We start from the raw sequence: 53390 nt of genomic DNA on the forward strand, positions 1-53390 counted from the left end.
ACGTGGTCCGGTGGGACGCCGACGGCGAGATCGAGTTCCTGGGCCGCCGCGACCACCAGGTCAAGGTGCGCGGGTTCCGGATCGAGCTGGGCGAGGTGGAGGCGGCGCTGCGGGCCGTGCCGGAGGTCGCGGACGCCGTCGTGGTGGCCGCGCGCGGCAGGCTCGTCGGCTACCTCGTGCCCGTCGCGGGCGCCGAGGTGCCGCCGCCCGCCGTCGTGCGCCGCCGGGTCGGCGAATCGCTGCCGGACTACATGGTCCCGTCGGCGCTGGTGGCGCTGGAGCGGTTCCCGCTCAACACCAACGGCAAGGTCGACCGCGCCGCGCTGCCGGCGCCCGACCTCGCCGACCGCGCACCGTCGCGGGAGCCGGGGACCGCCGCGGAACGGGTGCTGTGCGACGTGTTCGCCGACGTCCTCGGCGTGCCGTCGGTGCGGGTGGACGACGACTTCTTCGAGCTGGGCGGGCACTCGCTGCTGGCCACGGGCGTGGTGAGCCGGGCGCGCAAGGCCGGGCTGCGGTTCACCATCGCGGACGTCTTCGTGCACAAGACCGCGGCCGGGCTCGCCTCGGTCGCCGAGGTGGGCGACGCGCCGTCCGCGGGCGCCTCGGCGGTGGCCCGGGTGTTCGACGAGGTCCGCGCGCTGGAGCACGGGGACGAGCCGCTCGACCCGTTCGCCACCGTGCTGCCGATCCGGCCGACGGGGTCGAGGCCGCCGCTGTTCGTGCTGCACAGCGGCCTGGGGTCGAGCCTGCCGTACGTGGGCCTGGCCCGCGCGATCGACCCGGACGTGCCGATCTACGGCATCCAGTCGCCCAGCGTCGGCGGCCTCGCGCCGCTGCCGGGGTCGATCGGGGCGGTGGCGGCCGAGTACGTCGGGCACCTCAAGTCCGTGCAGCCCGAGGGGCCCTACCACCTGCTGGGCTGGTCGTTCGGCGGCGTGCTGGCGCACGAGATGGCCGTGCGGCTGCAGGCGGGCGGCGACGAGGTCGCGCTGGTCGTGAACCTCGACGGCTACCCGCACCGGCCCGGCGGCGCGGGCGACACCCCGGCGGGCGCCGGGGACGACGAGGGGTCGCAGGGCGAGCTGCTGCTGCGCGTGATGGAGCAGATCGGCCACGACCGGCGCGAGTTCGCGGGCCGCGACCTCACGCCCGGCGACGTGGTGGAGGTGCTGCGCCGCGACCGGCACCCGTTGGCGGAGCTGGGCGAGGAGCGGCTGCTGGCCGTGCTCGCGGTGGTCCGCAACCACGGCCGGATCATGGAGACCTTCACCCCGGCCACCCTGCGCGGCGACCTGGTGCTGTTCTCCGCCACCGCGGACCGGACCGAGGACGAGGTCGCCGCGCTGGCCGACACCTGGACGTCCCACGTGGACGGACGGGTGCGCGTGCACCGCGTCCCGTGCGGGCACGAGTACATGATGCACCCCGAACCGCAGGCGCTGATCGGCGCGGCGGTCGCGGACGAGCTCCGCCGGGTGCAGGGCAACCACACCGGGGAGGCACGACCGTGACCACGTTGGACATCCCGCCCTCGGCGGCACCGCCGCTGGCGACCGCGACCGAGGTGCTGGCCATCGCGGGCCGGCGGTTGCGGCGGCTGCGCCGCAACCCCGGCCGGCTGGTCGGCATCACCCTCAACCCCCTGATCACCATGGTCGCGCTGGGGTACCTGTTCTCCAGCGCCATCCAGATCCCGGGCAGCACCAACTACATCGAGTTCATCTTCGCGGGCGTCGTCATGCAGGGCGCGCTGGCCGCCGTCGGCCCGACCGCCATCGCGGTGGCGCTGGACGTGCAGGGCGGCCTGGTCGACCGGTTCCGGTCGCTGCCGATCTCCCGGTCGGCCGTGCTGATCGGGCACGTGCTGGCCGACCTGCTGATCAGCATGATCGGCCTGGTGGTCGTGGTCGCGTTCGGCCTGCTGTTCGGCTGGCGCCCGCACAACGGCGTCCTGCCGACGCTGGCCGGCTTCGGCCTCGTCGCGGTGTTCACCTTCACCGTGCTGTGGGTCGGCGTGCTGCTGGGCATGGCGATGGACAACCTGGAGACCATCGAGTCGGTCGGCGGCCTGGTCGCGGTGGTGTTCTCGTTCCTGTCCACCGGCTTCCTGTCCGTGGACAAGCTGCCCGGCTGGATCCAGCCCATCGCCCAGTGGAACCCGGTCAGCTCGGTGATCAGCGCCTGCCGCGACCTGTGGGGCAACGCCTCGCCGACCGGCACCGGCTTCCCGGCCGAGAACCCGACCCTGGTGATCCTCGTGTCGCTGGGCCTGCTGTTCCTGGTCACGTCCGTGCTGAGCGTCCGCCGCTACCGCAACTCCTGAGAGGACCGCACCGCGCGATGATCGCCGACCCCGCCACCCTGGACCTCGCCGACCCGCAGACGTTCCTGGACGTCGACCTCCCCGAGCTGTGGCGGCGCCTGCGCGCCGAGAGCCCGGTGCACTGGAACCCGCCGCGCGGCGACAACCCCGGCTTCTGGGTGGTGACCCGCCACGCCGACTGCCTCACCGCCTACAAGGACAACAAGAACCTCACCTCCGAGCGCGGCAACGTGCTCACCACGTTGTTGCAGGGCCACGACTCCGCGTCCGGCAAGATGCTCGCCGTCACCGACGGCGAGCACCACCGGGCGGTGCGCAACCTCATGCTCAAGTCGTTCTCGCCGCGGTTGCTGCAGTCGGTGGCGGAGCAGGTCCGGGCGCGCACCAGGGCGCTGCTGACCGAGGCGATCGAGCGCGGGTCGTGCGACTTCGCCACCGACGTGGCCGACCACATCCCGATCAACACGATCGGCGACCTGATGGACGTGCCCGCCGCGGACCGGCCCAGGCTCGTGGACTGGAACAACCGGACGCTGAGCCGCCTCAGCTCCGAGGACAGCCAGCTGGACGAGTGGCTGGCGCGCAACGAGATCCTGCTCTACTTCACCGACCTGGCCGACCAGCGCCGCCGCAGCCCCGGCGACGACGTGCTCAGCGCGTTGGCCAACGGCCTCGTGGACGGCGCACCGCTGCCCGAGGACGAGGTCGTGTTCAACTCCTACAGTCTGATCCTGGGCGCGGACGAGTCGAGCCGCATGTCCTCCATCGGCGCGATCCTCGCCCTGGCCGAGAACCCCGACCAGTGGCGCGCCCTCAAGGACGGCGACGTCTCGATCGGCACCGCCACCGAGGAGGTGCTGCGCTGGACCACGCCCGCGATGCACTTCGGCCGCCGCGCGGTGGCCGACGTCGAGCTGGGCGGGCGGACCATCCGCGACGGCGACGTGGTCACCATGTGGAACAGCTCCGCGAACTTCGACGAGGACGTGTTCGCCGACCCGGCCCGGTTCGACCTGGGCCGCACGCCCAACCGGCACATCGCGTTCGGCTTCGGGCCGCACTTCTGCCTCGGCGCCTACCTGGGGCGCGCGCACGTGTCCTCGGTGCTGGAGGGGCTGCGCGACCTGGTGGGCGAGATCCACGTCGAAGGACCGCCCACCCGCCTGTACTCCAACTTCGTCCACGGCTACAGCAGCCTGCCCGTGCGGCTGTCGCCGAGCTCCTGAGCGCATCACCGATCCGTCAGCGCCCGGTCAGCGCGGGCCGCGAGCATTGGCCCACTGGGGGCCCCATCCGCCCGAGGGTACGGAGAGCCGAATGACGAACCCCTTTGACGACCAGGACGGCAGCTTCCTCGTGCTGGTGAACGACGAAGGCCAGCACTGCCTCTGGCCGGCGTTCGCGGAGGTCCCCGCCGGGTGGACCGTCGCGCTCGGAGAGTCGACGCGCGAGGCGGCCCTGTCCTACGTGGAGGACCACTGGACCGACATGCGACCGCGCAGCCTGCGCGAGTCCGGCGCGGTCGAGAGCAGGGCGAGCTGATGGACCTCGCCATCGAAGTCACCGGGCTGCGCAAGACCTACGACAGGACCGAGGCGCTGCGCGGCATCGACCTGAGCGTCCGCACCGGGTCGGTGCTGGGCCTGCTCGGCCCCAACGGCGCGGGCAAGACCACCGCGGTGCGGGCGCTGGCCACCCTCCTGGTGCCCGACGGCGGCCAGGCCAGGGTCGCCGGGTTCGACGTGGTCGCGCAGCCGCGCGAGGTGCGCCGCCGGATCGGCCTGGCCGGGCAGAACGCGGCCGTGGACGAGCTGCTGACCGGCCGGGAGAACCTGGTGCTGCTGGGCAGGCTGCTGCACCTGGGCGGCGCGGGCGCGCGGCGCCGGGCCCAGGAGCTGCTGGAGCGCTTCGACCTCGTCGGCGCGGGCGACCGGCCGGTCGGCACCTACTCCGGTGGCATGCGCCGCCGCCTCGACCTGGCCAGCTGCCTGGTCGGCAGGCCGCGGGTGCTGTTCCTGGACGAGCCGACCACCGGGCTGGACCCGGCCAGCAGGCAGTCGCTGTGGAACACCGTGCGCGGCCTGGTCGCCGACGGCATGACCGTGCTGCTGACCACCCAGTACCTGGAGGAGGCCGATTACCTGGCGGACCAGATCGTGGTCATCGCCTCCGGTCAGGTCATCGCCGACGGCACCCCCGACGAGCTCAAGCGCAAGGTCGGCCAGGAGTGGCTGGAGGTCGCCGTCGCGCTGCCCGACCGGGTGCCCGCCGCGGTCGGCGTGCTCGCGCCCCTGGCCGTGGACGAGCCGACCACCGACCCGGCCAAGGGCCTGGTCAAGCTCCAACTGCGCGACGGCATGGACGGCATCGCCGCCGCCGCCGTCGCCCTGCGGGACGCGGGGGTGGACGTCGCGGACTTCGCGCTGCGCCGCCCGACCCTCGACGACGTGTTCTTCAACCTCGTCGGCCACCAACCCCACAGCTGAGAGAGGACCCGACCGTGCACCTGCGCATCCCGAACTTCGCGGGCAGCCGCGCGCTGTCGATGACCAGGCACGACGTCCCCGCGTCGCCGGGGGTGCGAACATGATCGAAGCCCTGCTCCGCGCGGCGCACGTGGTCGTCGTGCTCGCGGTCGTGCTGGTCGCGGCCTACCTGGGTCGGGTCGCGGCCCGCGCGACGCGGCAGCCCGAGGTCGTCGGCGAGATCCTGGCGGGCATCCTGGTGGTGCCCGCGGTGCTCGCGGTCGGCGGCGCGCCCGCCCTGGCGGCGGTGCTGCCCACCGACGTGGTGAGCCCGTTGAAGGTGCTGGGCCAGGTCGGCCTGGTGCTGTTCCTGGTCGGCGTGGCCCACGAGCTGCGACACGGCGGCACCACTCTCGGCGCCCGCGCGGTCGGCTGGGTGACCGTCGGCGCGTTCGTGCCCGCCCTGCTGACCGGCCTGGTGATGGCCGCGTGGGTGGTCTGGGTGGCCGACCCGGACCTGCGCGGCGACGCCCCGACGGCGGCCCTGGTGCTGATGGTCGCGGTCGCGTTGAGCGTCACCGCGGTGCCCGTGCTGGCCCGCGTGCTGCGCGACCGCGGGATGACCGACACCCGGTCGGGCCGGCTGGCCATGGCGTCGGCCGTGGTGACCGACTCGGCGGCGTGGGTGCTGCTGGTCCTGGCGATCGGCATCTCCGGCGGCGTGCTGGTGTCCCTGGCCCTGGTGGGCGTCGGGGCCGCGGTGACCGCGGTCGGCCGGGTCGCGCTGCGCGGCAGGGTGCCGACGGCGCTGGCCGAGCGCTTCCCCGCGCTCACGGCGGCGGCCGTCGCCGCCGTGGCGCTGCTGGCGGCCTTCGAGTTCGAGCACCGGGGGCTGACCGCCGTGTTCGGCGCGTTCGCGGTCGGCCTGGCCGTGCCCGGCGGGGTGTGGTCCCGGGCCGTGCACCTGGTGATGACGACGGGCCGGCTGCTGGTGCCCGTGTTCTTCGTGGTGGCGGGCATGGGCGTGGCGAACGCGCCGCGCGGCTCCGTGCCGTGGGCCGCCATCCTCGTCGCCGTGGCGCTCGCCGTCGTCGGCAAGGTCGGCGGCGGCTACGCCGGCGCGCGCCTGGCCGGCGAGGACCGCCGCACGGCGGTGAAGGTCGGCGTGCTGGTCAACACCCGCGGCCTGACCGAGATCGTCGTGCTCCAGGCCGGGTACAGCGCCGGGCTGCTGTCCGCGCGGCTGTTCCTGGCCCTCGTGGTGATGGCGTTGGCGACGACCGGCCTGACCGGTCCGCTGCTCTCCCTCATCGAACGCACCCGCGCCCCGCGGGACGTGCCGGTACCCGAGCTGCCCGGGAGCAGGTCATGACCCAGTCGCTGCCCGCGATCGAGATCGCGGAGTTCCGCACCCTGATGTCGCACTTCCCGACCGGCGTCGCCATCATCACCACGACCGCCGAGGACGACTCCCCGCGCGGCATGACCGTGTCCTCGGTGTGCAGCGTCACGCTGTCGCCGCCGACGCTGCTGGTGTGCCTGCGCACCGGCAGCCCGACCCTGGACGCCGTGCTGGCCCGCGGCGCGTTCGCGGTGAACTTCCTGCACGGCGACGCCAAGCCCGTGGCGGAGCTGTTCGCCTCCGGCGCTCCCGACCGCTTCGACCTCATCCCGTGGCGGCTGCCGCCGACCGCCGGCGGCCCGCACCTGGTGCAGGACGCGCACGCGGTGGCCGACTGCAACGTCAGCCGCACCGAGGCCGTGGGCGACCACACGGTGGTGTTCGGCGAGGCGTTCCGGGTGGTGCGCGAGCAGGGCCACCTGCCGCTGCTCTACGGCCTGCGCGAGTACCGGGTCTGGCGGGCCGAGCAGGGGTAGGGCTGGCCTTACCGGCAGTTGGAGAGCCACGATCGCCCCGGCGGCCCCTGTCGCCGGGGCGGCGGCCCACTAGCCTCGGGAGGGTGGCCCGGTTCTCCCCAGTCATCGCCAGGAACGCGCCGGAGAACTTCGACCTGTGGCCGGTGTCCGGCGGCGACGGCCCGTGGGTGCACCTGGACGGGACGGTGGACCACGACGACGTCGGCGCGGTCCTGTGCGCGATGTACCTGGACAGCGGGGGCGGGGCGGCGCGCACGGCGGACGCGGCGGTGCACGAGCTGATCGGCTTCGACACCCTGTTCGGGCGCGGCGGCCTGCTGCTCGACGGCGGTGACGGCGTGCGCGCCGAACCCGGTGGCAGCGACCTGTGCGAGTGGCGCACGTGGCTGCACGCGCTCCACCGCGCGCCGGTCGACCTGGGGCACCCGCCGGCGCCGTGGGTCGAGTACGTCGCCGACGACGTGGTGCGGGTGTGGGTGGACGAGGGGCGTGACGTGCCGCACGTCGACGTGCCGCAGCGCGCGCTGCCGGCGATGCTGCGCGCCGCCCAGCGCGACCTGGTCGACTTCCTCGGCCCGCTGCGCAGCTGGGCCGGCGTCCACTCGCCGCGCCAGGTGGAGCTGCTGGTCGCGAGCGTGGACGCCGGCCTCCAGATCACCGAACCGCTGCCGCTCTAGCCGGTCAGTCGACGCAGCGCGTCGGCGGCCCGCCCGGCGCGGTGGTCCCGGCCCGCGGGTCGGCGGGGTCGGCGGGCCGGTCGGCGAAGAATTCGGTCGCGAACGCCCGCACCGCGGCCGAGTCGACCGGCCGACCCCGCACCGCGCCGGTGTCGACCTCCTCGCCGGTCGGGATGACCGCGGTGCGCACGGCCGGCTTGAGCCGCCGGGCCAGGTCCGGCAGGTCCCAGCCGGGGTCGGTGCGCACGGCGGACCGGGCGGCCGTCACCACCCGCATCGGCGTCGCCGGGTCGCCCGCGCCGAGCACCTCGGTGGCCAGGGAACCCAGGAACACCTGCTGCCGCGCGATCCGGTCCAGGTCGCCGTGCGGCAACCCGACGCGCTGCCGCAGGAACGCCGTCGCCTGCGCTCCCCGCAGCGTGACCGGCCCGGCGGGCAGGTCGACGCCGGACAGGGCGTCGCGGACCGGGCGGTTGAGGCAGACGTCCACCCCGCCGACGGCGTCGGACAGCGCCGGGAACCCGGCCAGGTCGAGCGTGGCGTAGTGGTCGACCCGGACCCCGGTGAGCGACTCCACCGCGTGGCGCAGCGCCTCCGCGCCCGCCTGCTCGCCGTCGCGCCCCCCGGCCGCCGCCGCGCGCCCGTAGACCGAGCCGAGCCGGTCCACGCCCGCGCCGGGCACGTCGACCAGCGCGTCCCGGGGCAGGAAGGCGGCGCTCACCCCGCCGTCCCCGGCCACGCGGGCCAGCACGACGGAGTCGGCGTTCCGCGCGCCGTCCGTGCCGATCAGCAGCGCGGTCGTGGCGGGTGGCGCCTGCCCGGCGGGCGGCGCGGACGCCGTCCGGTCCACGGTCAGTGGCACGACCACCGCGACGGCCGCGGCCGCGGCGGTCAGGCCGACCGCCGCGAACAGCGCGAAGGGCCGTCGCCGCGCCCGCGCGCCGTGCAGGACCGCGAGCACGGCCCGGGGGTCGACGGCCTGGTGGGCCTCGGCCGCGATCGCCTCGCGGATGAGGGCTTCCTGCCGGGTGTCGGTCATCGCAGCGCCTCCGACGGGGTGTTCTCGGCGACCCGGAGCGTGTGCAGCGCCCGGGAGATGTGGCTGCGCACGGTGCCCTCCGTGCAGCCCAGGACCTCGGCGATCTCGGCGTCGGTGCTGTCCTCGTAGTAGCGCAGCACCAGCGCCGCCCGCTGCCTGCGCGGCAGCACGGCGATGCGGGCGCGCATCGCGTCGCGCTCCGCGTGCCGGACCGCCGGGTCGGCGACGGCGGGGGCCACCGCGTCCAGCGCGGCGTGGGTGGCCGAGACGTCCCGGGCCGCCCGGCGCCGCCGCCACGACAGGTAGTCGTTGGTCACCATCCGCTTGACGTAGGGGTAGGGCGCGTCGACCGCGCCGATGCGCGCCCACCGCTGCCGCGCCCGCAGCAGCACGTCCTGGACGATGTCCTGGGCGAGGTGCTTGTCGCACGTCAACGCCGTGGCGTAGCGCAAGAGTCGATCAAGACGATCGGTGACGAACTGGTCGTAGTCGTCCGGCACGTCGCCCCCTTCTGCCGCTGTCGGTTCCCGTGTGCGGTGGGGAAACCCCCCAGGGGACGCGCCACGTTGAACGACCGGTCTGTGACGTGGGACACGCACGGGTCGCCGTCGGCCCTTCTTGATCGTGACGACCAGGCCACATCGCGTGGCCCGGGCACGCGGGCACCCGGTAGCTTCGGCCTCGTCCGCGCACCAGCCACGGGGAGCACATGCGATTCCTCTTCCGCCCACCCGCCACCGAGGCCGGTGGACTGCTCGCCCTGCCCTGGGCCCGGCCCCTGGAGGAGTGGGACGAGAAGCTGCTGCTCACCGTCCCCCAGCGGGGCATCTCGCGGCACGTCGTGCGGTTCGTGGCGAGCGAGGGCCGGGTGTACGCGCTCAAGGAGATCGCCGAGTCGCTGGCCCGGCACGAGTACGCCGTGCTGGGCGAGCTGGAGCGCGAGGGCATGCCGTCGGTGTCGGTGCTCGGGCTGTGCGTCGACCGCCCGGACGACCAGCAGGCCGTCCTCGTCACCAGGTACCTCGAACACTCGATGTCCTACCGCTACCTGTTCTCCACCCCGCGCGGCGAGCACTCGGCGGACCGGCTCGTGGACACCCTGGTCGAGCTGCTGGTCCGGCTGCACCTGTCCGGCACGTTCTGGGGCGATTGCTCGCTGTCCAACACGCTGTTCCGGCTCGACGCGGGCAGCCTGGCCGCCTACCTGGTCGACGCCGAGACCGTCGAGCGGTACCCGCAGCTCTCCGACGGCCAGCGCACCTACGACGTCGACCTGGCGCGGGAGCGCATCGGCGGCGAGCTGCTGGACCTGGAGGCGGGTGGCCTGCTGCCGCCCGACCTCGACCCGGTGGAGGTGGCCGACAGCGTGCCCCGGCGGTACGCGGCGCTGTGGGACGAGGTGACCCGCGAGGAGTTCTTCCGGCTCGACGAGCAGCGCTACCGCGTCGCCGAACGGCTGCGCCGGCTCAACGACCTCGGCTTCGACGTCGGCGAGGTCGAGCTGGTCACCTCCGAGAGCGGCGCGCGGCTGCGGGTCGACATCCGGGTCGCCGAGATCGGCCAGAGCCGCCGCGAGCTGTTCAAGCTCACCGGCCTGGAGGTGCAGGAGGGCCAGGCCCGGCGGCTGCTCAACGACCTGCGCTCGTTCCGCGCCTACCTGGAGCAGCGCGACGGCGCGCCCGTGCCCGAGACGACCGCCGGCCACCTGTGGCGCAACGAGGTCTACGACCCGGTGGTCGCCGCCGTGCCGCCGGACCTGCTCGGCGTGCTCGCGCCGGCCGAGCTGTTCCACGAGGTGCTGGTGCACCGCTGGTTCCTGTCCGAGAACGCGGGCCGCGACGTGGGCACGACCGCCGCGCTGCGCTCCTACCTCGCCACCGTGCTGCCCGACCACGAGGCGTCGGACCGGGAGGCGTCCGAGGCCGGGCTCGCGGACGAGGACGAGTTCGCCTGACCGACCGGCCGCCCCGACCGGCCGGCTACATTGCCCGCATGCTCTTCGGGATCGCGGCCCTCGTGCCGGCTCTGTTCTTCGTCGTCGGCATGATCCGGGACCGCCGCCGGCTCGGCAACGCGGTCTGGCTCGGCGTGACGCTCGTGCTCCTCGTGCTGTGGCTGGTGTTCCGCGCCACGGCGCTGGGCGGCTGGTCGGCCGAGGTCGTCGGCTGGTCGGTGGTCGTCGTGCTGCTGGGGCTGGGGTTCGTGCTGCCGACGGCGTTGCTGGCCAACGGCGTGCTGATGGTGCGCCGGGAGGGCTTCGGCCTGGCCAACCTGCTGTCGCTGCTCGCCGGGCTCGCGATCTTCGGCGTGGTCATCGCGTTCGGCTTCGCCACCGCGCGCACCGGGCCGGTGGTCGACGCGGTGATCGGGTCGTTGCTCATCGTGGCGGCCTACGTGGCGTTCCTGTTCGTCAGCCTGCTGCTGTACTCGGTGCTCTACGGCAGCGTCGGCCGCCGGACCGGGTTCGACGCCGTCGTCGTGCTCGGCGCGGGCCTGATCGGCGACCGCGTGCCGCCCCTGCTGGCCGCGCGGCTGGACCGGGCCCTGAGCCTGTACCGCCGGGAGGTCGCCGCGGGCCGCTCGCCGCTGGTCGTGGTGTCCGGCGGGCAGGGCGCGGGCGAGTCGGTGTCCGAGGCGGTGGCGATGCGCGACTACCTGGTGCGGCGCGGGGTGCCCGACGAGCTGGTCGTGCTGGAGGACCGCGCGACCACCACCGAGGAGAACCTCGCCTACAGCGCCCGGCTGCTGCGCGAGCGGGACTGGACCGGCCGGGCGGTCGCGGTGACCAACAACTTCCACGTCTTCCGCGCCGCCGTCCTGGCCCGTCGGTTGAAGCTGCGCATGCAGATCATCGGCGCGCCCACGGCGTGGTACTTCCTGCCCAGCGCGTTCCTGCGCGAGTTCGCCGCGCTGCTGACCCACAACCCGGTGGTGCACACCGTGACGTGCGGCCTGCTGGTCGGCCTGCACCTGTGGCTGACGCTCACGCCGTGACGGCGAGGTGCTCGGCGAACCAGGACACGACCAGGTCGACGGCCTCGGCCAGCCCGGCCCGGTCGATGCCGTGCCCGACGCCGGGGTGCAGCACGAGCCGCGCCGGCCTGCCCAGCTCCCGCAGCCTGCGGTACATGCGCTCGGACTCGGCGGGATCCACGTTGGTGTCGTTCTCGCCGTGCATGAGCAGCACCGGTGCCCGCAGCCGGTGCGCGTGCCGCAGGGGGCTGCGCCGGTCGAGCCGGGCGACGTCGGCCGGGTCGTCGGGGTCGCCGATCCAGTCCGCGGCCCGCTTGCGCCAGGTGGGCGGGAAGCCCCGGATGTCGTTGAGCAGGTCCGACGGGCCGCACTCGCTCACCCCGGCCCGCCACAGGTGCGGCAGCATGGTCAGGCACGCCAGGGCGGCGAACCCGCCGTAGGACGCGCCGTGCACGCCCAGCCGGGACGTGTCGGCCCACGGCACGTCCTCCAGCAGCCGGACCGACGCCTCCAGGTCGGCCAGGTCGCCGCCGCCCCAGTCGCGGTAGATCGACCGCTGGTAGCGCAGGCCGTAGCCGGTGGACCCGCGCACGTTCGGCGCGAGCACGCCGATCCCGCGGTCGAGCAGCGCCTGCACGAGCGGGGTGAACACCGGCAGCGCCTGGAACTCCGGTCCACCGTGGACGGTCACCACCACCGGGACCGGGTGCTCCGCGCTCGCCGCCGGCGGTCGGTAGAGCAGCCCCGGCACGGTCGTGCCGTCGGCGCCGGCCGCGCGCACCGCGACCGGCGGCACGATCGCGGGCAGCCGCGCGCCGCAGTCCGTGAGCCGCCGCGACCCGCCGGTCACCGGGTCGACCAGGAACAGGTCCGTCGCCGCGTCCGGCCGGCCGAGCTGCACCAGCAGCGCGCCCGACGCGGTGAACCTCAGGGCGTGGCCGTCCATCCCGAACTCGGTGACCGCGACACCGCGCGGCAGACCGGTGACGTCCGCGGGTGCGCCGCCCACCTCCGCCCACCGCAGCCGGGTGTAGCCGCCCTCGTTGACGCCCCACGCCAGCCGCGTGCCGTCCGGGGAGAGGGCGCCGCCCTCCACATCGGACTCCGGGGTGTCGATCCAGGTCAGCTCGCCGTCCAGGGACAGCGCGGCGAGGCCGAGGAAGTCGCGGTCCCACGTCGTGCACAGGTAGATGCCCGACGAGTCGGGCAGCCACGCCACCGGCTCGTGCTTCGCCGGGCCGCCCGGCGGGGTGAGCCGGCGCACCTCCCCGGTGGCCGGGTCGCACACGAACAGGGCGTGCTCGGTGTTCTGGTGCAGCCGCAGCACGAGCAGCAGCCGGCCGTCGGGGGAGAAGCGCATCGGCAGGTAGCGGTCGTCGCCGTGCAGCACGATCCGGTCCTCGCCGGTGCGCAGGTCGCGGACCCGGACGTCGAACACCTCCCGGTCGCGGGCGTTGGAGGCGTAGGCCAGTCGCGTGCCGTCCGGGCTGTAGGGCTGCCCGGTGGAGCCGTGCGGCGTGCCGACCTCGCACCGCACGCCGTCCTCGGCGACCAGCCACTCCACCTCACCCGTCCGCGGGTCGACCTCGGCCAGCCGGTGGTGCTCGCCGCCGTCCGGGTCGGACAGCACGAGCAGCCGCGTGCCGTCCGGCCGCCACGCGCACCGGCTCACCGACCCCGGCACCTCGACGTGGCGCGCGGGGCCGTCCAGCGGCATCACCCACGGCTGCGGGCGGCCGGAGGCGTCGCTGACGTAGGCCACGCGCCCGCCGTCGGGGCTCGGTTCCGCGCCGGTCAGCCACTCGAAGTCGGTCCAGCCCACGTCGACGCCTCCACTGATTTCACAAAGTGCAATCGATAGCAGTGAACCAAATCACCGGTGGGCGCGGCAAGCGCGGGTGGGCCGACCTCTGCGACTAACCTCTGCGACGTGCCGGCCGTGCCCGATCACCCCGCCCGCGACGCGACGGTGGAGGAGCTGAAGGCGCTCGCCCACCCGCTGCGCTGGCGCATCCTGCGCCTGTGCTTCGACCGGGCGTTGACGAACAAGGAGCTGTCGGACCGCCTGGGCATCGCACCGGCGACCGCGCTGCGGCACATCCGGGCGCTGGTAGAGCACGACTTCCTGGCCGCCGAGCCGGTCCGCACGGGTGCCCGCGGCGCCCTGGAACGCCCCTACCGCGCCACCGGCCGCACGTGGCGGCTGGGCCTGGTCGACGCGGAGGGCCTGGGTCACCGGGTCGACCTGGCCGTGCTCGCCGCGCACCGGGCGGAGGTGCTGGAAGCCGGCCCCGACGCCACCCGGGACAACGCCAGGGGCGTGCTGCGCCTGGGCGCGGCGTCGCAGGCCGAGCTGAGCGCCCGGGTGATCGCGCTGATCTCCGAGTTCATCGAACGGGACGAACCCGACGGCGAGCCGCTGAGCTACCTGTGGTCGCTGGTGGCCCGCCCCGAGCGCTGACCGGCGGCGTTCACCCGGGGGTGTGCCGAGCGGCACATCCGGGTGGGACTCCGCCCGGTGTCCCGGGCTCCTCGGCACCCGAGGCGGGCCGGGCACACCCGGATCGTGTGGTGCGGTTGGTCCGTCCGGGTCGCGTCCCGGCACGTGCGGGTTTCGCGGCCGGAAAGGGCTGTCCGCGTCGTTTGCCCACACCCACGCCGGGTAGTCGGTCGACAACCGAAGTGGGTCTCCGCGATGCGACGGGAGTCGACATGTCCAAACCCGACACAGCCACCACCCGCACACCGGTCCAGCTGGCCGCCACGGTCGTGGGAGCGGTGTTCCTCCTGGTCGGCATCGCCGGGTTCATCCCCGGCATCACCACCGACTACGACACGCTCCAGTTCGCGGGCCACATGTCCGAGGCCAAGCTCCTCGGCGTCTTCGCCGTCTCCATCCTGCACAACATCGTGCACCTGGCGTTCGGCGTCGCCGGCCTGGTGATGGCGAGGACCGCGCGCAACGCGTTCCTGTACCTGGTCGCGGGCGGCGTGATCTACCTGCTGCTGTGGCTCTATGGCCTGATCATCGACCACGACAGCTCGGCGAACTTCGTGCCGGTCAACACCGCAGACAACTGGCTGCACCTGCTGCTGGCCGTCGGCATGATCGGGCTCGGCTTCGCGCTGGGCCGCAACCTCCGCGCCGCCGACGGGCGTCGCGCGAGGTGACCTGAGCCCGGTGGGACCGGGCCCGGGCAGGAGGACACCCGAACGGCGGACCCCCGACCAGCGGCCCCCGGCGCGAGCCGGGCGGTCGCGGCGGAACCGGGGTTGGCGGGCCGCGACGGCGCGCCAACCCCGGCCCACGCACGACGACCGCCCCGCACGCCGTGATGGCTGCGGGGCGGTCGTCGTACGTGCGTCGTGCGTGGTGGTGGTCGTGCGTGGTGGTCGTGGGTGGTGGTCGTGGGTGCGTCAGCCCTCGTGTGCGGAGGCGTCCACCGTCTCGGGCACGCCCGCCGCGTCCCGGTAGACCCGCACCGCCTCGGTGGCCACCCGGGTCGTGCTGTACCTCGCCTCGACCCGGTCCGCGGCGGCCACGCCGTACGCGTCCCGGCGGGCGTCGTCGACCAGCAGGGGGCGCAGCACGCGGGCCAGCACCCTGAGGTCGCCCGGCGGCACGAGCCGGCCCGTGACGCCGTCCACCACCGTGTCCGTCGCCGCGCCGGTCGCCGCCGCCACCACCGGCACGCCGCACGCCATGGCCTCCAGCGGCGTGACGGCCGCGCCGCCCTCCGCCGCGCACACCACCACGTCCGCCGACCTCAGCAGCGCGGGCATGGCGACCTGCGGCACCCGGCCGACCAGCCGGACCCGGTCGCCGACGTCGGAGGCCCGCGCCCGCTCGCGCAGCCTGCGCACGTCCTCGGCGCGACCGCCCACGACCACCAGCTCCGCGTCCCGCACCGTGCGCAGGACCGTGATCACGTCCTCCGCGCCGGTCGCGGGCGCGACCAGCCGGTGCGGCAGCGCGCGGTTCAGGCGCGGCCCCTCCGGCTTGAACCGGGTGACGTCCACCCCCGGCGGCACGACCGCGATCCGCGTCCGCAACACGCCCACGCGCACCAGGTGCGCCTTCTCCTCCGTGCACTGGGCCAGGACGCGGGTCGCCTGGCGGCCGATCAGCCGCTCCGCCGTCAGCCGCGCCTCCGGCACGCCCTCGTCGCCGGCCTGCCGCGCCACCGCGCCCAGGCCGTGGAACGTCTGCACGACCGGCACGGGCAGGCCGTTGGCGGCCAGCACCGACGCCACCCCCGAGGTCCAGTAGTGCGCGTGCGCGACGTCCGGCGGGCTGACGCGCCACTGCGCGCGCAGGAATTGGGTGAACTCGTCCAGGTGAGCCAGTATCTCGTCCGGGCGAATCGGGATGGGTGGACCCGCCGGAACGTGCACCACTTCGTAACCCGACCGGGTGCGCACCACGTCCGGCGACCGGGGAGAACTGCGCCGGGTGTACACGACCACGTCGTGCCCGTCGGCCGTCAGGGCCGCCGCGAGGTCGGCCACGTGGACGTCCTGCCCGCCTTCTTCGGCGTCGCCCAGCACGGGTAGGGGGCTCGCGTGCGCCGAAACGACCGCGATTCGCATGAGGGGTTTCCTCCAGCCCAAAAAAGGCGAAGGCTGTCGTCTCAACCCGAATTCGAATCTACGCGCAACCCACCGGGTCCGCCACTCAGAGCGACACCCGGTCGGGTGGTTGATCCGGTTGCTGCCGGGTATGGCACAGGGCGACCGACCAACCGAACGACCCAGGAGGGGCCATGGCCACCGGGGAGACCGGCTTCGACGACGTCAGCTTCGACTTGATCTCCGTGCAGTACCACTCGCTCAAGGCGGGGCACGACTACGGCCAGTACGTGCGCGACGCCGAGAACGCGGGCAAGCAGGAGATCGCCGACTTCTTCCGCCGCGTCATGGAGGAGGACTCGGCCCGCGCCAAGCAGTGCCACGAGTTCCTCAAGCAGCTGTCCGGCGGCGACGACTCCGGCCCGGCCCTGACCTGAGCGCGGTGACGACGGGTTCGCCACCGTGCGGGTAGTGGTGTTGTCGGACACACATGCGCCTCGGCGCTGGAAGTCGTGCCCGCCGAAGGTCGCGGAGCACCTGCGCCACGCGGACGTCATCCTGCACGCGGGTGACGTCTGCGTGGCGTCCGTCCTGGACGAACTGGCGCAGTACGCGCCGGTGACGGCCGTGTGCGGCAACAACGACGGCCCGGACGTGGTCGACTGGGGCGCGCCGGAGACCGTCGAGCTGGACCTCCAGGGCCTGCGCGTGGCGATGGTCCACGACAGCGGGCAGGCCACCGGCCGGACCGCCCGGATGCGCCGCCGGTTCCCCGGCGCGGACCTGGTGGTGTTCGGCCACTCCCACATCCCGATGGACGTCACCGGCGACGGCGTCCGGGTGTTCAACCCCGGCTCGCCCACCGACCGCCGCCGCCAGCCGCACGGCACCCTCGGCCTGCTCGACGTGCGGGACGGGGAGCTGGTGTCCGCCCGGATCGTGCCCGTCACCTGACCGCCGCCCGCCGCGGCGGCCGAGCGGGGACGGGCGCGGGGCGGTGTCGGCGGCGCACGCCGGCGGTCGATCCCGGTCGACGTCGGTCGCGTGGTGTCGGGGGGCCGCCCACCGAGCGCGCCCGGCCACCCGTCCCGGCCGCGCCGAGCACGAGCTGCGGGCCGACCAGGGGGTCGACCTGAACCGGTTCCGAGACCCGCGGGCGCGGTCGTGCGGATCAAGTTCCTCGCGGTCTGGTCGGTGGTGCTCGCCGATGCCGGGTCCGCGGAAATCGGTGGGCCGGGGTTCGCGGAAATCGGTGGACGGTGCACGCGAATCGGAGGTGGTGCAATCAGATGGTGGAAATGCGGTGGTTCACGCAGGGTTGCAATTGATGAGGTAGTGGCGCACGGGGCCGTGATCGGCGGGGCGGCTGTCGTCGAGGTAGCCGCCGTTGCGCTCGATCGTCCTCCTCGACGCGGTGTTGGTCGCCGCGCAGACCAGGCGCACCCGGCGCAGGCCGCGAGCGGCCGCCTCGTCCACCATCCGGCCCAGGGCCCACGTCGCCACACCACGCCCCCGGGCGGACGGGCGCACCCCGTAGCCGATGTGCCCCAGCCTCCGCACGACCTCCGGCGGCCCGGTCCGCAGGGCGATCCCGCCCAGCACCCGCCCGTCCTCCACGATCCACCGGCTCACCGCCCCGGGGGCGCCGACCACCCGCGCCACCCAGGCCGCGAACCCCTCCGCCGACCCCACCTCGTCCGCCGGCCCCAACCCGAACCCGTCCTCGTGCGACCCGGGCCCCCACTCGGCCCGCGCCTCCAGCCACGCGGCCCGCATCCGGACCGTCGGCACCACCAGCTCCGGCACACCCCCACCCTACCGATCAGCCACCGGACCGATCACCCACCGATCGATCACCCACCGGACCGATCACGCACTGGGCACCCGCGCCACGAGCACCCCGCCCGGCACCTCCGCGTCCGGCTCCAACAACACCTCCGCCTCCACCGCGAACCCGGCACCGCGCAACCACCCCGCCACCCGCGCCACCGGCCGCCGGTACACCCGCAACGACATCGGGTGCCCGCCGTACCCCTCCGTCTTCACGCTCACCCGGTCACCCACGTGGAACCCCACCAGCACCACCCCGCCCGGCCGCAGCACCCGGCGGAACCCGGCGAACGCCACCGGCACCTCCTCGTCCGGCACGTGGATCACCGAGTAGAACGCCAGCACCCCGCCCACCGAACCGGCCGCCAGGTCCAGCGCCGTCATCGACCCCACCTCGAACCGCACCCCGGGGTGCTCGCGCCGCGCCAGCGCCACCATCCCCGGCGACAGGTCGACGCCGAACGCGTCCACCCCCAAGCCCCGCAGGTGCGCCGTGATGTGCCCCGGCCCGCACCCCACGTCGACCACCGGCCCGCCGACGTCACCCACCGCCGCGGCGAACAGCGCCAGCACGCCCCGCACCAGCGGCAGCTCCGCCAACCGCGCGCGGGCGAACTCGGCGTAGCTCTCGGCCACCCTGTCGTAGGACACCCGGGTGTCGGTCAACCACTGCTCCGCGTCCACGCGCCGGAACACTAGCCGGCTATCCTGCGCGGGGACGTCAACCGGACAGCAGGTGGTGACCGTGGCGGGCGACGAGCGCCCCGTGAGCCTGGCGACCGTCGCCCGCGAGTGGGGCCGCATCGGCTGCGTCGGGTTCGGCGGCCCGCCCGCGCACATCGCGCTGCTGCGCGACCTCTGCGTCACCCGGCGCGGCTGGTTGTCGGACCGCGACTTCGAGGACGGCATCGCCGTCACGAACCTGCTGCCGGGCCCGGCTTCCACGCAGCTCGCCATCCTGTGCGCGTGGCGGCTGCGCGGCGCGGCGGGCGCGATCGTCGGCGGGGTCTGCTTCATCGTGCCCGGCCTGGTCCTGATCCTCGCCCTGGCGGCGCTGTTCCTGGCCGACGACGCCCCGGCCTGGGTGACGGGCGCGGCGGCGGGTGCCGGGGCGGCGGTGCCGGCGGTGGCCGCGCACGCCGCGTGGGGCCTGATCCCGGCCGGCTTCCGCCGTGTCGGCACGGCCCGCGCCGCCCGCGTCCGGTGGGGGCTGCACCTGCTGGCCGGCGCGGTCGCGGGTGCGGTGACCGGGCCGTGGCTCGTGCTGGTCCTGGTGGCCGCGGGCCTGGTGGAGGTCTCGGTGCGGGCGCACGGCCGCCGCACGCCCCACTGGCCCGTCGCCTTGGCCCTGCCCGCGGTCGGGGGAGGGCTCGGCGCGGTGGCGTGGGTGGCGGCCAAGGTCGGCGCGCTGTCCTACGGCGGCGGGTTCGTCATCATCCCGCTGATGCGCCAGGACGCGGTGCTGACCCACGGCTGGATGACCGACGCCCAGTTCCTCAACGCGGTGGCGCTCGGCCAGATCACCCCGGGACCGGTCGTGCAGACCGTCGCGGTCGTCGGGTACGCCGCCGCGGGCCTGGGCGGTGGCCTGCTGGCCGCGCTCGTCGCGTTCGCGCCCTCGTTCGCGATGGTCGTCGCCGGCGGTCCGAGGTTGTCGCGCCTGCGCGACGACGACCGGGCGCAGGCGTTCCTCACCGGCGCGGGTGCCGCCGCGATCGGGGCCATCGCGGGCTCGGTGGTGCCGCTGGCCGGGTCGCTGCACGAGCCGTGGCAGTTCGTGCTGCTCGGCCTCGCCGCGCTGTGGCTGCTGGCGCTGCGCCGGGGCGTGGTCTCCGCGCTCGTCGCCGCCGGGGCGGTCGGCGCGGTGCTCGCGCTGCTGTGACCCGGCGGCCCGGGGGGAGCACCCCGCGGGCCGCCGACCCGTCACCTCAGTCCATCGCCGCGCGCAGCGACGCGGGCCGCATGTCGGTCCACACCTCGTCGACGTGCGCGGAGCACTCGTCCTTCGTGCCCTTGGTGCCCTCGAACCGCCACCCGGCGGGCACGTCGTGGTGCGCGGGCCACAACGAGTACTGGCCCTCGTCGTTGACCAGGACCTGGTAGGTGATGTCGTCCCTCATGCGTTGCTCTCCTCTTGTGCTTTCGCGTACCCGCGCAGAGTCGGGCTGACTGTGACGTAAACCGTGATCGCCAGGATCCCCACCGCGCAAGCGGCCACGGCGGTCCGGGCCGACAGGACTTCGGTCAGCACGCCGCCGAACAGCGGACCGACCGCCCCCGCGCCGCCGACGACGACGCCCATCACCCCGCTGAGCCGCCCGCGCAGCTCGTCGGGGGTGAGCAGGAGCTGGTGGGTGTTGATCGTGGTGTTGGCCGTCGGGGCCAGGAAGCTCATCAGGGCGAACAGCCCGCCGAGCAGGTAGGGCGACGAGACCAGCAGCGCCACCGGCACCAGCGCCGACAGCGCCCAGAACACCGCCGCGATCGACCGGTGCGGGCCGAGCGCGCGGTGCAGCCACGGCGCGGCCAGCGCGCCGAGCACCCCGCCGACGCCGAGCATCGACGCCATCACGCCGATCTCGCCGAACGACGAGCCGCCGCCCTCCACCAGCACGATGACCACGACGTAGAACGCGGCGAAGAACAGGTTCAGCACGACCGCGCACAGGGCCGTCACGCGGATCTCCCGCCTGCTCCACACCCACCGCAGCCCTTCGCCGATCGAGCGCAGCAGGTGCGGGTGCGACTCGACCGGCGCGGACGGCGGCACGCGCAGGAACACCAGCGCCACGAACGCCACCACGTGCGTGAGCATGTCCACCAGGAACGGCAGCCACCGGGACACCGCCAGCAGCACGCCGCCCAGCGCCGTGCCCGACATCTGCCCCAGCGACGACCGCGCGCTGTTCATCGCCACGGCGGTCGCCAACTGCGACTCGGGCACGAGCCGCGGCAGGCACGCGTCCTCGGCGGGCTCGAACAGCGCCCGGCACACGCCCATCACCGCGGCGACGGCCAGGCAGTGCGCGACCGTGACCGAGTCGAACCAGATCGCCGCCACGAGCCCGCCCAGGGCCAGCGCCTGGACGGCCTCGCACCACAGCATGATCCGGCGGCGGTCCAGCCGGTCCACCAGCGCGCCCGCCGGCAGCCCGACCAGCAGCTGGGCCGTGGCGTCCACCGTGACGACCAGGGCGGCCAGCACCGGCGAGCCGGTCAGGTGGAGCACCAGCAGCGGCAGGGCCAGCAGCGACGCGCTGAACCCCACCTCGGCCAGCGCCTGCCCGCCCCACAGCAGGGTGTAGTCGCGGTTGCGCGCCAACGACGTCGTCACAGCGCACCCCGGCAGTCCGCGGCGATCGCCCGCAACGCGGCGGCGAAGTCGGCGGCCACCGCGCCGATCTCCTCGGCCGAGTGCACCGACGGGTGGTGGTACCAGGTGAAGCCCAACGTCCGGCCCGCCTCGCCGACGACGTCGACCAGGTGGTCGCCCGCGTCGGCCGGGTCGTGCTCCGCGCCGACCGACGGCCGCACCGCCCGGTACAGGCCGGTCGACTCCGCCGAGCCGCCGTCGAACTGGCCCAGGTAGTTGAACGACACCGCGGGCCGCCCGCCGTCGGGCACCAGGCCGTGCTGCCGCAGCGCGCCGTAGCCGAACCCGTTGCCGGGCACGGCCCGCAGCTGCCGCCGCACCGCCTTGACCCGGTCGCGCCACCCGCCGTCGGGCACCTCCAGCGACACCGGGAACACGGTGGTGAACCAGCCGACGGTCCGCGAGAGGTCCACGTCGAGCACGTCCTCGCGGCCGTGGCCCTCCAGGTCCACCGCGACCCGCGACGTCCCGGTCCACCGCGACAGCGACCACGCCAGCGCGGCCAGCAGCACGTCGTTGATCCGCGTCCGGTAGGCGGCGGGCGCGCCGCGCAGCAGCGCGTCGGTGTCCTCTTCGGACAGTTCGACGGTCACCGCCCCCGGCGCGCCGGTCGGCGGCGCGAACGCCGGGAACGACCGCGTCCAGTGGTCGACCTCGTCGTCCAGCCCGCCGCCGAGCACGTGGGCCTCCAGCCGCCGCGACCACTCCTGGTACGAGGTGGTCTTGGCGCCGAGGTCACCGCCCCGGTACGCGGTCTCCAGGTCGTCCAGCAGGATCCGCCACGACACGCCGTCCACCACCAGGTGGTGCGCGACCAGCAGCAGCAGCGGCTGCTCGGCCCGGAACAGCACCGCCTTGAACAGCGGCCCGTTCGCCAGGTCGAACGAGGCGTGCACCTCGTCGGCGACCTCCTCCAGCCGGTCCACGCCGTCCACGACCGCCAGCACGTCGGTGTCGCGCACGTCGTCGTTGTGCTGCCGCCACACCCCGTCGACGGAGGTGAACCGCAGCCGCAACCCGTCGTGGTGCGCCACCAGCGCGCCCAGCGCCCGCCGCAGCGCGGCCACGTCCACCGCCGGGTCCAGCTCCACCAGGTGCGACTGGTTGAAGTGGTGCGGGCTGCGCCGCCCGGAGGTCAGGAACCAGTGCTGGATCGGCGTCAGCGGCACCTCGCCCACCACCGGGGCCCGGTCGGCCGACGACGAGGCCTCCACCGCGACGTGCGGCGCCAGCTCCGCCACCGTCTGGTGCGCGAACAGGTCGCGGGTGGCGAACCGGTACCCGGCCTGCCGCGCCCGCGCCACCACCTGCATGCTCAGGATCGAGTCGCCGCCGAGGGAGAAGAAGTTGTCCCGCGCGCCGACCCGCGGCACGCCGAGCACGTCGGCCCACACCGCCGCCAGCGCCTCCTCCACCGGCCCGGACGGCGTGACGTAGGACGCGCCCACCAGGGCACCGAAGTCCGGCTCGGGCAGCCTCGCCCGGTCCACCTTGCCGTTCGGGCTGATCGGCAGCGCGTCGACCGGCACGAACAGCGACGGCACCAGGTAGTCCGGCAGCGACTCGCCCAGGAACTCCCGGACCTCCTCCGCCCGGAACGACCCGACGGCGTAGGCGACGAGCCGCTTGTGGCCGCGGGCGTCCGCCCTGGCCACCACGACCGCCTCGCGCACGCCGGGGTGCCGCAGCAGGGCCGTCTCGATCTCGCCCAGCTCGACGCGGAACCCGCGGATCTTGACCTGCTCGTCGGCCCGGCCGACGAACTCCAGCACCCCGGAGGCGTTCCACCGGACCACGTCGCCCGTGCGGTACATGCGCGAGCCCGGCTCGCCGAACGGGTTCGCCACGAACCGCGACGCGGTCAGCCCGGGTCGGTCGAGGTAGCCGCGGGCCAGGCCGACCCCGGAGACGTACAGCTCACCGGCCACGCCGATCGGCACGGGCCGCAGCTCGCCGTCCAGCACGTGCACCCGGGTGCCCGGGATCGGCCGCCCGATCGGCGGCACGCCACCCGGCTCCAGCGGCTCGCTCCACGACGTCACCACCGTGGACTCGGTCGGCCCGTAGGCGTTGACCATCCGCCGACCCGGGGCCCACCGGCGCACCAGGTCCGCCGAGCACGCGTCGCCGCCCACCACCAGCGTGCGGAACGTGGGCAGCTCGACGTCGGGCACGGTGGCCAGCGCGACGGGCGGGATGAGCGCGTGGGTGACGCCGAAGGTGGTGATGACGTCGGCGAGCTGGTCGCCGAGCAGCGGTCCGGGTGGTGGCACGACGAGGGCCGCGCCGGCGGGCAGCGCCAGGCACAGCTCCAGCACCGAGGCGTCGAAGCTGGGGGAGGAGAACTCGAGCACCCGGTCGCCGGGCCGCACCCGGAAGTGCTCGGCCTCGGCGGCGGAGAACGTGGCCAGGCCGGCGTGCGTCACCACGACGCCCTTCGGCCGCCCGGTCGAGCCGGACGTGTAGATCACGTACGCCGGGTGCTCCGGCCGCACGGCCACGCCGGGGTCGGTGTCGGGCTGGTCGGACACGTCGACCGGGCCGTCCAGCACGACCAGCGGGCGGGCGTCGTCGAGCATGAACGCGATCCGCTCGGCCGGGTAGTCGGGGTCGACCGGCAGGAACGCCGCACCGGCCTTGAGCACGGCCAGCTCGGCCACCAGCAGCTCCACCGACCGGGGCAGCCGCAGCGCGACGATCCGCTCCGGACCGGCGCCCAGCCCGATCAGGTGGTGCGCCAGCCGGTTCGCGCGGGCGTTCAGCTCGGCGTAGGTCACATCCGCCGCGCCCGTCAGCGCCAACGCGTCCGGGGTGCGCCCGACCTGCGCCTCGACCAGCTCCACGAACCCGGGTCCGGTCGCGGCCGGCCCGGTCGAGCCCCACGCCGCCAGCAGGTCGCGCTCGGCGTCGGGCAGCACCGGCAGGGCCCGCAGCGGGCGGTCGGCGTCGGCCGCGATGCCCGACAGCAGCACGCCCAGGTGCTCGACCAGCCGCTCGACCGTGCCGGCGTCGAACAGGTCGGTGTTGTACTCGACCGACCCGTGCAGGCCGCCTTCCCCGGCCTCGGTGAACTCGACCGTCACGTCGAACCCGGTGCTGGTGACCGGCTGCGCCACGTCGTGCGCGTCCAGCCCCGGGAAGCCCGGCGCCTGCGGCGCGTTCTGCAGCGCCACCACCGCCTGGAACAGCGGCGTGCGGCTGGTGTCGCGGTCGGGCTGCACGGCGTCGACCACCCGCTCGAACGGCACGTCCTGGTGCGCGAACGCGTCCAGCACGGTGCTCCTGGTGCGGGTCAGGAACTCGCGGAACGTCGCCGACGGCTCGACCCGGGCCCGCAGCGCCACCGTGTTGACGAAGAACCCGACCAGGTCCTGCGTCTCCGGCCGGTCCCGCCCGGACGCCACCGTGCCGACCGCGAAGTCGTCCTGCCCGGACCACCGGTGGAACAGCACCTCGCAGGCCGCCACCAGGGCCATGAACAGCGTGCCGTCGGCCTCCCGCGCCAGCTCGCGCAGCCGGCCCGTGACGTCCGCGGGCACGGTGAACTCGGCCTGCGCGCCCGCCGTGGTCTGCACGGGCGGCCGGGGCCGGTCCGTCGGCAGCTCCAGCGCGGGCACGTCGGCCAGCTCGGCGCGCCAGAAGTCGAGCTGGGCGTCCAGCGGCCGCTCCCGCTGCCAGGCGGCGAAGTCGCCGTACCGGATCGGCAGCGGCGGCAGCTCCTCCCCGCCGTACAGCGCGGCCAGGTCGGACATCAGCACGCCACCGGACCAGCCGTCGGTGACGATGTGGTGCATCGTCAGCGCCAGCACGTGGTCGTCCGGCCCGCGGCGCACCAGCGCCGGCCGGAACAGCGGGCCCTCGCCCAGGTCGAACGGCTCCGGCACGGGCAGCGCGTCCACCACCGGCAGCGACACCCCCGCCGCCGGCCGCACCACCGCCACCGGCAGCCCGTCCACCGCGGGGAACGTCGTGCGCAGCGACTCGTGCCGCTCCACCAGCGCCGTCAGCGCCCGCTCCAGCCGCGGCACGTCCAGCCCGCCGCGCAGCCGCACGGCCAGCGGCGTCACGTACTCCGTCCCGCCCGGCTGGAACTGGTCGAGGAACCACAGCCGCTGCTGCGCGAACGACAGCGGGCCGTCCCCGTCGACCCGGGGGATCACCGCGTCGTCGGCCGCGGACCCGGACAGCCGGGCCGCCAGCGCCGCCACGGTCGGGTGGTCGAACAGGTCGCGCGGCGACACGTCGAACCACGACCGCAGCCGCGACACCACCCGGATGCTGGAGATCGAGTCGCCGCCCAGCGTGAAGAAGTTGTCCTCCACGCCGACCTCGGCCAGGCCCAGCACCTCGGCCCACGCGTCCGCGACCCGCCGTTCGGCCTCGGTGCGCGGCGCGACGAACCCGCCGGTCGCCGACGCCGCGCGCTCCGGCGCGGGCAGCGCGGCCCGGTCCAGCTTGCCGTTGGCGTTGAGCGGCAACCGCTCCAGCGCCACGTACGCGGTGGGCACCATGTAGTCGGGCAGCGACCGCTCCACGTGCTCGCGCAGCCCGGCGGCGTCCGCGTCGGCGGCCGGCACGTAGTAGGCCACCAGCCGGTCCTCGCGCACGACCACCGCGACCTGCGCCACGGCGTCGTGCCCGGCCAGCACCGCCTCGATCTCGCCCAGCTCGATCCGGAACCCGCGGATCTTCACCTGCTGGTCGGCGCGCCCGAAGTACTCCAGCCGCCCGTCGACCCACCGGGCCAGGTCGCCGGTGCGGTACATGCGCGTGCCGGGCTCGCCGAACGGGTCGGCCGGGAACCGCTGCGCGGTCAGCCCGCCCCGGTTGAGGTAGCCGCGCGCCACGCCCGGACCGGCCACGTACATCTCGCCGACCACGCCCGGGGCGACGGGTTGCAGCTCGTCGTCCAGCACGTACACCCGCAGGTCGGGGATCGGCACGCCGATCGAGCCGTCCGCGGGCGTCCACGTCACGTGCACGGTCGTCTCGGTGATGCCGTACATGTTGATCAGCGCGCCCGAGCCGCGCCACGGTGCCAGCTTGCGCACGTCCAGGGCCTCGCCGCCGAAGATCACGTACCGCACGGCGAGGTCGGGCGCCTCCTCCAGCAGCTGGTAGAACGCCGACGGCGTCTGGTTGAGCACCGTGACGCCCTCGTCGGTGACCAGGCGGGCGAACTCGCGCGGCGACCGCGACACCTCGTAGGGCACCACGACGAGCCGGCCGCCGTGCAGCAGCGGGCCCCACAGCTCCCACACCGAGAAGTCGAACGCGTAGCTGTGGAACAGCGTCCACACGTCGTCCGGCCCGAACCCGAACCAGTGGTCGGTCCCGGAGAACAGCCGGACCACGTTCGAGTGCGGCACCACGACGCCCTTGGGCCGGCCCGTCGACCCGGACGTGTAGATCACGTACGCGGCGTTGTCGGGCCGCAGCGGCACGTCCGGCGCGGTGTCGGGCAGCCCGGACAGGTCCGGCAGCGCCTCCAGCGTCGTCGTCGGCCTCGCGTCGGCGATCATGTGCGCGACCCGGTCGGCCGGGTAGGAGACGTCCAGCGGCAGGTAGGCCGCCCCGGACTTCAGCACGCCCAGCACCGCGACCACCAGGTCCAGCGAGCGCGGGAACCGCAGCGCCACCAGGGACTCCGGCCCGGCGCCCGCCGCGACCAGGTGGTGCGCCAGCCGGTTGGCCCGCTCGTCCAGCTCCCGGTAGGTCAGGCTCGCGCCCTCGCACGTCACCGCCACCGCGTCCGGCGTGCGCGCCGCCTGCGCGGCGAACAGCGACGGGACGGTGTCGGCGACGGGCGTGCCGGGCGACGTGCCGTTCCACGACACGAGCACCTGCTCGCGCTCGGCGTCGGACAGCCACGGCAGCTCGAACACCCGCCGGCGCGGGTCCGCGCCGATCGCGTCGAGCAGCCGGGCGAGCCGGTCGCCCAGCGCGGTGATCGTGCCCGCGTCGAACAACCGCGGGTCGTAGGTCAGCTCCACGTGCAGGGCGTCGTCCACGTGCGCGCGCACGGTGAGCGGGTACGTCGTGGTGTCGAGGCCGTCGACCTCGCCGATGCGGGGCGCGCCGTCGGGCACGTCCTTCTCGACCGGGTAGTTCTCGAACGCCAGCAGGCTGTCGAACAGCCGGCCACCCGCCCAGGACTGCACCTGCGCGAGCGACACGTGCTCGTGCCGGCGGGCCTCGATCTGGGCGTCCTGCACCCGGCGCAGCCAGGCCACCGCCTCGGCCTCGGGCTCCACCGACACCCGGCTGGGCACGGTGTTGATGAACATGCCGACGATCGACTCCACGCCGGGCAGCTCCGCCGGGCGGCCGGACACCGTGCTGCCGAACACCACGTCCCGCTGACCGGACAGGCGTGCCAGCAGCAACGCCCACGCGCCCTGGACCAGCGTGTTCACCGTGAGGCCGTGCGCACGGGCGACCGCGTCGAGCCGGTCGGCGGGCAGGTCGAGCACGACCTGGGCGGACGACTCGGCGCGGTGCGCCTGCTCGGGCTGCCGGTCGAACGGCAGGGGGGTGGGCGCCTCGAACCCGGCCAGCACCCCGCGCCAGTACGCCTCGGCGGCCGAGGAGTCGACCTCGGCGAGCCAGGCCAGGTAGTCGCGGAACGGCCGCCGCGCCACCGCCGCGCCGCCCGCGTACTCGGTGAGCACGTCGCCGAACACCTGGGCGGTGCTCCAGCCGTCGAGCAGCACGTGGTGAGAGGTCCACAGCAGGTCGACCTCGGTGTCGGACACCCGGCCGACCACCAGCCGCATCAGCGGCGCGGCGGTGAGGTCGACGCCCGCCGCCGCGTCGGCCGCCACCAGCTCGTCGGTGACGTCGGCGAAGGTCACCGGCACGGTCACCCCGCGCCGCACCACCTGCACCGGCTCGTCCAGGCCCTCCCACGCGACCGCCGTGCGCAGGACGGGCGTGCGGTCGACCACGCGCTGCCAGGCCGCGGCGAAGCGCTCCGGGTCGTCCACACCGGACAGCCGCACCCGGACCTGGTTGACGTAGGCGGTGCCGTCGTCCACCAGGCTGTGGAACAACATGCCCGCCTGCAACGGGGTCAGCGGGTAGACGTCCTCCACGTCCCGGTCCACGATCCGGTCCACCTGCGCCGCGGTGAGCCGGGCCAGCGGGAAGTCCGACGGCGTGCGGCCCCAGGCGTCGGGCCGGGCGCAGAACGCCACGATCCCGCGCAGCGCCTCGACCATCCGGTCCGCCAGCGCCCGCACCTCGGCCTCGTCGTGCGCCTCGGTCGAGTACTCCCAGTCCAGCACCAGCTCGCCCGAGGACACGGCGGCGGTGATGTCGAGCGGGTGCGGGCGGAGGGCGTCGTCGGGCACCTCGCGCCCGTGGTCGACCTCGGCGACCTCGTCGTCCCACTGGCCCAGGTAGTTGAAGCACACGCGGGGCAGCGCGCCGGTCACGCCCCGGTCGGCGTACTTCAGCGCCTCGTAGCTCAACCCCTTGTCCGGGACGGCCCGCAACTGCTCCTTCACCGCCTTGAGGGCCGCGCCCCAGTCGCCGTCGGGCAGTTCCAGCGCCACCGGGAACTCGGCGGTGAACCAGCCGACCGTGCGGGACAGGTCCACCCCGTCGAACAGCTCCTCCCGGCCGTGGCCCTCCAGCGCCACCAGCGCCCGCCCGGCGAACGCCGAGGTCAGCGCGGTCAGCAGCACGTCGTTGACCTGCGTGCGGTAGGCGTCGGGCACGGCGTGCAGCAACGCGTCGGTCTCGGCGCGGCCCAGCCGCACCGACACGCTGCGCGCGGTGCCCGCGGTGGTCGGCAGGGGCTCCTCGACCGGCACGGCCGCCCAGTGCGGCAGCGCGTGGTCGAACCGGCCCTCCCGGACGTGCCGGTCCAGCCGGTGCGCCCAGGCGGTGAACGGCGTGGTCCTCGGTCCCGGTTCGCCGCCCTCGAGCGCGGTGGCCAGGTCGTCCAGCACGATCCGCCACGACACCGCGTCGACCACCAGGTGGTGCGCGGTGACGAACAGCCTGCCGTCGGCGAACAGCACCGCCCGCAGCAGCGGGCCGTGGCGCAGGTCCAGGCTCGTCCGGGCCCGGTGTGCCTCGGCGACCAGGTCGTCGGTGTCGGCCAGGCGGAACACCTCGGCGGTCTCGACGTCGGCGACCTCCTGCCGCCACACCCCGTCGACCTGCGTAAAGCGCAGCCGCAGGGCGTCGTGGTGGGCGACCACGGCCCGCACGGCGTCCCGCACCGCGGCGGGCCCCACGTCGCCCACCTCCACGACGACCGACATGGTGAAGTGGCCCAGCGGACCGTGCTCGGCGAAGAACCACCGCTGGATCGGGGTCAGCGGCGCGGGACCGGCGACGGCCTCGTGCGCGGGCCCCGCGTCCTCGGTGACGGCGAGCGCGAGGTCGGCGACCGTCTGGCGCAGGAACACGTCCTTGGACGTCAGCCGCAGCCCGGCCTGGTGGGCCCGCGACACCACCTGCATGCTCAGGATCGAGTCGCCGCCCAGGGCGAAGAAGTTGTCCCGCGCGCCCACCCGCTCGACGCCCAGCACCTCCGCCCAGATGTCGGCGAGGGCGGTCGCGACGCCCGGCTCGGGCGCGACGTACCCGGCGTCGGTGAACGTCGGCGCGGGCAGCGCCCGCCGGTCCACCTTGCCGCTCGGCGTCATCGGCAACGCCTCCAGCGCCACGAACGCCGAGGGCACCAGGTAGTCGGGCAGCCGCTCCTTGAGCCAGCCGGCCAGGTCGGCGGCCGTGCCCGCGGTGTAGGCGACGAGCCGCTGGTGGCCGTTGTGCTCGCGGGCCACCACGGCCGCCTGCGTCACGTCGGGGTGGCGCAGCAGCGCGGTCTCCACCTCGCCCGGCTCGACGCGGAAGCCGCGGATCTTCACCTGGTCGTCGGTGCGGCCCAGGTACTCGATCCGGTCGCGCACCCACCGCACGCGGTCGCCGGTGCGGTACATCCGCGCGCCGGGCTCGCCGAACGGGTCGGGCAGGAACCGCTGCGCGGTCAGGCCCGGCCGGTCGAGGTAGCCGCGGGCCACCTGCGCGCCGCCGAGGTACAGCTCGCCCGGCACGCCGGCCGGCACGGGCCGCAGGTCGTCGTCCAGCACGTGCGCGACGAGGTTGGCCAGCGGGCGGCCGATGACCGCGCGCTCGCCGGCGACCACGGTGGACACCGAGTCCACCGCCACCTCGGTCGGGCCGTAGTAGTTGTGGGCGGTGGTGCGGGACTCGGCCAGCGCCCGCCACAGCGCCCCGGGCAGCGCCTCGCCGCCGAGCATCACGTTCGCCGGCACGTGCTCGCCGTCCAGGAGGCCGGCGGGCAGGAGCTGCTGCACGTAGGACGGGGTCAGGTCGAGGAAGTCGATCCGGTGCTCCCGCACGTACGCCACGAGGGCGTCCGGTTCCAGCCGGACGTCGTCGGTGATCACGTGCAGCTCGTGGCCCGCGGCCATGAGCACCGGGCCCTCCCAGGACGTGTCGAAGGAGAACACGGCCGTCAGCGCGACCCGGGTCGGTTCGGCGGCCAGCGCCCGGTGGTGGTTGTGCAGCAGGTTGGTCAGCTGCCGGTGCTCCACCACCACGCCCTTGGGCACGCCGGTCGAGCCGGACGTGTAGATCACGTAGGCGGCCTGGTCCGGTCGCACGGCGACCCCGGGGCGCGTGTCCGGGAGGCCGGTGAGGTCCGGCACCCGGTCCAGCACCAGCGCGGGCCGGGCGTCGCGCAGCAGGAAGTCGACCCGCTCGCGGGGCAGGTCGCGGTCCACCGGCAGGTACACCCCGCCCGCCTTGTGCACGGCCAGGATCGCCACCACGGAGTCGGCCGAGCGCGGCAGCGACACCGCGACCACCCGCTCCGGGCCCACGCCCTCGGCCAGCAGGTGGTGCGCGAGCCGGTTGGCGCGCGCGTCGACCTCGGCGAAGGTGAGCCGGGTGCCGCCGCACACCAGCGCGCCCGCGTCGGGCGTGCGCCGGGCCCGCTCCTCGAACACCTCGGCGAACGTGGTGCCGGGCACCTCCAGCCGCACGCCGTGCGCGTCCGGCTCGTCGCCGAGCAGCAGCGGGACCTCGGCCACCGGCCGGTCCGGCGCGGCCGTGACGCCCTCCAGCAGCGCCACCAGGTGCCGGGCCATCCGGTCCACGGTGTCGGGGTCGAACAGGTCGGTGCTGTACTCGACCGCGCCCCGCAGCGCGCCGTCGACCTCGCCGAACTCGAACGTGACGTCGCACGTCGAGGTCAGCAGCGGGAGCTGGACCTCCGCCACCCGCAGGCCGGGCAGCCGGGGCGGCTCGCTGCCGAAGTTCTGCAACAGCACCATGACGTCGAACAGCGCGTTGCGGCTCGGGTCGCGGTCCGGGCGGACCGCGTCCACGACCCGTTCGAACGGCACGTCCTGGTGCGCGAAACCGTCCCGCACGGTGGTCCGCACCTCGGCCAGCAGCTCGGTGAACGACCGCCGCACGTCCACCGGCGACCGCAGCACCACCGTGTTGACGAACAGGCCGACCACGTCGTCCAGCTCGGCCCGACCGCGCCCGGACACCGCCGTGCCGACCGCGATGTCGTCCTGCCCGGTGTAGCGGGCCAGCAGCGCCTTCGTGGCGGTCAGCAGGGCGGTGAACAGCGTGTCGCCGTGCTCGGCGGCCAGGGCCCGGAGCGCCCCGGCGACCGGCTCGGGCACGGTGAACTCGTGCATCGCGCCCGCGGTGCCGCGCACCGCGGCCCGCGGCCGGTCGGTGGGCAGCTCCAGCGGCGGCACGCCGGCCAGCCGCCCGGCCCAGTAGTCGACCGAGGGCTCCGGCAGCCACGCCGCGTAGTCCACGTACTGCACCGCGAGCGGCGGCAGCTCCTCACCCGCGTACAGCGCGCCCAGGTCGCGGGCCAGCACGCCGGTCGACCAGCCGTCGGTGACGATGTGGTGCAGCGTCAGCACCAGCACGTGCTCCTCGGGCGCGACCCGCACCAGCCGGGTCCGCAGCAGCGGTCCCCGGCGCAGGTCGAACGGCGTGCCGACCTCCTCCAGCAGCACCGCTTCCCACGACGAGTCCTCGACTTCGAGCGCCACCGGGTACGGCTCGTGCACGAGCTGCACGCCGTCGTCGAACGTCGTGCGCAGCGACTCGTGCCGGGCGACCAGGCCGTCCAGGGCGCGCCGCAGCGCGTCCACGTCCAGCGGCCCCTCCAGGCGCAACGCCGTGGGGGTGACGTACTCCGTGCCGCCCGGCTCGAACTGGTCCAGGAACCACAGCCGCCGCTGCGCGGGCGACTGCGGGCGCACCAGCGGGAGGTGGACGCCATCGCGCGGGATCACCGGGATGGCGTCCACCGCACCCTGGCCGGCCGTCGCCCCGGTGCTGATGGCGGAGGCGAGGCCGGACACCGTGGGGTGCTCGAACACCGCGCGCGGCGAGAGCTGCACGCCGAACGCCGCGCGCAGCCGCGAGGTCACGCGGATGGAGAGGATGGAGTCGCCGCCGAGGCGGAAGAAGTCGTCCAGCGCGCCGACCCGGTCCAGCCCGAGCACCTCGGCCAGCACGCCGGCCACGACCCGTTCGGCGTCGGTGCGCGGTGCGACGAACTCGCCGGTCAGGTCCGGTTCGGGCAGGGCGCGCCGGTCCAACTTGCCGCTGGGCGACAGGGGCAGCTCGTCCAGCACGACGACCGCCGACGGCACCAGGTAGTCGGGCAGCGCGCGGGCCAGGGCGTCGCGCGGGTCCGCCTCCGGCGCGCCGGTCACGTAGCCGACCAGCCGGTTGTCGCGGACCACCACGGCGGACTCGCGCACACCGGGCACGTCCAGCAGCGCCGCCTCGACCTCGCCGGGCTCGATGCGGAACCCGCGGATCTTCACCTGGTCGTCGGCGCGGCCCAGGTACTCCAGGACGCCGGCGACCCAGCGCACCCGGTCGCCCGTGCGGTACATGCGGGTACCGGGCGGGCCGAACGGGTCGGCGACGAACCGCTGCGCGGTCAGCCCGGAGCGGCCCAGGTAGCCGCGCGCCACCTGCGCGCCGCCCAGGAACAGCTCGCCGGGCACGCCCGGCGGCACCGGCCGCAGGTCCGCGTCCAGCACGTAGGCGGTCAGGTTGTCCAGCGGGCGGCCGATCACCGGCTGCCCGCCCTCGACGCGCGTCGCCACCGAGTCCACCGTGACCTCGGTGGGCCCGTAGTAGTTGAAGCCCTCCACCGGGGACGCGGCGATCTCGCGCCACAGCGCCGCGTCCACGGCCTCGCCGCCCAGCATGATCCGGCGCAACCCCGACCCCAGCAGCCCGGCCTGCACCAGCTGCCGCGCGTAGGAGGGGGTGAGGTCGACCGTGCCGATGCCGTGCTCGGCCACGTACCGCACCAGCGCGGGCGGGTCCAGCCGCAGCTCGTCGTCGATGACGTGCAGCTCGCTGCCGGCGGCCAGGAACAGCAGGCCCTCCCACGACGTGTCGAACGAGAACGTCGCGGTGACGGCGAAGCGGGTGGGCTCCGCCATGAGCGCCGCGCTGTTGGCGTGGAAGAGGTTGGCCAGGTGCCGGTGCTCGACCACGACGCCCTTCGGCGTGCCCGTCGACCCGGACGTGTAGATCACGTACGCGGCCTGCTCGGGGCGCGGCACCACCGGTGGCGGCGCGTCCGGGAGGCCGGTCAGGTCCGGCACGGCGTCCAGCACCAGCGCGGGCCGCGCGTCGCGCAGCAGGAACTCGATGCGCCCGGCGGGCAGCCCCGGGTCGACCGGCAGGTACACCGCGCCCGCCTTGAGCACCGCGAGCACGGCCACCACGAGGTCGGCCGAGCGCGGCAGCACGACCGCGACCGTGCGCTCCGGGCCCGCGCCGTGCGCGATCAGGTGATGCGCCAACCGGTTCACGCGGGCGTCCAGCTCCGCGAACGTCAGCGCGGTGTCCCCGTGCACCAGCGCGGTGCGCCCCGGCGTGCGCCGGGCCTGCTCGGCGAACACCTCGGGGTACAGCTCCCGCGGCGTGTCCCGCGCGGTCCGGTTCCACTCCACCAGCACCTGCCGGCGCTCGGCGTCGGTGAGCCAGGGCAGGTCGGCGATCCTGGTCGTCGGGTCGGCCGCGATCGAGCGCACCAGCTCGCGCAGCCACCCGGCGAGCCGCTCGGCGGTGGCGGCGTCGAACAGCTCGGGGTCGTAGGCCAGGTCGAGGTTCAGCCGGTCGGTCAGCGACGCGCTCAACGTCAGCGGCAGCGTCGCGTTGTCCACCGCGTCGACCTCCACGACCCGCGGCCCGGCGCCGTCGCGTTCGAACGGGTAGTTCTCGAACACCACCACGGAGTCGAACAGCCTGGTCCCGACCCAGTTCTGGATCTCGGCCAGCGAGGTGTGCTCGAACCGCCGGGACTCGCTCTGCGCCGCCTGGAGGTCGCGCAGCCACGCGCCCACCTCGGCCGCGCCGTCCACGACGGCCCGGGTCGGCACGGTGTTGATCAGCATGCCGACCATCGACTCGACGCCCGCGAGCTCGGCGGGGCGGCCGGACACCGTGCTGCCGAACACCACGTCGGCCTCGCCGGAGACGCGGGACAGCAGCAGCGCCCACGCGCCCTGCACCACCGTGTTCACGGTCAGGCCCGCGCGCTGCACGGCGTCGTCCAGCTCCAGCGACGACCGCACCGACGCCGACGCCTCGGAGCGGTGCGCCCGCGCGGGCGCGCGGTCGAACGGCAGCGGCGTCGGGCCGTCCACATCGGACAGCACGGACCGCCAGTGCGCCTCGGCCTCGGCCCGGTCCTGCTCGGCCAGCCACCGCAGGTAGTCCCGGAACGGTCGGCGCGCGGGCAGCCGGGCGGGCAGGCCCGCGACGATCGACCGGTACTGCTCCAGCACCTCGCCGAACACCTGCGCGGTGCTCCAGCCGTCGAGGATCACGTGGTGCGACGACCAGACCAGCTCGACCCGCTCCCCGTCCAGCGGGGTGACGGCGACGCGCAGCAGCGGCGCGACCCCGAGGTCGAACGGCGCGTCCACCGGCACGTCGGGCAGCTCCACGTGCCGGTGCACCACCTGCACCGGCTCGGCCACCCCGTCCCACACCACGCTCGACCGCAGCACGGGCGTGCGGTCGACCACCCGCTGCCACGCCTGCCGCAGCGCCGCCGGGTCGCGCACGCCGTCCAGCACCAGCCGCATCCGGTCCACGTAGGTCCCCGGCTCGACCAGGCTGTGGAACACCATGCCGGCCTGCAACGGCGTGAGCGGGAGGATGTCCTCCACGTCCGGCGCGGCCAGCGCGTCGACCTGCTCCTGGGTGAGCCGGGCCAGCGGGAAGTCCGACGGCGTGCGGCCACCGGCACCGGGACCGGCGCAGTGCTCGACGATCTCGCGCAGGGCCCGCGCGGTCCGCTCGGCGAGCCGCCGCACGGTGTCGGCGTCGTGCACGTCCTCGGAGAACTGCCAGCCCAGCTCCAGCTCGCCGCCCTCGACCAGGCCGGTGACCTCCAGCAGGTGGGTGCGCGGCGCGTCGGCCGCCACGTCCTCGCCGACGGCGTCGCGCCGGGCCCGGTAGAAGCCGCCGTCGGCCACGTCGAAGCGGCCGTGGTAGTTGAACGAGACCTGCGGCAGCCGCCCGCCGCCGGGGCCGCCGACGTCGAGCGCGCCGAAGCTCAGCCCGCGGTGCGGCGCGGCGCGCAGCGACTCCTTGACCAGCTTCAGCGTGCGGCCCCAGTCGTCGGCCACCGGCAGCACCACCGGGAACTGCGTGGTGAACCAGCCGATCGTGCGGGTGAGGTCCACGCCGGGCAGCAGGTCCTCGCGGCCGTGGCCCTCCAGCGTCACGCCCACCGCGTCCCGCCCGGTCCACTCCGCCAACGCCTTGCCCAGCGCGCTGAGCAGCACGTCGTTGACCTGCGTCCGGTACACCGGCGGCACGGCGGTCAGCAGCGCCTCCGTGGTGTCCCGGTCCAGCCGCACCGACACCACGCGCGCCGAACCGGTCGTGTTGGCGCCGTCGCGGTCCACCGGCAGCGGTTCGGGTTCGGGCAGCGACTCCCAGTGCGCCCGCGCGTCGTCCAGCGCGCCGGACCGCACGTGCTCGGCCAGCCGGTGCGCCCACTGCGTGAACGACGTGCCGACCGGCTCCAGCGGCACGCCCCGGTACGCCCGCTCCAGGTCGCCGAGCAGGATGCGCCACGACACGCCGTCCATCGCGAGGTGGTGCACGGTCAGCAGCAGCCGCGGCCGCGCGCCGGGGAAGAACACCGCGCGCAGCAACGGCCCGGTGGCCGGGTCGAGGCCGCGTTGCGCCGCCCGGGCCACGGCCTCCACGTCCGCGTCGGCCTCGACCCGGAACACCTCGGCCCCGGTGTCGGTGTCCCCGGTGTCGGCGAATCCGGTGTCGGCGACCTCCTGCACCCACCGCCCGTCGACCTGGCGGAACCGCAGCCGCAGCGCGTCGTGGTGCCCCACCGCGGTCCGCACGGCGGCGCGCAACGCCTCCGCGTCCGCCCCGGGCTCCAGCTCCACCAGCAACGACATGGCGAACTGCGACAGCGGCCCGTACTCGGCGAAGAACCACCGCTGGATCGGGGTCAGCGGCGCGGGACCGGTGAACACCGGCTCCGGTGCGGTCTCCGCCGCCCGCGACACCACCAGCGCCAACTCGGCCACGGTCTGGTGCCGGAACACGTCCCGCGAGGTCAGGTGCAGGCCGGCCTGCTGGGCCCGGGACACGAGCTGGATGGACAGGATCGAGTCGCCGCCCACCGCGAAGAAGTTGTCCTCGACGCCGATCCGCTCCGCGTTCAGCACCTCGGCCCAGATGCGCGCCAGCTCGGCCTCGACGGGCGTGCGGGGCGCGACGAACTCGCCGTCGGCGACGGCGTTCGGCGCGGGCAGCGCGGCCCGGTCCAGCTTGCCGTTGGGGGTCAGCGGCAGCCGGTCCAGCTCCACGAACGCCGACGGCACCGCGTAGTCCGGCAGCGACTCGCGCAGGAACGCGCGCAGGTCGGCCGGCCCGGTCGTGACGACGTAGGCGACCAGGCGGGTGTGCCCGCCGTCCGCGCGGGCCACGACGACGGCCTCGGTGACGGCGGGGTGCGCGAGGACGGCGGCCTCGACCTCGCCGGGCTCGACCCGGTACCCGCGGATCTTCACCTGGTCGTCGGTCCGGCCCAGGTACTCCAGGGTCCCGTCGGCCAACCACCGCACCCGGTCGCCCGTGCGGTACATGCGCTCGCCCGGGCCGCCGAACGGGTCGGCCGGGAACCGCTGCGCGGTCAGCCCCGGCCGGCCCAGGTAGCCGCGGGCCACCTGGGCGCCCGCGATGAACAGCTCGCCCGGCACGCCCACCGGCATCGGCCGCAGGTCGGCGTCCAGCACGTACGCGCTCACGTTGCCCAGCGGCGTGCCGATGACGGGCCGGTCGCCGGTGATGCGGCACGACACGGCGTCGACGGTCGTCTCGGTCGGCCCGTAGAAGTTGTAGGCCCGCAGCCCGGCGGCCACCAGGTCGCGCCACAGCGCCGTGCCCAGCGCCTCGCCGCCGAGGACCAGCGCCTTCGGCCCGCCCTCGGCCGTGAGCAGGCCGTCGGCCAGCAGTTGCCGGACGTAGGTCGGCGGCAGGTCCAGCAGGTCGATCCGGTGCTCGCGGGCGTAGTCGAGCAGCGTGACGGCGTCCAGCCGCACGTCGTCGGTGAGCACGTGCAGCTCGTGGCCGTCAGCCATGAGCAGCATGCCCTCCCACGAGGTGTCGAACGAGAACACGGCGCTGAGCGCGACGCGCATCCGCTCGCCCGCGAAGGTCTCGCGGTGGTCGTGCAGCAGGTTGACCAGGTGGCGGTGCTCGACCACCACGCCCTTGGGCTTGCCCGTCGACCCGGAGGTGTAGATCACGTAGGCGGCGTTGTCCGGCCGGGTCGGCACGTCCGGTGGCGTGTCGGGCAGGCCGGAGGTGTCGACCGGCGCGTCGATCACGCGCACCGCGCCGGAGTCCGCCAGCAGGTACTCGCGCCGCGCCTCGGGCAGCCCCGGGTCGACCGGCAGGTACACCGCGCCGGCCTTGAGGATGCCGAGGACGGCCACCACCCAGTCCACCCCGCGCGGCAGCGACAGCGCGACGATCCGCTCGGGCTCGACGCCGTCGGCGAGCAGGCGGTGCGCGAGCCGGTTGGCGCGGGCCTCCACCTCGGCGAAGGTCAGCGACTCGCCGTCGCACACCAGCGCCGTCGCGTCGGGCGTGCGCCGGGCCTGCTCCCGGAACAGCGCCGGGAACGTGGTCTCCGGCACGGCGAGCACCGGGCCGCGGCCGTCCGGCTCGTCGCCGAGCAGCATCGGCAGCTCGGCCATCGGCCGGTACGGGTCGGCGGTGACCGCGCCCAGCAGCGCGACCAGGTGCCGGGCCATCCGCTCGACGGTGTCGGCGTCGAACAGGTCGGTGCTGTACTCGACGGCGCCCCGCAGCCCGTCGGGCGTCCCGGTGAACTCCACGGTCAGGTCGAAGTTCGACCACTCGCGGCTGAGCGGCTCCTCCTCGACGGTCAGGCCGGGCAGTTCGGGGAGGGCGCGGCCGGCGTTCTGGAGCACGACCATGACGTCGAACAGGGGCGTGCGGCTCGGGTCGCGGGTCGCGCCGACGGCCTCCACCACCCGGTCGAACGGCACGTCGTCGTGCGCGAACGCGTCCAGCGCGGTCCGGTTGGCCTCGGCCAGGAACTCGGCGAACGACCGCGAGCTGTCCACTGTGGACCGCAGCACGACGGTGCCGACCAGGAAGCCGACCAGCCCGGCCAGCTCCGGCCGGGCCCGGCCGCTGGTGACCGTGCCGACCGCGATGTCGTCCTGGCCGCAGTAGCGGGCCAGCAGCAGCTGGCAGGCCGCCAGCAGCGTGGTGAACAGCGTGGTCTCGTGCACCCTGGCCAGCTCCGCCAGGTCGCTCGCGACGCGGGCGGGCACGGTGAACTCGTGCGTCGCGCCGGCCGACGTGCGCTCGGCGGGCCGCGGCCGGTCGGTCGGCAGGTCCAGCGGCGGAACGCCGGTGAGCCGGTCGACCCAGAAACCGGTGTCCACCGGGCGACCGCGCTGCCAGACGGCGTAGTCGGCGTACTGCAGCGCGGGCGCGGGCAGCTCCTCGCCCCGGTACAGCGCGCCCAGCTCCTCGGCCAGCAGGCCGAGCGACCAGCCGTCGACCACGATGTGGTGCGAGGTCAGCAGCAGCACGTGCGCGTCGGCGGACTCGGTGCGCAGCGCGGCCCGGAACAGCGGGCCGCGGCGCAGGTCGAACGGCTCGTCCAGCACGGTCCGCAGGTCGTCGACGGGCCGCAGGTCGAGGTCGACCTCGTCGTGCACGACCTGCACCGGGCTGCCGTCGACCTGGTCGAACGTGGTGCGCAGCGACTCGTGCCGGCGCACCAGCCCGCGCACGGCCCCGGTGAGCCGGGCGATGTCGAGCGCGCCGGTGAACCGCAGCGCGATCGCGCTGGTGTACTCGGTGCTGTCGGGCTGGAACTGGGCCAGGAACCACAGCCGCTGCTGGCCCGCCGACAGCGGCAGGGGCCGGTCGCGCGGCGCGGGCGGGATCACGTCGGCCGGCGGCGCGGCCCGGCCGGCGAGCCGGGCGCGGAGGCGTTCCCGCAGGTGCTCCGGCAGCGCGGAGATGCGGTCGTTCTTGGAGGTGGTCATGTCCGGTCACGCCTCCGAGTCGGCAGCGAGGGCTTCGAGATCCGCGAGGACCAGGTCCTCGACCAGGTCGGCCAGTGCGGAGACGGTGCGGGCGGTGAGGACGTCGCGCGGGGACAGGTCGATGCCGAAGGCCGCCTTGGTCCGGGACGTGATGTGCAGGCTGCGGATCGAGTCGCCGCCCAGGGTGAAGAAGCTGTCCTCCACGCCGACCTGGCCGACGCCGAGCACGTCCGCCCAGATGGCGGCGATGGCCTCCTCGGTCTCCGTCCGGGGCGCGACGTACTCCCCGGACGTGACCGCGTCGCGCTCGGGCGCGGGGAGCGCGACGCGGTCGAGCTTGCCGTTCACGGTCAACGGCATGCTTTCCAGTGCGACGAACGCCGCGGGAACCATGTGGTCGGGCAGGACCCTGGCCGTGTGGTCGCGCAGTTCCGACGCCGTAGTCGGCTTGTCCGGCACGTAGTACGCGACCAAGCGTTGTTCGTTCGCCAGTACAACGACCTGGGCGACGGCAGGATGCGCGGCGAGGACGGATTCCACCTCGCCGAGTTCGATCCGGAACCCGCGGATCTTCACCTGGTGGTCGGCGCGGCCCAGGTAGTGCAGCACGCCGTCCTCCCACCGGGCGAGGTCGCCGCTGCGGTACATGCGGGAACCGGGTGGGCCGAACGGGTCCGCGACGAAGCGGGACGCGGTGAGGACGGGCCGGTTCAGGTAGCCGCGGGCCAGGCCCGGGCCGGACACGTACATCTCGCCGGGCACGTTCGGCGGCACGGGGTTGAGGTCCTCGTCCAGCACGTAGATCCGCAGGTCCGGCATCGCCACGCCGATGCTGCCGTCGGCCTCGGTGTAGGTGACGTGCACGGTGGTCTCGGTGATGCCGTACATGTTGATCAACGCGCCGGGACCGTCCCAGCCGTCGAGCTTGCGCAGGTCCAGCGCCTCGCCGGCGAAGATCACGCAGCGCAGGCTCAGCCCGGTCGGCCTCTCCGGGATCAGCTGGTGGAACGCCGACGGCGTCTGGCTCAGGATCGTCACGCCCTCGTCGGCCAGCAACCGGGCGAAGTCGCGCGGCGAGCGGGACACCGCGTGCGGCACCACCACGAGCCGGCCGCCGTGCAGCAGCGCGGCCCACAGCTCGAACACCGACACGTCGAAGGCGTAGCTGTGGAACATCGACACCACGTCGTCGGGACCGAGCCGGAACCAGTGGTCGGTGGCCGAGAACAGCCGCACCACGTTGCCGTGCGGGATGACCACGCCCTTGGGCCGACCGGTGGAGCCCGAGGTGTAGATCACGTACGCCGCGTGGTCGGGGCGCAACGCCGGGGTGGGCGCGGTCGCGGGCAGGCCGGTGAGGTCGGGGATCTCGGACAGCGTGGCGACCGGCCGGGCGTCCTCGACGGTGGCCGCGATCCGCTCCGGCGGGTAGGCCGGGTCGAGCGGCAGGTAGGCCGCGCCCGACTTGAGCACCGCCAGCACCGCGACGACCTGGTCCAGCGAGCGCGGGAACCGCAGGGCGACGATCCGCTCCGGCCCGGCGCCGAGCCCGACCAGGTGGTGGGCCAGCCGGTTGGTCCGCTCGTCCAGCTCGCGGTAGGTCAGGTGCTCGCCCTCGCACGTCACGGCGACGGCGTCGGGGGTGCGGGCCGCCTGCGCGGCGAACAGCGCGGGGATCGTGGTGTCCGGCTCGCTGACCAGGGTGCCGTTCCAGTCGAACAGCACCTGCCGCACCTCGTCCTCGGACAGCCACGGCACGTCGGCCACCGGCCGGTCCGGGTCGGCGACGAGGCCCACCAGCAGCCGGCGCAGCCGCTCGCCCAGCCGCGCCACCGTGGCGGGCTCGAACATCGCGGGCTCGTAGCCCAGCAGCACGCCCAGCCGCTCCTCGGGGTAGACGGTGGCGCTGAGCGGGAAGCTGGTGGTCTCCTCGGCGGACAGCTCGCGCAGGCCCATGCCCTCGGCGACGTCGGCCGGGTAGTTCTCGAAGACCACCACGCTGTCGAACAGGTTCGTCCCGCGCTCGACGCCGCTCCAGCCCTGGACGTCGCCCAGCGGCACGTGCTCGAACCGCCGCGACTCCACCTGCTCCTCCTGCACCGCGCGCAGCCAGTCCGCGACCGGCGCGGCGCCGTCGACCCGGACCCGCACGGGCAGCGTGTTGATGAAGATGCCGGTGATCGAGTCCACGCCGGCCAGCTCGGCGGGCCGGCCGGAGACCGTCGCGCCGAAGCACACGTCGCGCCGCCCGCTGGACCGCGCCAGCAGCAGCGCCCACGCGCCCTGCACGATCGCGCTGGGCGTGACGCGGTGCCGGCGGGCGAACTCGTACAGCCGGTCGGACTCCGCCTCGGTCAGCTCGACCGGCAGGCGGCGCGACGACGTGCCGTGCTCGGCCGGGTGGTCGGCGGGCAGCGGGGTCGGCGAGTCGAAGTCGCCCAGCACTCGCCGCCAGTGCGCCTGCGCGGCGGCCTCGTCCTGCCCGGCGAGCCAGGCCACGTAGTCGCGGAACGGCCGCCGCTCCTCGGGCCCGTCCGCGTTGAGCACGTCGGACAGCACGTGGAAGACGCTCCAGCCGTCCAGCAGCACGTGGTGGAACGTCCACAGCACCCGCACGCTGGTGGGGGACAGGCGGGCGACGGCGACCCGCATCAGCGGCGGCACGGCCAGGTCGATGCCCCGGGCCCGGTCCTGCTCCAGCAGCTCGCGCATCCGCTCGGCGCGCGCGTCCTCGTCCAGGTCGCTCCAGTCGAGGAACGTGAACGGCACGGCGACGTGCTCGTGCACGACCTGCAACGGCTGCCGCACGCCCTCCCACAGCACGCTGCTGCGCAGCACCGGCGTCCGGTCGACCACGCGCTGCCAGGCGGCGGCGAACGCGGCGGAGTCGGTCACGCCGTCGACCACGAACGTGGTCTGCTGGAAGTACACGCCCTTGTCACCCAGCCCGTGGAACACCATGCCGGCCTGCATCGGCGTGAGCGGGTAGGCGTCCTCGCCGGTGATCCGGTCCACCTCGGCCTGGGTGAGGTCGGCCAGCGGGAAGTCCGACGGGGTGCGCCCGCCCGCGCCCGGTTCGGCGCAGTGGTCCACGATGCCGCGCAGCGAGGCGGCGAACGACTCGGCCAGCAGCGCCACCGTCTCGCGCTCGTGGGTGTTCTCGCTGTAGTGGAAGGTGAACTCCAGCCGGTCGCCGCGCACCTGGCCGACGACGTCCAGCAGGTGCGGCCGGGGTGCGCGCGGGTCGGCGGACAGCTCCAGGTCGCGCTGGTCGGCGTCGAAGCGGCCCAGGTAGTTGAACGACACCCGCGGGTCGCACGCGGGGGCGGTGCGGGCCAGGTGCCGCAGCGCGCCGTAGCCGATGCCGCGCCCGGGTACGGCCCGCAGCTGCTCCTTGACCGACTTCAGGACGGTGCCCCAGTCGTCGGCGCCCCAGTCGTCGGCGCTCCGGTCGTCGGCGTCCCGGTCGTCGTGATCCGGCAGGTCCAGCGCCACCGGGAAGACGGTGGTGAACCAGCCGACGGTGCGGGACAGGTCGACGTCGGCGAACAGCTCCTCGCGGCCGTGGCCCTCCAGGTCCACCAGGACCCGCGAGCGGCCCGTCCAGTCGGCGAGCACCCGGCCCAGCGCGGCCAGCAGCACGTCGTTGACCTGCGTGCGGTACACGCCGGGCACGTCGCGCAGCAGGGCGTCGGTCTCGGCCGCGGTGAGCCGCACGGTGACCTCGCGCTGCGAGCCGACGGTGTTGGGGCCGTGCCGGTCCACGGGCACGTCGGTCGGCGCGGTGGCCACGGCCGCCCAGTGCTCCAGCTCGGCGTCGAAGCCGTGCGCGGCGTGGTCGGCGAGCCGGATCGCCCAGTCCCGGAACGACGTGGTCTTGCGCCCGAGGTGGACGGCCTCGCCGGCGCGGGCCTGCCGGTAGGCGGTGGTCAGGTCCTCGACCAGCACGCGCCACGACACGCCGTCGACCACGAGGTGGTGCGCGGTCAGCCGCACGGAGCCGCCGTCGAGGACCTCGGCGCGCAGCAGCGGCCCGCGGGTGAGGTCGAACCCCTCCAGCGCCAGCGGGTCGGCGTCCACGACCGGGTCGACCACCTGCCGGTCGCCCTCGAACCGGGTGCGCAGGGCGTCGTGGTGCTCGACCAGCGCGGCCAGGGCGGTGCGCAGCGCCGGCACGTCGAGGTCCGGGTCGAGGTCGACGACCACGGACTGGTCGAAGTGCTCGGGCCGCACGCCGTGGCTGTCGAGGAACCAGCGCTGGATCGGGGTCAGCGGCGCGTCGCCGGTCACCCGCCCCTGGTCGGCGGCGGGCGGCAGGTCGCGCGTCACGTGCGGCGCGATGGCCGCGATGGTCTGGTGCGCGAAGATGTCCCGCGAGGTCAGCACCAGGCCCGCGCGGCGGGCCCGGGTGACCACCTGGATGCCCAGGATGGAGTCGCCGCCCAGGGCGAAGAAGTTGTCCCGCACCCCGACCCGGGCCGCGCCGAGCACCTCGGCGAACACGTCGGCCAGCACCGCCTCCACGGGCGTGCGCGGCGCCACGTACCGGGTCTCGGCGCGTTCCTCCGGCGGCGCGGGCAGCGCGTCGCGGTCGAGGTGGTCCAGCCCGACGACGGCCGTGGGCACGGCGTGCGCGGGCAGCACCTGGCCGAGGAACGCCCGCAGCGCCGAGGCGCCCACCGGCGGCGTCACGTAGGCCACCAGCCGCCGGTCGGCCAGGACCACGGCCGCGTCGGTCACCTCGTGGTGCCGCCGGATCGCCTCCTCGACCTCGGCGAGGTCCACGCGGGAGCCGCGCACGCGCACCGTCTCGTCCGGCGGGAAGTCCAGCTCCACCAGGCCGCGCAACGGCCGGTCGGGGTCGTCCACGACCAGGCGCAGCAACGCCTCCAGGTCGTCGCCCAGGGACTCGACGGTGGCCGCGTCGAACAGGTCGGTGTTGTACTCGACGGTCAGCGCCAGCTCGTCGCCGCGCGGCCAGAACTCCACCACCAGGTCGAACCGCGCCACCGGCCGGGGCAGGTCGTGCTCGGTCGCGGTCAGCCCGCCGAACGCGCCGTCGCGCAGCAGCGGCTGGTGCAGCGCCACCACAGCCTGCACCAGGGGCGTGCGGCCGGGGTCGGGGTCGGGCCGCACCTCCTCCACCACCCGGTCGAACGGCACGTCGTCGTGCGCGAACGCCTCCAGCGCCGTGTCGCGCACCTGGTCGAGGAACGCGGTGAACGGCACGTCCGGGTCCACCCAGGAGCGCAGCACCAGCGTGCGGACGAAGAAGCCGACCGCGCGTTCCAGGTCGGCCCGGTCGCGGCCGGAGCTGACCGTGCCCACGGCGACGTCCCGCTGCCGGCTGCGCGCCGACAGCAGCACCTGCACGGCGGCGGTGAGCGTCATGAACAGGGTGGCGTCGTGCGCGCGCCCGACGGCGGCCAGCCTGCGGACCAGGTCGGCGGGCAGCGGGCGGCGCAGCACCGCGCCGGAGGTGGTGCGCAGCGGCGGCCGGGGCCGGTCGGTGGGCAGGTTCAGCGCCTCTACGCCGTCGAGCCGCTCGCGCCAGTACGCGACGTCGCCCTCGGGCCGGGCCCGGTCCCACATCGTGAAGTCGGGGTACTGCACGGCGGGCGGCGGGGGCTGCCCGCCCGCGTACAGCTCGGCCAGCTCCTCCAGCAGCACCTGCACCGACCAGCCGTCGGTGACGATGTGGTGCTGCACCAGGACCAGCAGGTGCTCGTCGGGGCCGAGCGGGCTGAGCACGGCCCGGGTCAGCGGGCCGCGCCGCAGGTCGAACGGCTCGTCCAGGCCCAGGTCGGCGGAGCCGGCGCGCTCGGTCAGCACGCGCAGCGGGATGGAGCCGTGCGGCGAGACCACCTGCACCGGCTCGTCGCCCACCACGTCGAACGTCGTGCGCAGCGCGTCGTGCCGGCGGGCCAGCGCCTCCAGCGCCGCGGCGAGCCGGGGCACGTCCAGCGGCCCGGCGAGCCGGATGCCGACGGCGGTGTTCTGCTCGGCCGTGCCGTCCAGCGAGAACAGCCGCCGCTGCGCGGGCGACAGGGGCAGCGGCTCGCCCTCGGGAGCGCGGGGGATCGGCGTGCCATCCCCGTCGGGCAGGGCCTCGGCGAGCGCGGCGACCGTGCGGTGGTCGAACATCGCCCGCACCGGCAGCCCGCCCAGCCGGGACAGCGCCCGCACCGCGAGGATCGAGTCGCCGCCCAGGGCGAAGAAGTCGTCGTGCGCGCCGACCAGCGGCACGCCCAGCACGTCCGACCACACCTCGGCCACCCGGCGCTCGGCGGCGGTGCGGGGTTCGACGTGGTCCTCGGGGGCGTCGCCCACGACCGGCTCGGGCAGCGCGTCGCGGTCCAGCTTCCCGTTGGGCGTCAGCGGGAACGCTTCCAGCGCCACGAACGCCGACGGCACCAGGTAGTCGGGCAGCCTCGCGGCCAGCTGCTCGCGCAGCGCGCCCGAGCCGGTCGCGGCCCGCTCGCCGACCACGTAGGCCACCAGCCGCTTCGGCTCGCCGCGCGCGACCACGACGGCGTGCTCGACGCCGGGCTGCTGCCGCAGCACGGCCTCGACCTCGCCGGGCTCGACCCGGAAGCCCCGGATCTTCACCTGGTGGTCGGCGCGGCCCACGAACTCCAGCTGACCGTCCGCGCGGGTGCGGACCACGTCACCGGTGCGGTACATGCGCGCGCCGGGCGCGCCGAACGGGTCGGCCAGGAACCGCTGCGCGGTCAGCCCCGGCCGGCCGAGGTAGCCGCGGGCCAGGCCGACGCCCGTCACGTACAGCTCGCCCTCGGCGGCCGGGCGCAGGTCGTCGTCCAGCACCCGCACCTCGGTGCCGGGGATCGGGCGGCCGATGGGCGGCGTGCCGCCGGGCTCCAGCGGCTCGCTCCACGAGGTGACCACGGTGGACTCGGTGGGCCCGTAGGCGTTGACCATGCGCCGACCCGGTGCCCACTTCGCCACGAGGTCCGGCGGGCAGGCGTCGCCGCCGACCACGAGCGTGCGGAACGTGGGCAGCTCGACGTCGGGCACGGTGGCCAGCGCGACGGGCGGGATGAGCGCGTGGGTGACGCCGAAGGTGGTGATGACGTCGGCGAGCTGGTCGCCGAGCAGCGGTCCGGGTGGTGGCACGACGAGGGCCGCGCCGGCGGGCAGCGCCAGGCACAGCTCCAGCACCGAGGCGTCGAAGCTGGGGGAGGAGAACTGGAGCACGCGGTCGCCGGGTCTTACGTCCAGGTGCCCGACCTCGGCGGCGGAGAACGCGGGCAACCCGCGGTGCGGCACCACCACGCCCTTGGGGCGGCCGGTCGAGCCGGACGTGTAGATGACGTACGCCGGGTCCTCCGGGTGGATGTCGACCTCGGGCGCGGTGTCCGGCAGGCCGGCGTCGTCCAGCGACCGCAGGTCCTCGAGCACCAGCAGCGGCTCGGCGTCGGTGATCATGAACGCGATCCGGTCGGCCGGGTAGTCGGGGTCGACGGGCAGGTAGGCGGCGCCGGTCTTCAGCACCGCCACCCGGGCCACCACGTTGTCCACCGAGCGCGGCAGGGCCACGGCCACCACCCGCTCCCGCCGCGCCCCCCTCGCGCGGAGCAGGTGCGCGAGCCGGTTCGCGCGCCGGTCGAGCTCGCGGTAGTCGACCACGCCGTCGGCGGACACGACCGCGGGTGCGTCGGGGGTGCGCAGCGCCTGCGCGGCGATCAATTCCGGCAGTGTGCGGGCGTGCGTCATCGCGGGAGGTGCCTTTCTGGCTCAGTGCTCGCCCAGGGGGCGCGTCTTACCCGTTTGTTCGGGGGGTCAAACGTGAAGTTCAGTGCATTTCGACCGCGTGTCGGCGGGCCAGCCGGCCGCCGATCTGGATCCAGCGGATGCCGCCGTCGCCCGGGTCGCGCAGGAAACGCCCGGTCTGGTTCGTGTCGCCGGTGTCGGAATCGCGCATCGCGAACACCAGGCCGTCGAACAGCGACAGGTCGGCGAACGGCTCGCCGTCCACCGTCAGCGCCAGGCGGCCCCGGTCCACCGCGCGCACGGCGTATTCGACGTCGCCGTTGCGGAAGCGGCCGGTGCAGTCCGGCGGCGGGGCGATGGGGCGGCGCAGGTCGCGCATTCCGTCGTAATCGGCGACCGGCAGCCCGGCGGCGACCAATTCCGGCACGAGCTCCCGCCACAGCGCGAAGCCGGTGCTGCCGTTGGTGGTCAGGGCCACCGTCGTGCCGTCGTCCGGGTTGATCCGCAGGTGGCACGACGTGCCGTCCGCGGTGCCGTCGTGGCCGACCCAGCGCACGCCGTCGCGCTGGAACAGCGCGAGGCCCAGGCCCCAGCCGTCGGCCATGCCGAACGGCTCGGCGTGCCGGACGGGCTCGCGCATCAGGGCGAGGTCGCCGGGGTCCAGCAGCCGGGGTCCGCCACCGCCCAGCATCCGCCCGAACGCGAGCAGGTCGCCGGCGCTGGCGGCCAGGGCGCCCGCCGGCGCGTCGACCGGCGCGAGCGATTGCGCGACCGGGACGACGCGACCCGTGGCGGGGTTGACCGCGTGGCCGCTGACCACGTCGGCGTCGGCGCTCGTGGTGAACCGGGCGCGCACCCCCAGGGGGCGCAGCAGCACCGCTTCGACGGCCTCGGCCCAGCTCATGCCGGTGGCGACCTCGATCAGGTGTCCGATGAGGACGTACCCGATGTTGGAGTAGGAGAAGCCCGCGCCGGGCTCGTGCAGCGGGTGCAGCTCGCGCAGCGCCTGCCGGACGTGGTGGCGCAGGGACGTGGTGCGCACGTCCTCCGGGTCGGAGGGCAGGCCGCCGGTGTGGCTGAGCAGGTGGCGCAGCGTCAGCTCGTCGGACGCGCCGGGGAGGTGGTCCGACAGCGGCGCGTCCAGCTCCAGGTCCCCGTCGGAGACCAGCGCCATGGCGACGGTCGCGGTGAACGTCTTGGTGATCGACCCGATGGGCACGGCCGCGTCGGCGGCCAGGCCCACCTCGTGCGTCCACGTGCGTCCCGCGTGGTGCACGGCGAGCTGCGCGCCCGGCACGAGGTGCTCGCGGGTCAACGCGACTAATCGGTGGGAGATGCGGTCGGTGTCCATGCCTGATCCCTCGGGGAATGAGCCACGGCGTGATTGAGCCGGGCTGCGGGCTCAACGTTGACGGTCACCGCGAGATCGTCGCGACCGCCGAATGGAGCATTCCGTGAAAGGGGATTCCCTATTTTTAGGGGAGGGTCACCCGGTGTCGGACAAGTCACTTCCAGAGTTCACTCGATCGGGTGGGTTTGGACCGGCCGGTACCGTAAATACCTGCAGTACGCGAGGGTTATTCGCAGTCACGTGTCAACACCTCGTGCCGCCTCGTGCGCTGACCCGCGAGCGGGTCGTGAAATGTCTTCGCGGTCCGTTCAGGCGGATTTTTGTCGCTGTTCCGCATTGGCCGTAACCTTTCCACCGCAACAGTCGTTTGGCGTTACCCTGGCGTAGCGGTCCCGGGCACTCTCCGCACACGGCGAAAAACTGTGCGCCATCCCACTCCGGAACGCGTAACGACCCCCGCGGACGCTCGTTTGCACCCAACTGCCGCGTGTGTCGAACCCCCAGCCCCCGAGAGTCCTACATCCGGGACGCGAGAGTCCTACGCTCAGCGCCCGAGAGTCCTACGTTCAGGACGCGTGAGTTCAACGCTCAGGACAGGGCCGGGCGCGGAGGGACCGAGGTCCGGCGGCGGGACGGGCCGGGGGCTACTCGCCCTGCACGGCGTGGTGCAGCGCCTCCATGCGGGCGTCCAGCTCGGCCGCGATGGCGGCGGTCGCGGTCAGCTCCTCGACGAAACCCGCGGGCACCTGGTCGTCGTACTTGTAGTGGAGCTTGTGCTCCGAGGTGGCCCAGAAGTCCATCGCGATGGTCCGCAGCTGCACCTCGACCTTGACGTGCTCGACCCGGTCGGACAGGAACACCGGGATGCGCACGATCAGGTGCAGGCTGCGGTAGCCGCTGGGCTTCGGCGCGGCGATGTAGTCCTTGGTGCGCAGGATCTCCACGTCGCTCTGCCGGGCCAGCATGTCGCGCACGCGGTACACATCGGACACGAACGGGCACACCACGCGCACGCCCGCCACGTCGTGCAGGTGCTCGGCGGCCAGCGACAGGTCCGCCGGCAACCCCTTGCGCCGCAGCTTGTCGAGGATCGCGTCCGGCCGCTTCACGCGGTGCGTGACGTGCTCGATCGGGTCGTGCCGGTGGACGAGGTCGAACTCCTCGCTGAGGATCCGCAGCTTCGTCATCAGCTCGTCGACGGCGAACTTGTAGACCACGAGGGACCGCCGCAGCAGGTCATCCGCGACGCCGATGTCCATGATCCCACGATACCGGGGCGCCGCGGGTCGGCGCGGCCGGTCTAGGATCCCGGGCGTGAGCACCCACTGGCACGTGGTCCTCCCGCCGCCGTGCGCCTGACCGGGCGCACCCGCTGACGCACGCCTCCACGCCTGCCGCGCCGATCACGTCCGAGTGATCCGGTCGCGCGGTGCGCCCGTTCGCGTCCTCTTCCCCTCGTCTCGCGAACGGAGACCCCGTGTCGACCTCTGCCGTGCTCGCACGCGCTCGTTCCACCCGCGGACCGCTGCCGATCCTGGCGGCGTGCGTCCTGTGGGGCACCACCGGCACCGCCGCTTCCCTCGCATCCGCCTCCGCGCCCGCGCCGGCCGTGGGCGCGGCCGGCCTCGTGCTGGGCGGCTGCCTGCTCTTCGTCACCTCCCGCGGCGCGCGCGTCGTGCTGCGGACCGCCGACTGGCGGCTGCTGCTGCTCGGCGCGGCGACCGTCGCCGGGTACGTGCTCGCCTTCTACCCGGCGGTCGCCCGCACCGGCGTGGCGGTCGGCACGACCGTGGCGCTGGCCGTCGCGCCGGTCGTGCTGGGGATGCGGTCGCGGCCCCTGCCCACGTCGGCGGCCGTGGTCGGCTGCACGGCCCTCGTGCTGGGCGGCGGCGACGCGCACGTCGACCTGGTGGGGGTGGCGTTGGCGCTCGTCGCGGGCCTGTCCTACGCCGTGTACCCGGTGGTCTGCGCGCACCTGATCGGGCTGGGCCACCCGTCCCGGGCCGTCGTGGGCGCGGTGTTCGGCGGCGCGTCGGCGGTGGCCTTGCCGGTGCTGCCGCTGGTCGGCGTCGGCTGGGTGGCGAGCCCGTCCGGGCTGGCGGTCACCGCGCACCTGGCGGTGTTCACCACCTTCGCCGCCTACCTGCTGTTCGCCCGCGGGCTGCGGCACACGGGTGCGGCGGCGGCGACCACGCTGACCCTGGCCGAACCGGCGGTGGCGGCGGTGCTGGGCGTGCTCGTGCTGGGCGAGCGCCTGACACCGGTGTCGTGGTGCGGGATGGCCGTGCTGGCGGTCGCGCTGGTGGCCCTCGCGCGGAGATGACCGCCCGGAGGTGACCGCCAGGGTCGGCGTTCCCCCTGGGGGCGCCGACCCGGCTCAGTCGTGCCGGTGCGCCCCGCCGCCCAGGCCGTAGAGGATGCGCTGGATGACCTCCGGGTCCACGTCCGGCTCGTCGCCCATCTTCTCGGCGGCGGGGGAGCGGCGCGGTTCCCGGCGGGGCAGCGGCACGGCCGAGGCGTCCATGCCCGACGGCAGGGCCAGCTCGCACCACGCCAGGTGGCCGCCCGCGGTCAGGTCGACCAGGCCGGCGCGCGACCCGGTCAGCTCCGGCGGCAGCGCGACGCGGTTGCCCTCGACCTCCACCACCAGGTGGGCGCCCGTCAGCCGCAGGCGCACCAGCAGGAAGCCGGGTGCCCGGCGGTCGGCCACCTCGACCGCGGCGCCCACCAGTCGGCGGGCGGTCTGCGCGGCCTCGTCCTGCATCGCCCGCAGGCGCCACTCGCCGAGCGAGAAGCGCACGAACATGTCGGCCACGTTCACCGCGGTGGGCAACGCGACGAGTCGAAGGTCGTCGACCTGTTCGGTACGGGCGTTCACACCGATCCTCCTCGCCTGCGTCCGGCGCGTGCTGCGCCAGATGGTGCCATGGGTGCATCCGTCGTCACCCACGCGGTCTACCGACCGTGAACGGACTGTGTCCACATCGAGTTCTGCTACTTCAGTGCAGACCGAAGCAGAACCTTCGTCCCACGACCGACTACGGCTGTGGGCGATGAGCGGTTCACCCCGGTCCGCGGCGACGGGGCGAAACTACCGAAATGCTCGGTGAAATGGAATGACGCTCGGTTTCAGTCGGTCGAGCTACTCGGCCTACGCAGGGTAGGGCGCGCGCAAGCGAAAGGGCCCGCCGGGGGCGGGCCCTTCGAAGAGGTGCGGGGATCAGGACTGCTTGATGGCCTCGATCTCCAGCAGGATGGTGATCTTGTCGCCGACGACCGCGCCCGCCGGGCCGCCGGTCACGCCGAAGTCGCGGCGGTTGATGTCCGTGGAGGCGGAGAAGCCGACGACCTTGGCGCCCTCGAAGCCGTCGCCGAAGCCGTTGATCTCCAGCTCCAGCGCCACCGGCTTGGTCACGCCGTGCAGGGTCAGCTCGCCGTCCACCACGAAGCCCTCGCCGTGGGCGCGCACGCCGGTGGAGGTGAAGGTCAGCTCGGGGAACTTCTCCACGTCCAGGAAGTCCTCGCCCTTGACGTGGGCGTCGCGCTGGTCGTTGCGCGTGTTGACGGAGGAGGCGTCGATCTTCGCGGTGACCGTGGACTCCAGCGGGTTCTCGGCCGTCACGATCGTGCCCTCGAACGTGCCGAAGTGGCCGCGGACCTTGGACACGCCGAGGTGGCGGACCACGAACGAGACGTCCGAGTGCACCGGGTCGATCGCCCACGTGCCCGTGAGGTAGCCGGGGATCTGCACAGCCTGCGAGGTCATGGATCGTCCTTCTGGGTTGGTCTGGTTGAACTCTCAACAGAACATAGCGCATCCTGGTTGAAGGTTCAACAACGACCGTATAGTGGGAGGCATGAGCGACGTGCGGTGGCTGAGCGCCGAAGAGCAGCAGGTGTGGCGTGCCTTCATGACCGCCGTGACCAAGTTCACCGAGCACCTCGACCGGCAGTTGCAGCGCGACTCCGGCATGCCGATGGCGTACTACGAGATCCTGGTCGCGCTGTCGGAGGCGCCCGACCGGGCGTTGCGGATGAGCGAGCTGGCCGCGGTGTGCCACTCCTCCCGCTCGCGCCTCTCGCACGCGGTGGCCCGGTTGGAGAAGGAGGGCTGGGTCGAGCGGCGGGCGTGCCCGTCGGACCGGCGCGGTTCCATCGCGGTGCTCACCGACGTCGGCTTCGGCGTGCTGGAGGCCGCCGCCGCGGGCCACGTGACGGCGGTGCGCGAGCACCTGTTCGACGTGCTGACCGCCGCCCAGCTGCGGTCGTTGGAGGAGATCAGCCGGGCCGTGGACGCCGGGTTGACCTCGGAGTGCGCGAAGGTCCGCCGCGAGGAGTTCGCCGACCTCTGAGGCGTCCCCCGCGCGGTGGGGTCGACGTGCGCCCGGCCGCCGGTCGTCGGATGGTGTGGGTGTCGCCGACGTCGGCCGGGAGGAATCTGAATGATCGTGTCAAGCTGCGGTGGTGGCCGGTGGTGGCGCGGTCGGTGTGAAGGTTCGGCCGTCGCGCAGCAGTGCCCAGAGGACGTCGACCAGGCGGCGGGCCAGGGCGAGCAGGG

Annotated in this window: 31 protein-coding genes (1 of these 31 cut by a window edge); 17 read left to right on the forward strand and 14 right to left on the reverse strand. The window is 74.5% G+C overall.

All coding sequences use genetic code 11. The features are described 5' to 3' along the window. The 8 genes from ACIGNX_RS14680 to ACIGNX_RS14715 form a co-directional block, all read left to right on the forward strand. On the forward strand, nucleotides 1-1514 hold the end of the coding sequence (locus ACIGNX_RS14680) for an amino acid adenylation domain-containing protein (RefSeq protein ID WP_396540062.1). Its footprint begins 13369 nt before the window's first position; the window shows 1514 of its 14883 coding nt (coding positions 13370-14883); its start codon lies beyond the left edge, outside the window; its stop codon occupies nucleotides 1512-1514. Further along, complete coding sequence (locus ACIGNX_RS14685) at nucleotides 1511-2326, forward strand: ABC transporter permease (protein ID WP_396540064.1); 816 nt, start codon at nucleotides 1511-1513, stop codon at nucleotides 2324-2326. The genes ACIGNX_RS14680 and ACIGNX_RS14685 overlap by 4 nt, the downstream gene beginning before the upstream one ends. A gap of 17 nt (nucleotides 2327-2343) precedes the next feature. Then, nucleotides 2344-3552 (forward strand): cytochrome P450, encoded by a 1209-nt coding sequence (locus ACIGNX_RS14690; RefSeq protein ID WP_396540066.1) that lies wholly within the window; start codon nucleotides 2344-2346, stop codon nucleotides 3550-3552. 91 nt (nucleotides 3553-3643) lie between these two features. After that, complete coding sequence (locus ACIGNX_RS14695) at nucleotides 3644-3868, forward strand: MbtH family protein (RefSeq protein WP_396540068.1); 225 nt, start codon at nucleotides 3644-3646, stop codon at nucleotides 3866-3868. Then, a complete protein-coding gene (locus ACIGNX_RS14700; protein WP_396540070.1) occupies nucleotides 3868-4812 on the forward strand; it encodes an ATP-binding cassette domain-containing protein in 945 nt (314 codons plus the stop codon). The genes ACIGNX_RS14695 and ACIGNX_RS14700 overlap by 1 nt, the downstream gene beginning before the upstream one ends. A gap of 100 nt (nucleotides 4813-4912) precedes the next feature. After that, nucleotides 4913-6163, forward strand: coding sequence for a cation:proton antiporter (locus tag ACIGNX_RS14705; RefSeq protein ID WP_396540071.1), 1251 nt, complete (start codon nucleotides 4913-4915; stop codon nucleotides 6161-6163). After that, nucleotides 6160-6669, forward strand: coding sequence for a flavin reductase family protein (locus tag ACIGNX_RS14710; RefSeq protein WP_396540073.1), 510 nt, complete (start codon nucleotides 6160-6162; stop codon nucleotides 6667-6669). The genes ACIGNX_RS14705 and ACIGNX_RS14710 overlap by 4 nt, the downstream gene beginning before the upstream one ends. Before the next feature lie 83 nt (nucleotides 6670-6752). Beyond that, on the forward strand, nucleotides 6753-7346 hold the full coding sequence (locus tag ACIGNX_RS14715) for a hypothetical protein (RefSeq protein WP_396540075.1): 594 nt from the start codon (nucleotides 6753-6755) through the stop codon (nucleotides 7344-7346). Between the two features lie 4 nt (nucleotides 7347-7350). Here ACIGNX_RS14715 and ACIGNX_RS14720 read toward each other — a convergent pair whose 3' ends face one another. Further along, the gene (locus ACIGNX_RS14720; protein WP_396540077.1) at nucleotides 7351-8385 is read right to left on the reverse strand and encodes an LCP family protein; all 1035 of its coding nucleotides are present in this window, start codon (nucleotides 8383-8385) and stop codon (nucleotides 7351-7353) included. Continuing rightward, a complete protein-coding gene (locus tag ACIGNX_RS14725; RefSeq protein WP_396540079.1) occupies nucleotides 8382-8885 on the reverse strand; it encodes a SigE family RNA polymerase sigma factor in 504 nt (167 codons plus the stop codon). Before ACIGNX_RS14725 ends, ACIGNX_RS14720 begins: the two co-directional genes overlap by 4 nt. 209 nt (nucleotides 8886-9094) lie before the next feature. Between ACIGNX_RS14725 and ACIGNX_RS14730 the strand changes: the two genes are divergently transcribed. Together ACIGNX_RS14730 and ACIGNX_RS14735 are read left to right on the forward strand one after the other, a co-directional pair. Beyond that, on the forward strand, nucleotides 9095-10339 hold the full coding sequence (locus ACIGNX_RS14730) for a DUF4032 domain-containing protein (protein ID WP_396540081.1): 1245 nt from the start codon (nucleotides 9095-9097) through the stop codon (nucleotides 10337-10339). 38 nt (nucleotides 10340-10377) lie between these two features. Continuing rightward, complete coding sequence (locus ACIGNX_RS14735; protein ID WP_396540082.1) at nucleotides 10378-11379, forward strand: YdcF family protein; 1002 nt, start codon at nucleotides 10378-10380, stop codon at nucleotides 11377-11379. Here the strand turns inward: ACIGNX_RS14735 and ACIGNX_RS14740 are convergent. Further along, nucleotides 11369-13180 (reverse strand): prolyl oligopeptidase family serine peptidase, encoded by a 1812-nt coding sequence (locus tag ACIGNX_RS14740; RefSeq protein ID WP_396540084.1) that lies wholly within the window; start codon nucleotides 13178-13180, stop codon nucleotides 11369-11371. The genes ACIGNX_RS14735 and ACIGNX_RS14740 overlap by 11 nt on opposite strands. Before the next feature lie 108 nt (nucleotides 13181-13288). On the opposite strand from ACIGNX_RS14740, the gene ACIGNX_RS14745 reads away from it, so the two are divergent. Both ACIGNX_RS14745 and ACIGNX_RS14750 read left to right on the forward strand, forming a co-directional pair. Next, nucleotides 13289-13819 (forward strand): ArsR/SmtB family transcription factor, encoded by a 531-nt coding sequence (locus tag ACIGNX_RS14745; protein WP_396540086.1) that lies wholly within the window; start codon nucleotides 13289-13291, stop codon nucleotides 13817-13819. 251 nt (nucleotides 13820-14070) lie between these two features. Next, complete coding sequence (locus ACIGNX_RS14750) at nucleotides 14071-14529, forward strand: DUF4383 domain-containing protein (RefSeq protein ID WP_396540088.1); 459 nt, start codon at nucleotides 14071-14073, stop codon at nucleotides 14527-14529. A 246-nt stretch (nucleotides 14530-14775) separates the two neighbouring features. On the opposite strand, the gene ACIGNX_RS14755 is transcribed toward ACIGNX_RS14750, so the two are convergent. Further along, entirely contained in the window at nucleotides 14776-15948 is a 1173-nt protein-coding gene (locus tag ACIGNX_RS14755; RefSeq protein ID WP_396540090.1) for a glycosyltransferase, read from the reverse strand. Nucleotides 15949-16121: 173 nt separating this feature from the next. On the opposite strand from ACIGNX_RS14755, the gene ACIGNX_RS14760 reads away from it, so the two are divergent. Continuing rightward, entirely contained in the window at nucleotides 16122-16364 is a 243-nt protein-coding gene (locus tag ACIGNX_RS14760) for an acyl carrier protein (protein ID WP_396540092.1), read from the forward strand. 34 nt (nucleotides 16365-16398) lie between these two features. After that, the gene (locus tag ACIGNX_RS14765) at nucleotides 16399-16881 is read left to right on the forward strand and encodes a metallophosphoesterase family protein (RefSeq protein ID WP_396540094.1); all 483 of its coding nucleotides are present in this window, start codon (nucleotides 16399-16401) and stop codon (nucleotides 16879-16881) included. A gap of 354 nt (nucleotides 16882-17235) precedes the next feature. Here the strand turns inward: ACIGNX_RS14765 and ACIGNX_RS14770 are convergent, their stop codons facing one another. Beyond that, nucleotides 17236-17733, reverse strand: coding sequence for a GNAT family N-acetyltransferase (locus ACIGNX_RS14770; RefSeq protein ID WP_396540096.1), 498 nt, complete (start codon nucleotides 17731-17733; stop codon nucleotides 17236-17238). 63 nt (nucleotides 17734-17796) lie between these two features. Then, the gene (locus tag ACIGNX_RS14775; RefSeq protein WP_396540098.1) at nucleotides 17797-18441 is read right to left on the reverse strand and encodes a class I SAM-dependent methyltransferase; all 645 of its coding nucleotides are present in this window, start codon (nucleotides 18439-18441) and stop codon (nucleotides 17797-17799) included. Between the two features lie 61 nt (nucleotides 18442-18502). Here ACIGNX_RS14775 and chrA point away from each other — a divergent pair, with 61 nt between their 5' ends. Further along, nucleotides 18503-19639, forward strand: a complete 1137-nt coding sequence (gene chrA, locus ACIGNX_RS14780; RefSeq protein WP_396540100.1) for a chromate efflux transporter — start codon at nucleotides 18503-18505, stop codon at nucleotides 19637-19639. A 46-nt stretch (nucleotides 19640-19685) separates the two neighbouring features. On the opposite strand, the gene ACIGNX_RS14785 is transcribed toward chrA, so the two are convergent. From ACIGNX_RS14785 to ACIGNX_RS14810, 6 genes are all read right to left on the reverse strand, one after another. Then, nucleotides 19686-19877, reverse strand: a complete 192-nt coding sequence (locus ACIGNX_RS14785) for an MbtH family NRPS accessory protein (RefSeq protein ID WP_053721198.1) — start codon at nucleotides 19875-19877, stop codon at nucleotides 19686-19688. After that, complete coding sequence (locus ACIGNX_RS14790; protein ID WP_396540102.1) at nucleotides 19874-21091, reverse strand: MFS transporter; 1218 nt, start codon at nucleotides 21089-21091, stop codon at nucleotides 19874-19876. Before ACIGNX_RS14790 ends, ACIGNX_RS14785 begins: the two co-directional genes overlap by 4 nt. After that, on the reverse strand, nucleotides 21088-39750 hold the full coding sequence (locus ACIGNX_RS14795; protein ID WP_396540104.1) for a non-ribosomal peptide synthase/polyketide synthase: 18663 nt from the start codon (nucleotides 39748-39750) through the stop codon (nucleotides 21088-21090). The genes ACIGNX_RS14790 and ACIGNX_RS14795 overlap by 4 nt, the downstream gene beginning before the upstream one ends. A 6-nt stretch (nucleotides 39751-39756) precedes the next feature. Continuing rightward, nucleotides 39757-47457 (reverse strand): amino acid adenylation domain-containing protein, encoded by a 7701-nt coding sequence (locus ACIGNX_RS14800; protein ID WP_396540106.1) that lies wholly within the window; start codon nucleotides 47455-47457, stop codon nucleotides 39757-39759. 106 nt (nucleotides 47458-47563) lie between these two features. Further along, nucleotides 47564-48832: a serine hydrolase domain-containing protein gene (locus tag ACIGNX_RS14805; protein WP_396540108.1), complete on the reverse strand. Its 1269-nt coding sequence runs from the start codon at nucleotides 48830-48832 to the stop codon at nucleotides 47564-47566. Between the two features lie 644 nt (nucleotides 48833-49476). Continuing rightward, nucleotides 49477-50091, reverse strand: coding sequence for a GTP pyrophosphokinase family protein (locus tag ACIGNX_RS14810; protein WP_396540110.1), 615 nt, complete (start codon nucleotides 50089-50091; stop codon nucleotides 49477-49479). A gap of 218 nt (nucleotides 50092-50309) precedes the next feature. Here ACIGNX_RS14810 and ACIGNX_RS14815 point away from each other — a divergent pair, with 218 nt between their 5' ends. Continuing rightward, nucleotides 50310-51155 (forward strand): EamA family transporter, encoded by an 846-nt coding sequence (locus ACIGNX_RS14815; protein ID WP_396540112.1) that lies wholly within the window; start codon nucleotides 50310-50312, stop codon nucleotides 51153-51155. A 54-nt stretch (nucleotides 51156-51209) separates the two neighbouring features. On the opposite strand, the gene ACIGNX_RS14820 is transcribed toward ACIGNX_RS14815, so the two are convergent. Both ACIGNX_RS14820 and ACIGNX_RS14825 read right to left on the reverse strand, forming a co-directional pair. Continuing rightward, entirely contained in the window at nucleotides 51210-51710 is a 501-nt protein-coding gene (locus ACIGNX_RS14820) for an ATP-binding protein (protein ID WP_396540114.1), read from the reverse strand. Nucleotides 51711-52052: 342 nt separating this feature from the next. Continuing rightward, on the reverse strand, nucleotides 52053-52598 hold the full coding sequence (locus tag ACIGNX_RS14825) for a YceI family protein (RefSeq protein ID WP_396540116.1): 546 nt from the start codon (nucleotides 52596-52598) through the stop codon (nucleotides 52053-52055). A 91-nt stretch (nucleotides 52599-52689) separates the two neighbouring features. Here ACIGNX_RS14825 and ACIGNX_RS14830 point away from each other — a divergent pair, with 91 nt between their 5' ends. Continuing rightward, complete coding sequence (locus ACIGNX_RS14830) at nucleotides 52690-53184, forward strand: MarR family winged helix-turn-helix transcriptional regulator (RefSeq protein WP_396540118.1); 495 nt, start codon at nucleotides 52690-52692, stop codon at nucleotides 53182-53184. Nucleotides 53185-53390 lie beyond the last annotated feature (206 nt).

It is taken from the genome of Actinosynnema sp. NPDC053489, from assembly GCF_044544865.1.
GTDB lineage: Bacteria > Actinomycetota > Actinomycetes > Mycobacteriales > Pseudonocardiaceae > Actinosynnema.

What these genes read in the sequence shown, in the direction of transcription:
- ACIGNX_RS14690 (WP_396540066.1), top strand. Translation starts at nt 2,344, where the DNA reads ATGATCGCCGACCCCGCCACCCTGGACCTCGCCGACCCGCAGACGTTC.
- ACIGNX_RS14695 (WP_396540068.1), top strand. Translation starts at nt 3,644, where the DNA reads ATGACGAACCCCTTTGACGACCAGGACGGCAGCTTCCTCGTGCTGGTG.
- ACIGNX_RS14700 (WP_396540070.1), top strand. Translation starts at nt 3,868, where the DNA reads ATGGACCTCGCCATCGAAGTCACCGGGCTGCGCAAGACCTACGACAGG.
- ACIGNX_RS14705 (WP_396540071.1), top strand. Translation starts at nt 4,913, where the DNA reads ATGATCGAAGCCCTGCTCCGCGCGGCGCACGTGGTCGTCGTGCTCGCG.
- ACIGNX_RS14710 (WP_396540073.1), top strand. Translation starts at nt 6,160, where the DNA reads ATGACCCAGTCGCTGCCCGCGATCGAGATCGCGGAGTTCCGCACCCTG.
- ACIGNX_RS14720 (WP_396540077.1), bottom strand. Translation starts at nt 8,385, where the DNA reads ATGACCGACACCCGGCAGGAAGCCCTCATCCGCGAGGCGATCGCGGCC.
- ACIGNX_RS14730 (WP_396540081.1), top strand. Translation starts at nt 9,095, where the DNA reads ATGCGATTCCTCTTCCGCCCACCCGCCACCGAGGCCGGTGGACTGCTC.
- ACIGNX_RS14735 (WP_396540082.1), top strand. Translation starts at nt 10,378, where the DNA reads ATGCTCTTCGGGATCGCGGCCCTCGTGCCGGCTCTGTTCTTCGTCGTC.
- ACIGNX_RS14750 (WP_396540088.1), top strand. Translation starts at nt 14,071, where the DNA reads ATGTCCAAACCCGACACAGCCACCACCCGCACACCGGTCCAGCTGGCC.
- ACIGNX_RS14755 (WP_396540090.1), bottom strand. Translation starts at nt 15,948, where the DNA reads ATGCGAATCGCGGTCGTTTCGGCGCACGCGAGCCCCCTACCCGTGCTG.
- ACIGNX_RS14760 (WP_396540092.1), top strand. Translation starts at nt 16,122, where the DNA reads ATGGCCACCGGGGAGACCGGCTTCGACGACGTCAGCTTCGACTTGATC.
- ACIGNX_RS14785 (WP_053721198.1), bottom strand. Translation starts at nt 19,877, where the DNA reads ATGAGGGACGACATCACCTACCAGGTCCTGGTCAACGACGAGGGCCAG.
- ACIGNX_RS14795 (WP_396540104.1), bottom strand. Translation starts at nt 39,750, where the DNA reads ATGACCACCTCCAAGAACGACCGCATCTCCGCGCTGCCGGAGCACCTG.
- ACIGNX_RS14805 (WP_396540108.1), bottom strand. Translation starts at nt 48,832, where the DNA reads ATGGACACCGACCGCATCTCCCACCGATTAGTCGCGTTGACCCGCGAG.
- ACIGNX_RS14810 (WP_396540110.1), bottom strand. Translation starts at nt 50,091, where the DNA reads ATGGACATCGGCGTCGCGGATGACCTGCTGCGGCGGTCCCTCGTGGTC.
- ACIGNX_RS14825 (WP_396540116.1), bottom strand. Translation starts at nt 52,598, where the DNA reads ATGACCTCGCAGGCTGTGCAGATCCCCGGCTACCTCACGGGCACGTGG.
- ACIGNX_RS14830 (WP_396540118.1), top strand. Translation starts at nt 52,690, where the DNA reads ATGAGCGACGTGCGGTGGCTGAGCGCCGAAGAGCAGCAGGTGTGGCGT.